Annotated in this window: 53 protein-coding genes (1 of these 53 only partly in view); 19 read left to right on the top strand and 34 right to left on the bottom strand. The window is 69.2% G+C overall.

The features are described from left to right. Positions 1 to 351 carry the start of an AAA family ATPase gene (locus QRN27_RS08860; RefSeq protein WP_285041860.1) on the bottom strand. Its footprint begins 651 nt before the window's first position, so 351 of the gene's 1,002 nt are visible here — the first part of the coding sequence; the start codon lies at positions 349 to 351; its stop codon lies off the left edge, out of view. Positions 352 to 548: 197 nt separating this feature from the next. Here QRN27_RS08860 and QRN27_RS08855 point away from each other — a divergent pair, with 197 nt between their 5' ends. Genes QRN27_RS08855 through QRN27_RS08845 form a run of 3 tightly spaced genes read left to right on the top strand, consistent with a single transcriptional unit; the run spans position 549 to position 4,091 of the window. Then, positions 549 to 1,811, top strand: coding sequence for an acylneuraminate cytidylyltransferase (locus tag QRN27_RS08855; RefSeq protein WP_285041858.1), 1,263 nt, complete (start codon positions 549 to 551; stop codon positions 1,809 to 1,811). Between the two features lie 2 nt (positions 1,812 to 1,813). Continuing rightward, positions 1,814 to 2,743: an N-acetylneuraminate synthase family protein gene (locus tag QRN27_RS08850; RefSeq protein WP_285041856.1), complete on the top strand. Its 930-nt coding sequence runs from the start codon at positions 1,814 to 1,816 to the stop codon at positions 2,741 to 2,743. Beyond that, positions 2,736 to 4,091: a DUF6716 putative glycosyltransferase gene (locus QRN27_RS08845; protein WP_285041853.1), complete on the top strand. Its 1,356-nt coding sequence runs from the start codon at positions 2,736 to 2,738 to the stop codon at positions 4,089 to 4,091. The genes QRN27_RS08850 and QRN27_RS08845 overlap by 8 nt, the downstream gene beginning before the upstream one ends. Positions 4,092 to 4,155: 64 nt before the next feature. Here QRN27_RS08845 and ispG read toward each other — a convergent pair whose 3' ends face one another. From ispG to QRN27_RS08810, 7 genes are all read right to left on the bottom strand, one after another. Beyond that, positions 4,156 to 5,316: a flavodoxin-dependent (E)-4-hydroxy-3-methylbut-2-enyl-diphosphate synthase gene (ispG, locus tag QRN27_RS08840; RefSeq protein WP_194670528.1), complete on the bottom strand. Its 1,161-nt coding sequence runs from the start codon at positions 5,314 to 5,316 to the stop codon at positions 4,156 to 4,158. Between the two features lie 76 nt (positions 5,317 to 5,392). Further along, positions 5,393 to 5,731: an SHOCT domain-containing protein gene (locus QRN27_RS08835; RefSeq protein WP_285041851.1), complete on the bottom strand. Its 339-nt coding sequence runs from the start codon at positions 5,729 to 5,731 to the stop codon at positions 5,393 to 5,395. Positions 5,732 to 5,867: 136 nt separating this feature from the next. Further along, positions 5,868 to 6,527: a response regulator transcription factor gene (locus QRN27_RS08830; protein ID WP_285041849.1), complete on the bottom strand. Its 660-nt coding sequence runs from the start codon at positions 6,525 to 6,527 to the stop codon at positions 5,868 to 5,870. Next, complete coding sequence (locus QRN27_RS08825) at positions 6,524 to 7,750, bottom strand: sensor histidine kinase (RefSeq protein WP_285041847.1); 1,227 nt, start codon at positions 7,748 to 7,750, stop codon at positions 6,524 to 6,526. The genes QRN27_RS08830 and QRN27_RS08825 overlap by 4 nt, the downstream gene beginning before the upstream one ends. Positions 7,751 to 7,863: 113 nt before the next feature. Then, positions 7,864 to 9,198: a M50 family metallopeptidase gene (locus QRN27_RS08820; RefSeq protein WP_194670531.1), complete on the bottom strand. Its 1,335-nt coding sequence runs from the start codon at positions 9,196 to 9,198 to the stop codon at positions 7,864 to 7,866. Positions 9,199 to 9,284: 86 nt separating this feature from the next. Next, positions 9,285 to 10,364 carry a 1-deoxy-D-xylulose-5-phosphate reductoisomerase gene (locus tag QRN27_RS08815; RefSeq protein ID WP_285041844.1) on the bottom strand — a complete coding sequence of 360 codons (1,080 nt, stop codon included), beginning with the start codon at positions 10,362 to 10,364 and terminating at the stop codon, positions 9,285 to 9,287. Positions 10,365 to 10,398: 34 nt separating this feature from the next. Next, a complete protein-coding gene (locus tag QRN27_RS08810) occupies positions 10,399 to 11,397 on the bottom strand; it encodes an FKBP-type peptidyl-prolyl cis-trans isomerase (RefSeq protein ID WP_285041842.1) in 999 nt (332 codons plus the stop codon). Positions 11,398 to 11,544: 147 nt separating this feature from the next. Here QRN27_RS08810 and QRN27_RS08805 point away from each other — a divergent pair, with 147 nt between their 5' ends. Further along, positions 11,545 to 12,342 carry a lysophospholipid acyltransferase family protein gene (locus tag QRN27_RS08805; RefSeq protein WP_285041840.1) on the top strand — a complete coding sequence of 266 codons (798 nt, stop codon included), beginning with the start codon at positions 11,545 to 11,547 and terminating at the stop codon, positions 12,340 to 12,342. A gap of 51 nt (positions 12,343 to 12,393) precedes the next feature. Here QRN27_RS08805 and QRN27_RS08800 read toward each other — a convergent pair whose 3' ends face one another. Beyond that, positions 12,394 to 12,885, bottom strand: a complete 492-nt coding sequence (locus QRN27_RS08800; protein ID WP_285041839.1) for an OsmC family protein — start codon at positions 12,883 to 12,885, stop codon at positions 12,394 to 12,396. Between the two features lie 82 nt (positions 12,886 to 12,967). Between QRN27_RS08800 and gabT the strand changes: the two genes are divergently transcribed. Continuing rightward, the gene (gene gabT / locus QRN27_RS08795; protein WP_285041837.1) at positions 12,968 to 14,341 is read left to right on the top strand and encodes a 4-aminobutyrate--2-oxoglutarate transaminase; all 1,374 of its coding nucleotides are present in this window, start codon (positions 12,968 to 12,970) and stop codon (positions 14,339 to 14,341) included. Then, the gene (locus QRN27_RS08790) at positions 14,338 to 15,342 is read left to right on the top strand and encodes an asparaginase (RefSeq protein WP_285041835.1); all 1,005 of its coding nucleotides are present in this window, start codon (positions 14,338 to 14,340) and stop codon (positions 15,340 to 15,342) included. Before gabT ends, QRN27_RS08790 begins: the two co-directional genes overlap by 4 nt. Positions 15,343 to 15,375: 33 nt before the next feature. Here QRN27_RS08790 and QRN27_RS08785 read toward each other — a convergent pair whose 3' ends face one another. Further along, on the bottom strand, positions 15,376 to 18,426 hold the full coding sequence (locus QRN27_RS08785) for an FtsK/SpoIIIE domain-containing protein (RefSeq protein ID WP_285041833.1): 3,051 nt from the start codon (positions 18,424 to 18,426) through the stop codon (positions 15,376 to 15,378). Between the two features lie 91 nt (positions 18,427 to 18,517). Continuing rightward, complete coding sequence (locus tag QRN27_RS08780) at positions 18,518 to 19,324, bottom strand: PP2C family protein-serine/threonine phosphatase (protein WP_285041831.1); 807 nt, start codon at positions 19,322 to 19,324, stop codon at positions 18,518 to 18,520. 200 nt (positions 19,325 to 19,524) lie between these two features. Here QRN27_RS08780 and QRN27_RS08775 point away from each other — a divergent pair, with 200 nt between their 5' ends. From QRN27_RS08775 to QRN27_RS08765, 3 genes are all read left to right on the top strand, one after another. After that, the gene (locus QRN27_RS08775) at positions 19,525 to 20,007 is read left to right on the top strand and encodes an Lrp/AsnC family transcriptional regulator (protein WP_285041829.1); all 483 of its coding nucleotides are present in this window, start codon (positions 19,525 to 19,527) and stop codon (positions 20,005 to 20,007) included. Between the two features lie 80 nt (positions 20,008 to 20,087). Then, a complete protein-coding gene (locus QRN27_RS08770) occupies positions 20,088 to 21,824 on the top strand; it encodes an ATP-binding protein (RefSeq protein ID WP_285041828.1) in 1,737 nt (578 codons plus the stop codon). Beyond that, positions 21,821 to 22,993, top strand: a complete 1,173-nt coding sequence (locus QRN27_RS08765; RefSeq protein ID WP_285041826.1) for a nucleotidyl cyclase domain-containing protein — start codon at positions 21,821 to 21,823, stop codon at positions 22,991 to 22,993. Before QRN27_RS08770 ends, QRN27_RS08765 begins: the two co-directional genes overlap by 4 nt. Positions 22,994 to 23,023: 30 nt before the next feature. Here QRN27_RS08765 and QRN27_RS08760 read toward each other — a convergent pair whose 3' ends face one another. Continuing rightward, positions 23,024 to 23,662: a hypothetical protein gene (locus QRN27_RS08760; protein ID WP_285041823.1), complete on the bottom strand. Its 639-nt coding sequence runs from the start codon at positions 23,660 to 23,662 to the stop codon at positions 23,024 to 23,026. A 200-nt stretch (positions 23,663 to 23,862) separates the two neighbouring features. Between QRN27_RS08760 and QRN27_RS08755 the strand changes: the two genes are divergently transcribed. Together QRN27_RS08755 and QRN27_RS08750 are read left to right on the top strand one after the other, a co-directional pair. Further along, positions 23,863 to 25,359 carry a glycosyltransferase family 2 protein gene (locus QRN27_RS08755; RefSeq protein ID WP_194670543.1) on the top strand — a complete coding sequence of 499 codons (1,497 nt, stop codon included), beginning with the start codon at positions 23,863 to 23,865 and terminating at the stop codon, positions 25,357 to 25,359. Beyond that, the gene (locus QRN27_RS08750; RefSeq protein ID WP_285041821.1) at positions 25,359 to 25,733 is read left to right on the top strand and encodes a hypothetical protein; all 375 of its coding nucleotides are present in this window, start codon (positions 25,359 to 25,361) and stop codon (positions 25,731 to 25,733) included. Before QRN27_RS08755 ends, QRN27_RS08750 begins: the two co-directional genes overlap by 1 nt. A 54-nt stretch (positions 25,734 to 25,787) precedes the next feature. On the opposite strand, the gene QRN27_RS08745 is transcribed toward QRN27_RS08750, so the two are convergent. Next, the gene (locus tag QRN27_RS08745; protein WP_502929499.1) at positions 25,788 to 26,744 is read right to left on the bottom strand and encodes a response regulator transcription factor; all 957 of its coding nucleotides are present in this window, start codon (positions 26,742 to 26,744) and stop codon (positions 25,788 to 25,790) included. A 55-nt stretch (positions 26,745 to 26,799) separates the two neighbouring features. Beyond that, on the bottom strand, positions 26,800 to 27,858 hold the full coding sequence (locus QRN27_RS08740) for a glycoside hydrolase family 6 protein (protein ID WP_285041817.1): 1,059 nt from the start codon (positions 27,856 to 27,858) through the stop codon (positions 26,800 to 26,802). A 172-nt stretch (positions 27,859 to 28,030) separates the two neighbouring features. Here QRN27_RS08740 and QRN27_RS08735 point away from each other — a divergent pair, with 172 nt between their 5' ends. Both QRN27_RS08735 and QRN27_RS08730 read left to right on the top strand, forming a co-directional pair. Further along, positions 28,031 to 28,606, top strand: coding sequence for a TspO/MBR family protein (locus QRN27_RS08735; RefSeq protein WP_285041815.1), 576 nt, complete (start codon positions 28,031 to 28,033; stop codon positions 28,604 to 28,606). A gap of 115 nt (positions 28,607 to 28,721) precedes the next feature. Further along, complete coding sequence (locus tag QRN27_RS08730; RefSeq protein WP_502929498.1) at positions 28,722 to 30,479, top strand: BCCT family transporter; 1,758 nt, start codon at positions 28,722 to 28,724, stop codon at positions 30,477 to 30,479. A gap of 8 nt (positions 30,480 to 30,487) precedes the next feature. Here QRN27_RS08730 and QRN27_RS08725 read toward each other — a convergent pair whose 3' ends face one another. Further along, entirely contained in the window at positions 30,488 to 31,456 is a 969-nt protein-coding gene (locus QRN27_RS08725; protein WP_285041813.1) for an aldo/keto reductase, read from the bottom strand. 109 nt (positions 31,457 to 31,565) lie between these two features. On the opposite strand from QRN27_RS08725, the gene QRN27_RS08720 reads away from it, so the two are divergent. Together QRN27_RS08720 and QRN27_RS08715 are read left to right on the top strand one after the other, a co-directional pair. After that, positions 31,566 to 32,117, top strand: coding sequence for a methylated-DNA--[protein]-cysteine S-methyltransferase (locus QRN27_RS08720; protein ID WP_285041811.1), 552 nt, complete (start codon positions 31,566 to 31,568; stop codon positions 32,115 to 32,117). After that, positions 32,114 to 32,701 (top strand): DNA-3-methyladenine glycosylase I, encoded by a 588-nt coding sequence (locus QRN27_RS08715; protein ID WP_285041809.1) that lies wholly within the window; start codon positions 32,114 to 32,116, stop codon positions 32,699 to 32,701. Before QRN27_RS08720 ends, QRN27_RS08715 begins: the two co-directional genes overlap by 4 nt. A 10-nt stretch (positions 32,702 to 32,711) precedes the next feature. Here QRN27_RS08715 and QRN27_RS08710 read toward each other — a convergent pair whose 3' ends face one another. The 16 genes from QRN27_RS08710 to QRN27_RS08635 all read right to left on the bottom strand — a co-directional run bounded on the left by QRN27_RS08710 (position 32,712) and on the right by QRN27_RS08635 (position 47,694). Further along, complete coding sequence (locus QRN27_RS08710; protein ID WP_285041807.1) at positions 32,712 to 33,473, bottom strand: YaaA family protein; 762 nt, start codon at positions 33,471 to 33,473, stop codon at positions 32,712 to 32,714. A 4-nt stretch (positions 33,474 to 33,477) separates the two neighbouring features. Next, the gene (locus tag QRN27_RS08705; RefSeq protein WP_285041805.1) at positions 33,478 to 33,753 is read right to left on the bottom strand and encodes a F0F1 ATP synthase subunit epsilon; all 276 of its coding nucleotides are present in this window, start codon (positions 33,751 to 33,753) and stop codon (positions 33,478 to 33,480) included. Positions 33,754 to 33,755: 2 nt separating this feature from the next. Continuing rightward, positions 33,756 to 35,222: a F0F1 ATP synthase subunit beta gene (gene atpD, locus QRN27_RS08700; RefSeq protein WP_285041803.1), complete on the bottom strand. Its 1,467-nt coding sequence runs from the start codon at positions 35,220 to 35,222 to the stop codon at positions 33,756 to 33,758. Positions 35,223 to 35,269: 47 nt separating this feature from the next. Further along, positions 35,270 to 36,163 (bottom strand): F0F1 ATP synthase subunit gamma, encoded by an 894-nt coding sequence (locus QRN27_RS08695; RefSeq protein WP_056012429.1) that lies wholly within the window; start codon positions 36,161 to 36,163, stop codon positions 35,270 to 35,272. 3 nt (positions 36,164 to 36,166) lie between these two features. Next, entirely contained in the window at positions 36,167 to 37,795 is a 1,629-nt protein-coding gene (gene atpA, locus QRN27_RS08690) for a F0F1 ATP synthase subunit alpha (protein ID WP_285041801.1), read from the bottom strand. A gap of 109 nt (positions 37,796 to 37,904) precedes the next feature. After that, positions 37,905 to 38,702: a F0F1 ATP synthase subunit delta gene (locus QRN27_RS08685; protein WP_285041799.1), complete on the bottom strand. Its 798-nt coding sequence runs from the start codon at positions 38,700 to 38,702 to the stop codon at positions 37,905 to 37,907. Continuing rightward, positions 38,702 to 39,253 carry a F0F1 ATP synthase subunit B gene (locus QRN27_RS08680; protein ID WP_285041797.1) on the bottom strand — a complete coding sequence of 184 codons (552 nt, stop codon included), beginning with the start codon at positions 39,251 to 39,253 and terminating at the stop codon, positions 38,702 to 38,704. Before QRN27_RS08680 ends, QRN27_RS08685 begins: the two co-directional genes overlap by 1 nt. A gap of 30 nt (positions 39,254 to 39,283) precedes the next feature. After that, positions 39,284 to 39,517: an ATP synthase F0 subunit C gene (gene atpE, locus QRN27_RS08675; RefSeq protein ID WP_064295310.1), complete on the bottom strand. Its 234-nt coding sequence runs from the start codon at positions 39,515 to 39,517 to the stop codon at positions 39,284 to 39,286. A gap of 46 nt (positions 39,518 to 39,563) precedes the next feature. After that, positions 39,564 to 40,343 carry a F0F1 ATP synthase subunit A gene (atpB, locus tag QRN27_RS08670; RefSeq protein ID WP_194670555.1) on the bottom strand — a complete coding sequence of 260 codons (780 nt, stop codon included), beginning with the start codon at positions 40,341 to 40,343 and terminating at the stop codon, positions 39,564 to 39,566. A gap of 277 nt (positions 40,344 to 40,620) precedes the next feature. After that, on the bottom strand, positions 40,621 to 41,106 hold the full coding sequence (locus QRN27_RS08665) for a Cg1360 family ATP-synthase-associated protein (RefSeq protein WP_285041795.1): 486 nt from the start codon (positions 41,104 to 41,106) through the stop codon (positions 40,621 to 40,623). Next, the gene (locus QRN27_RS08660) at positions 41,103 to 42,368 is read right to left on the bottom strand and encodes an MraY family glycosyltransferase (protein ID WP_285041793.1); all 1,266 of its coding nucleotides are present in this window, start codon (positions 42,366 to 42,368) and stop codon (positions 41,103 to 41,105) included. The genes QRN27_RS08665 and QRN27_RS08660 overlap by 4 nt, the downstream gene beginning before the upstream one ends. Then, positions 42,365 to 43,033 (bottom strand): L-threonylcarbamoyladenylate synthase, encoded by a 669-nt coding sequence (locus tag QRN27_RS08655; RefSeq protein ID WP_285041791.1) that lies wholly within the window; start codon positions 43,031 to 43,033, stop codon positions 42,365 to 42,367. Before QRN27_RS08655 ends, QRN27_RS08660 begins: the two co-directional genes overlap by 4 nt. A 73-nt stretch (positions 43,034 to 43,106) precedes the next feature. After that, on the bottom strand, positions 43,107 to 44,093 hold the full coding sequence (locus tag QRN27_RS08650) for an MraY family glycosyltransferase (RefSeq protein WP_285041789.1): 987 nt from the start codon (positions 44,091 to 44,093) through the stop codon (positions 43,107 to 43,109). Further along, on the bottom strand, positions 44,090 to 45,910 hold the full coding sequence (locus tag QRN27_RS08645) for a polysaccharide biosynthesis protein (protein ID WP_194670560.1): 1,821 nt from the start codon (positions 45,908 to 45,910) through the stop codon (positions 44,090 to 44,092). The genes QRN27_RS08650 and QRN27_RS08645 overlap by 4 nt, the downstream gene beginning before the upstream one ends. 12 nt (positions 45,911 to 45,922) lie before the next feature. Beyond that, the gene (locus tag QRN27_RS08640) at positions 45,923 to 46,900 is read right to left on the bottom strand and encodes an NAD-dependent epimerase/dehydratase family protein (protein ID WP_285041785.1); all 978 of its coding nucleotides are present in this window, start codon (positions 46,898 to 46,900) and stop codon (positions 45,923 to 45,925) included. Further along, positions 46,897 to 47,694, bottom strand: a complete 798-nt coding sequence (locus QRN27_RS08635) for a glycosyltransferase family 2 protein (protein ID WP_157580028.1) — start codon at positions 47,692 to 47,694, stop codon at positions 46,897 to 46,899. Before QRN27_RS08635 ends, QRN27_RS08640 begins: the two co-directional genes overlap by 4 nt. 123 nt (positions 47,695 to 47,817) lie before the next feature. Here QRN27_RS08635 and QRN27_RS08630 point away from each other — a divergent pair, with 123 nt between their 5' ends. Further along, positions 47,818 to 48,456 (top strand): HAD-IA family hydrolase, encoded by a 639-nt coding sequence (locus QRN27_RS08630; RefSeq protein WP_285041783.1) that lies wholly within the window; start codon positions 47,818 to 47,820, stop codon positions 48,454 to 48,456. A gap of 105 nt (positions 48,457 to 48,561) precedes the next feature. Here the strand turns inward: QRN27_RS08630 and prmC are convergent, their stop codons facing one another. Then, the gene (prmC, locus tag QRN27_RS08625) at positions 48,562 to 49,470 is read right to left on the bottom strand and encodes a peptide chain release factor N(5)-glutamine methyltransferase (RefSeq protein WP_285041781.1); all 909 of its coding nucleotides are present in this window, start codon (positions 49,468 to 49,470) and stop codon (positions 48,562 to 48,564) included. Between the two features lie 162 nt (positions 49,471 to 49,632). Here prmC and cysK point away from each other — a divergent pair, with 162 nt between their 5' ends. The 3 genes from cysK (at position 49,633) to QRN27_RS08610 (ending at position 52,786) form a co-directional block, all read left to right on the top strand. Then, positions 49,633 to 50,571 carry a cysteine synthase A gene (gene cysK, locus QRN27_RS08620; protein ID WP_285041779.1) on the top strand — a complete coding sequence of 313 codons (939 nt, stop codon included), beginning with the start codon at positions 49,633 to 49,635 and terminating at the stop codon, positions 50,569 to 50,571. A 9-nt stretch (positions 50,572 to 50,580) separates the two neighbouring features. Next, entirely contained in the window at positions 50,581 to 51,147 is a 567-nt protein-coding gene (gene epsC, locus QRN27_RS08615; RefSeq protein ID WP_285041777.1) for a serine O-acetyltransferase EpsC, read from the top strand. 82 nt (positions 51,148 to 51,229) lie between these two features. Further along, complete coding sequence (locus QRN27_RS08610; protein ID WP_285041775.1) at positions 51,230 to 52,786, top strand: ABC-F family ATP-binding cassette domain-containing protein; 1,557 nt, start codon at positions 51,230 to 51,232, stop codon at positions 52,784 to 52,786. 166 nt (positions 52,787 to 52,952) lie between these two features. Here QRN27_RS08610 and prfA read toward each other — a convergent pair whose 3' ends face one another. Both prfA and rho read right to left on the bottom strand, forming a co-directional pair. Further along, positions 52,953 to 54,032, bottom strand: a complete 1,080-nt coding sequence (gene prfA / locus QRN27_RS08605; protein ID WP_194670567.1) for a peptide chain release factor 1 — start codon at positions 54,030 to 54,032, stop codon at positions 52,953 to 52,955. A gap of 110 nt (positions 54,033 to 54,142) precedes the next feature. Beyond that, a complete protein-coding gene (gene rho / locus QRN27_RS08600) occupies positions 54,143 to 56,401 on the bottom strand; it encodes a transcription termination factor Rho (RefSeq protein WP_285041772.1) in 2,259 nt (752 codons plus the stop codon). Positions 56,402 to 56,572: the final 171 nt, after the last annotated feature.

Genomic DNA, 56,572 nt, shown 5'->3' with positions numbered 1-56,572 from the left:
CAGGACGAAGTTGGCGTGCACCGGACCGAGCTGGGTCTGGAACGCACCGGTCCTGGCGTCGTAGATCTGCGTGCCGATGATGTCGCTCGGCAAGAGGTCCGGCGTGCACTGGATGCGCTTGAAGGACGCGTTCACCGCTTCGGCGATGGACTCCGCCGCCGTCGTCTTGGCGAGGCCGGGGACGCTCTCGAGCAGCACGTGCCCGCCCGAGACCAGCGCGGCGAGGAGCGTGGTCCGCAGCCCCTGCTGCCCGACGACCTTGGCGTCGTACGCGCCGACGATCTCGGAGAGGATGCTGCGCGCCCGTTGCAGCTCGGCGGGCGCGATGGGGGTGCTCGGTGTGAGGGTCACTGGTCTCCCTGGCGAAGCGGGCGGTCCGGCCGGATGACCGTCGAACGCGGTGCGCCGGGCGGAACCCGGCGGTCCGGACAGTCTACGTGGCCCGATGCGCCGGACGGGTGCATCGGCAACCGGATGGTCACCCCGGCGTCGGACGCCGTTCGCCCGGTGTCCCCCTCCCGGCCACCGCGGATTCCTACCGTGGATCGATGACACACGCAGCGAACGCTCAGCTCCACACGGGCGACGGGGCGACGGCGATCGTCCCGGTCCGGGGCGGTTCGAAGGGGATCCACCGCAAGAACCTGCGGACGGTCCGCGGCACCACCCTGATCGCCCGCTCGGTCGAAGGACTCCTGCGTTCTGCTGGTGTCTCGCGGGTGGTGGTCACGACCGACCACCCGGACCTCGCAGCCGCCGCCGTCGCCGCCGGTGCCGAGGTGATCGACCGTCCCGCCGAACTCGCCGAGGACAGCACCTCCTCCGAAGCCGCACTGCTCCACGCGCTCGGCGTCCTCGCCCGACGTGGCGAGCTGAGCCCGGTGACGGTGTTCGCGCAGGCGACGTCGCCCTTCCTGGACGTCGAAGCACTCGACGACGCCATCGCCTCGGTCGCCTCCGGGCGGGCGGACTCCGTCTTCGCGGCGGTGCTCGACCACGGCTTCCTCTGGACGGAGAAGGCGAAGGGTGCTCGAGGGATCGGTCACGACCATCGCGAGCGTCCGCGGCGGCAGGACCGTGCCCCGCAGTATCGCGAGACCGGGTCGTTCTACGTCTTCGACACGGACGGCTTCCTCGACGCCGGTCACCGCTTCTTCGGCCGGATCGCTCCGGCCGTCACGCGGTCCTTCGCCGCGCTCGACATCGACGAACCGGAGGACCTCCTCGTCGCGGAGGCGATCGCCGGACTCGCCGAACGCCAGCTGGGGATCCCGTCGGGCTCGGAGCACTCGGAGCACCACCTCGACGTCGACGCCGTCGTCACCGACTTCGACGGGGTGCACACCGACGACCGCGCCAGCCTCGACGCCGACGGTGTCGAACGGGTGAGCGTCCATCGCGGCGACGGCCTCGGCGTGCGCCTGCTGCGCGAGGCCGGGCTGCCGTTCCTCATCCTGTCGACCGAACGGGTCCCGATCGTCGCCGCGCGCGCGGCCAAACTCGGCGTCGACGTCGTGTACGGGTCCGCCGACAAGGCGAGCGCGCTCCGCGACTGGGCCGCGGCGAACGGTGTCCCGCTCGAGCGCATCGCCTACCTCGGCAACGACGTCAACGACATCCCGGCCCTCGAGATCGTCGGCTGGCCCGTCGTCGTCTCCGATGCGCATCCGGCCGCCAGGGCCGTCTCCAGGCTCGTCCTGGAACGCCGCGGCGGCGACGGCGCCGTCCGTGAACTCGCCGACCTCGTCCTCGCCGCTCGCGCGGTCACCCACCCAGAACAGCTGTCCCCGCCGCAACCGAACGGAGCATGACCATGAGCATCCACCAGGACTCGAACGACCGGACCGCCGTCGACGGCGGTGTCACGCCGGCCCCCGTGCGGATCGACGGCATCCCCGTCGGTGGCGACGCCCCCGCCTACGTCATCGGCGAGATCGGCCTCAACCACAACGGCGACGTCGAGCTCGCCAAGCGACTCATCGACGTCGCTGCGGACGCCGGCGCCCAGGCCGTCAAGTTCCAGAAGCGCACACCGGAGATCTCGACCCCGGCGCACATGCGCGACGTCCCGCGGCAGACGCCCTGGGGCGAGATGAGCTACCTCGAGTACCGCTACCGCGTCGAGTTCGACCGTGAGCAGTACATCGAGATCGGCGACCACGCCACCCTCCGGGGTCTCAGCTGGTTCGCCTCCCCCTGGGACGAGCCGTCCGTCGACTTCCTCGAGGACCTCGGTGTCAGTGCCCACAAGGTCGCGTCGGCCTCGGTGACCGACTCAGGGCTGCTGACCCGTCTCGCTGCCACGGGCAAGCCGATCATCCTCTCCACCGGGATGTCGACGCTCGAGCAGATCGACCGCGCCGTCGAGCTCCTCACGGGCTCCCCGCTCGTGATCCTCCACGCGACCTCGACCTACCCCCTGCCTCCCGAGGAGGCCAACCTCCGCATGATCGACAGCCTGGCGGCCCGGTACCCCGGCGTCCCCGTCGGGTACTCCGGGCACGAGACCGGCCTGCAGATCTCCCTCGCCGCGGTCGCGCTCGGCGCGAAGGTCGTCGAACGACACATCACGCTCGACCGCGCCATGTGGGGGTCCGACCACGCCGCTTCGCTCGAACCGCACGGGTTCTCGAACCTCGTCCGCGACATCCGCGTCATCGAGACGGCGATGGGCGACGGCGTCAAGCGCATCTTCCCCGGCGAACTCGCACCGTTGGCGAAACTGCGCAGGGTCGATGCCTGATCACGGACCCCGCCGGCGGGTGATCGGGGTGGTGGACTCCGACTCCTTCGTGAAGTGGGGTGCCGCCACCCTGTCCCGAGCGTCCGACTGGGACGTCGACCTCGTCCTGATCGAGAGCGACGTGTCGGCGACCGACCGTCAGGTGGACATCGCGTTGCTGCACACGGCGTTCGAGGGACGCACCGTCCGTCGGTTGACGCTGCGTCAGCTGATCGCCTTCGTCGGGTCCGAGCGTCCCGACGGCGTCTTCGTCTCGACCAGGGGGCCGGTCGCGGAGGTCGTCATCTCCGAGCTGCTCGCGCTGGGGCGCACCACCCGCCCGGTCCTCCTCACGGGGCTGCCGGGCATCTCCATCCCCGCGAAGTGGAAGGGGATCTTCCTCCGCGCCCAGGCGGACGTCTTCATCCTCCACAGCCACCGCGAGGTCGCGGCCTACCGGGAACTCGCCGCGGAGCACGGGGTCGAGCCGGCGTTCGCGCTCGCCACCCTGCCGTTCCTCGCCGTCGCCCCGGCCCAGCCGCCCGCCGAGGACGTCGATCCGGCACCACGGACCCGGGTCCTGTTCGCGGCGCAGGCGACCGTCCCGGCCGATCGCGGCGACCGGCTGCGGATCATCTCCTGGCTGCGGACCCTCGCCAACCGGCATCGCGACCTCGACGTCGTCATCAAGGTACGAGGCCTCGCCGGTGACCCCCAGACGCACCACGAGCACTACCCCTTCGACACCCTCCTCACCGGCCCGATCCCGACGAACCTCAGGGTCGCCACCGGTTCGATGGCCGTGCACCTCGGCCACGCGGCCGGTCTCGTCACCGTGAGCTCCACCGCGGCGATCGAGGCCATAGCGGCCGGGGTCCCGGTCATCGTGCTCGACGACTTCGGCGTCGATCCGGCGCTCATCAACAGCGTGTTCGAGGGCAGTGGCCTGCTGGCGTCCAAAGAGGAACTCATGGCCGCGCGGTTCCGCCACCCGAACGAGGACTGGCTCCAGCAGAACTACTTCCACCCCGAAGAGGAGGACGACTGGATCGAGCGGTCCGAGGTCGCCTTCGCCGCCCGCGACCGCGGTGTCCTGCCGATCCGTCCACGGGCACGACAGAGCCGGGGCGGCATGCTGCGCACAGGCTGGGAGCGACGCCGGGCGTTCGGTCGAGCCGACACGAGCGTCCTCGGGACGGTCGCGTTCGTCATCGGTCGCCCGATCCAGATCGCCCGCCGCCTGGTGCGCCGCGCCCGCGGGATCCGACCAGCCGAGCGACGACCGATCCCGTCACGCCGGCTGGAGCCGATCGAACCGGAGACGACCATGCGGGCTCCGCGCGGCGCCCGGCACCGGACGGCTCGCTGACGACCGCGACGGTGGTGCCGCCCGATCAGGCGGCGTCATCGTCGACGGGAGCCGAGCGACCCGGTCAGTTGGCGCCGACGGTGACCACGGGTGCGCCCGTGGAGGTGTCGTCGGCCGGCATCTCTGCGGCGAGGCGGTTGGCCTCCTGGATGAGCGTCGCGACGATCTCGGACTCCGGGACCGTCTTGATCACCTCACCCTTCACGAAGATCTGCCCCTTGCCATTGCCGCTGGCGACACCGAGGTCGGCCTCGCGGGCCTCCCCCGGACCGTTCACGACACACCCCATGACGGCGACGCGGAGCGGGACGCTCATCCCCTCCAGGCCGTCGGTGACGTCGTTCGCGAGCTTGTAGACGTCGACCTGGGCGCGCCCGCAGCTCGGGCAGGAGACGATTTCGAGCTTCCGCTCGCGGAGGTTCAGCGACTGCAGGATCTGCAGGCCCACCTTGATCTCCTCCGCCGGCGGGGCAGAGAGCGACACGCGGATGGTGTCGCCGATCCCTTCGGAGAGCAGGATGCCGAAAGCGGTCGCGCTCTTGATGGTGCCCTGGAACGACGGACCAGCCTCGGTCACGCCGAGGTGCAGGGGCCAGTCACCACGTTCCGCGAGGAGCCGGTACGCCTTCACCATGACGACCGGGTCGTTGTGCTTGACCGAGATCTTGAAGTCGTGGAAGTCGTGCTCCTCGAAGAGGCTCGCTTCCCAGACGGCGCTCTCGACGAGGGCCTCCGGCGTGGCCTTGCCGTACTTCTGCAGCAGTCGTGGATCGAGGGAGCCCGCGTTGACGCCGATGCGGAGGGAGACACCGGCCGCCTTCGCGCGACGGGCGATCTCGCCGACCTGGTCGTCGAACTTCCGGATGTTGCCGGGATTGACCCTGACCGCCGCGCACCCCGCGTCGATCGCGGCGTACACGTAGGCGGGCTGGAAGTGGATGTCCGCGATGACCGGGATCTGACTCTTCTTCGCGATGATCGGCAGCACCTCGGCGTCGTCTCGCGTCGGGACGGCGACGCGGACGATGTCGCAGCCCGAGGCCGTCAGCTCAGCGATCTGCTGCAGGGTCGCGTTGATGTTCGTCGTCTGGGTCGTCGTCATCGACTGGACGCTCACCGGTGCGTCACCGCCGACGAGGACCTTGCCGACCTTGATCTGTCGCGACTTGCGTCGCGGGCTGAGCGTCTCGGGAACCGACGGAAGACCCAGATTGATAGCTACCACGAGCCTCAGCTTACGCGCGCGACGCCCCGCAGGCTCCCCGTGGGCTGAATGCCGGCTGGGACGTCGCGATCCGCGGTCAGCGGGTGGGCGGGGCCTCCCGATTCGCTCGCAGGACGCCGAGCCGTTCCCGGTACTCGGCCTCGTCCACCTCCCCCTGGGCGAACCGCTCGGCGAGCACCTGCTCGGCGCTCCGGGTGCCGTCCTGACGCCAGGCCCATGGCGGCCCCTGGCGACCGTCCGGAGACGATCCAGCCCAGGCGCGGCGACGCCACCGTCGTCCGACGAGGGCGACGATGAGGGCGATCACGGCGACCCAGAACACGGGGATGAGGGCGAGCCACAGGAGGTGGAACCCCGGCCCGTTCCAGCCCGGGTGCATGGCGGTCGTGGCGAGCATGGTCAGCGAGGTGGACACGATGGACTCCGTTCGTCGGGCGGGCGACGACGACCGTCGTCCGCATCACGACATCGAGCCTCCTCCGGCGGCCGGCCGCGCGCATCCGACGACGGGACCGATCGCGGGACTCCCCCGGGAGTAGGCGGTGCTCCGCTCAGGACCCGGGGCTGACGAGCCCGGTCTCGTACGCGATGACGACGAGTCGGACCCGGTCCCGCGCGGCCAGCTTCGACATGATGCGCGACACGTGGGTCTTCGCCGTCAACGGACTGAGGAACAGTGCGCCGCCGATCTCGTCGTTGGTGAGGCCACGCCCGACGAGCGCCAGCACCTCGCGTTCGCGGTCCGTGAGGCCCGCGATCGCGCCATCGTCAAGCGGCGCCGCGATCGCACCGGCGACCTGCGTCAGGAGGCGTCTCGTGACCCCCGGAGACAGGAGCGCGTCGCCCGAGGCCACCACCCGGACCGCACGGATGAGTTCGGCGGGCTCCGTGTCCTTCACCAGGAACCCGCTCGCGCCGGCCCGGATCGCCTGGGCGACGTACTCGTCGAGCTCGAAGGTGGTCACGACGATGATGCGGGTCGACCCCAGCGCCGGGTCGGCGACGATCGCCTCGGTCGCGGCGAGACCGTCACCACCCGGCATCCTGATGTCCATGAGCACGACGTCCGGGTGTCCGCGACGGACCAGCTCGAGCGCCGCCTCGCCGGTCGCCGCCTCGCCGACGACCTCGATGTCGGGCTCGGCGTCGAGCAGGGCGCGGAACCCACCACGGATGAGCGCCTGGTCGTCGGCGACGACCACGCGGATCATGCGACACCTCGCACCGGGACGCGCGCCTCGACCCGGAACCCGCCGAGCGGGCTGCGTCCCGTCTCGAGCGTGCCGCCCAGGAGTTCGGCGCGCTCGGTCATCCCGAGCAGCCCGTTCCCGCGCTCCGCAGGACCCGCCGGCGCCCCGACCCCGTCGTCGGTCACGCACAGGCGGTACACGCCGTCCGCCTCCACGAGTTCGATGACGACCCGCCGTGCACGCGCATGCCGAAGGATGTTCGTGACGCTCTCCTGGGCGATGCGGTACAGCGCCGACTGCACGGCCACGCCGGGCTGCGTGGTGAGGTGCTGCTCCAGCACCGCCTCGACACCCTGCTCTCGGAGGGCCTCGGCGAGGAGCGGCAACGCGGTCAGATCCGGCCCCGGTCGGGTCGGCGCGCCGGTCGCCGGATCGGCCGCGCCGTCGGAGCCCCGGAGGACGTCGAGGAGTCCGCGCACCTCGTCGAGCGAGGTCGTGCTCGCCATCCTGATGTTCGTGAGCGCCTCCCTCGCACGTTCCGGCTGGGAGTCCATGAGGTGGAGCCCCATCCCGGCCTGCACGGCGATCTGCGCGAGTGAGTGCGCGATGACGTCGTGCAGGTCACGCGCGATCCGGACGCGCTCCTCCTGCGCGGCCGAGGCGCGGCGCTCCCCCTGGCGGATCCGGAACGCCCGGAGCTGCTCGCGCCTCGCGCGGAGGCCTTCGGCAAGGAGGACGGCGATGACGACGACGACCGTCGTGACCCCGATCCGGAAGCCGGACAGCCCCCAGCCGACGGCGAGGGCAGCGGCGAGCGGGAGCACCCAGGCGAGCCCCAGCGAGAGATAGGCCCAGCCGCGCGCGCCGCGGACGATCCCCGAACCGGCGGCGAACGCGAGGGCGACGGCCGGTGGCCCCCACACCGGGCCCGTGAGCATCGACGCGCTGGAGAGGACGGCCACGACGGCGACCGTCGGGCCCGGCGATCGTCGGGCGGCGAGGAGGGCCAGGACGGCACCGAGCACCGTCAGCACGGCCGAGAGACGGGACCACGCCGAAGCGTCGGCTCCTGCGGCGAGCGAGCCGTGGAGCGCGAGTGCGGCGGTCGCCGGAACCTGGACGACGAAGGAGACGACCACGGGAGCCCACAGCCGCCAGACGGGTCGGCCCGGTCGGATCAGCGGATCGCCGAAGCGGCCGTCGCCGGGGCGCCCCTGCGCCGCGTTCGTCTCGACCGATGGCATCCCTGCATGGTACCCGCGGGCCTCGCCGGTGGCGTCGGCTCCGCGGTGCACCGTCCGTACTCCCCCGGGAGTGCGGACGCGCCCGGAGCACCGGGACGTCGGGTGCGCCGCGACTATCCGAAGAGGTTGACCGGCTTGACGATGTCCGCGTAGACGAGGAGGGCGCTCATGCCGCCAAGGACGATGACCACGCCGAAGGTCAGCGGGATCAGCTTCGCCGCGTCGACCGGGCCGGGATCGCGGCGTCGGAAGACCTTCGCGACACCGCGCCGGAGCGCCTCCCACAGGGCTGCGGCGACGTGACCGCCGTCGAGGGGCAGCAGGGGGATGAGGTTGAAGACGAACAGCGCGACGTTGAGCGAGCCGAGGATGCCGAACACCGTGGCCGCCTTCGACGCGACGGGGATCTGATCGAGGCTGACGACCTCGCCGACGACCCGTCCGACGCCCACGACGCTCATCGGCCCGTTCGGATCGCGCTCCCCAGGACCGAATGCGGCCTGCCCGACGTCGATGAGGCGCTGCGGCAGGTTCAGGATGATGTTCGCGGTGCGGGCGATGGTGTCGCCGACCGTCGGCAGGATGGCGGTGACCGGCTGGGCGACCATCTGCTGCTGCGGGGTGATCCCCACGAAGCCGACCTCGTGGGTCTTGGGTGAGCCGTCGGCATTGGTGACGATCTTGCCGGTGTCGGCGTCCACGACGTCCCGTTCGAGGAGCAGCGGAGTCAGGGTGAGGTCCAGTCGTTCCTCACCGCGGGCGACCTCGAGGGCGAGCGGCTCGCCGGGCGAGCGCTGCACTGCAGCGGACACCTCCGCGAAGGTGGAGACCGGGGTGCCCTGGATCGACAGGATCGTGTCGCCCGGCTTCAGGCCGGCTGCGGCGGCCGGACTCTCCGGATCGCCGGCCGCGCAGCTCTGCCGTTCGCTCGTCGACGGCAGGACGCATTCGTAGACGGAGGTCAGGGTGCTGCTCTGCTGCGGGACACCGAACCCCGACACCGCGATGCCGATGAACAGGACGGCGAGGACGAGGTTCATCGTCGGACCGCCGAGCATCACGACGATCCGCTTCCAGACGGGCAGACGGTAGAAGGTGCGCTCCTCGTCGCCGGCGCCGATGGTGTCGGCACTCGCCTCACGTGCATCCTGGACGAGGGTGTCGAAGAAGCCGGTGCTCGCGTTCCGCGCAGCCTCGCCGGGCTGCTTCGGGGGGAACATGCCGATCATGGAGATGTACCCGCCGAGCGGGATCATCTTCACGCCGTACTCCGTCTCACCCTTCCGGCGCGACCAGATGGTGCGCCCGAAGCCGATCATGTACTGGGTGACACGCACGCCGAACAGCTTCGCCGGCACGAGGTGCCCGACCTCGTGCAGCCCGATGGACACGATGAGGCCCACGAGCACGATGACGATGCCGAGGATGTAGAGGAGGACGGTTTCCACGGCGCAACCTTACTCGCGCCGGGACGGCCCCGACTGCGCGCCGGCTGTGCGGACGCCCTGAGGGTCTGGACAGGCGCCGAGGAGTGTCAACCGATCCGCTGCTGCGCGCGCGCCCTCGCCCAACGTTCCGCCTCGGCGAGCGCCTCCCTGGTGAGTTCGCCCTCGGGCGCCTCGTGGTCGTCGACGACCGCGCGCACGGTGTCGAGGATGCCGAGGTAGCCGAGTCGCCCGGCGTGGAACGCCTCGACGGCCTCCTCGTTCGCGGCGTTGAACACCGCCGGGTAGGTCCGGCCCTGTCCGCCGACGAGCTTCGCGAGGCGCACCGCAGGGAACGCCTCATGGTCGAGCGGTTCGAAGGTCCACTGCTGCGGCGAGGTCCAGTCGAGCGGGACACCGACTCCGCCGACCCGGTTCGGCCAGTCCAGGCCGAGCGAGATGGGCAACCGCATGTCGGGCGGGGAGGCCTGCGCGATCGTCGACCCGTCGACGAACTCGACCATCGAGTGGACGATCGACTGCGGGTGGACGGTGACCTCGATGCGGTCGTACGGGACGTCGAACAGCAGGTGCGCCTCGATCACCTCGAGGCCCTTGTTGACGAGGGTCGAGGAGTTGGTGGTCACGACGAGGCCCATGTCCCAGGTGGGGTGCGCGAGGGCCTCGGCCGGGGTGACATCGGCCAGCGAGGCACGGTCCCGACCACGGAAGGGACCGCCGGAGGCAGTCAGCACGAGCCGACGGACCTCCGCCGGGGTGCCGGAGCGGAGCGCCTGGGCGATCGCCGAATGTTCGGAGTCGACCGGCACGATCTGGCCGGGAGCCGCGATGCGCCGGACGAGGTCGCCGCCGACGATGAGCGACTCCTTGTTCGCGAGGGCGAGCGTCCTGCCCGTCTCGAGGGCCGCGAGGGTCGGCCCGAGCCCGATGGAACCGGTGATGCCGTTGAGCACCACGTCGGCGTCGACGCTCCGGATCAGCCGTTCGGCGTCGGCGGCACCGAGAGCGGTGTCGTCGACGTGGAACGCGGCGGCCTGTTCGGCGAGCAACTCGGCATTGGAGCCGGCGGTCAGGCCGACCACCTCGAAGCGGTCGCGGTCGCCACGGATGACGTCCAACGCTTGCGTACCGATCGAGCCGGTGGATCCGAGGATGATGACGCGTCTCACGCCGGTCAGTCTACGGCGGAGGGCGGCGGAACGGTCAGCCTGCTGCCGGCGCGGTGGTGCTGCTCGCGTCGAGGATGTCGATCACGAACACGATCGTGTCGTCGGCCTCGATGCCGGCCTGGCTGTTGCCACCCGCGGGCCCGTACCCGAGGGCGGGCGGGATGACCGCGACGACCTGTGAGCCGATGTGCTGTCCGGCGATCGCGCTCGAGAAGCCCTGCACCACGGCGGACAACTGGAAGTTCGTCGGCCCGTTGCCCCAGCTCTCGTCGAAGACCTCACCCGTCCGCCAGTTCACCCCCTGGTAGTTGATGATGACCTCGGCGTCCGGCTGCACCACGGCGCCGTCGCCCTGCTTGAGGACCGCGACCTGCAGCTCGGCCGGAGCCGCCGCCTCGGGGATCGTCACCGTCGGGCGGCCGGCCGAGTCGAGTTCGACCGCCGGCATCCCGGCGACGGGCTCCTGCGGAACGCCGTCCGCCTTCGCGTCGCTGTGCACCGTGCTGAGCACGTCGGCCACCACGACGAGGGGCTGGTCGGCCTGGACCGTGCCGTCGCTCGAACCCGCCGAACCGAACCCGTCACCGGCGGTCACGAAGGCCGCGACCCGCGTCCCGACCGTCGTGCACTCGACCGCGCGGACGAGGCCCTTCAGGTACTTCTGGTCGTTGACCACGATCGCCGTCGCCGGGCTCGCCCCGTAGGCGGTCTGCGCGACGACGGAGCCTGTGACGGCGTTGTAGATCGACATCTCGACGAACGTGGTGTCGCCTGGCTCCACGCGCTCGCCGTCGCCCTTCGCCACGATGGAGCGCTCCGTCGTCTCCGCCGAGAGGGCGCCCTTCGCGAAGGTGACCTCGGGGATCCGACCGAAGTCGCCGGTCACCGAGATCGCCTTGGAGGCGGTGCCCGCGCTCGTGTCGGCGCACTCCCCCGGACCGGCGAGCGCCTGCGACTGCGACGTCGCCGAACTGCAGGCCGTCAGCGACACGAGGGACGCGATGACGGCCAGGAGGGAGAGGCTCTTGCGCACAGGGGAACTTTCGGTCGTTGCTGAGGGGTCGGTCCAGTCTCACCCACGAGGCTCCATGCTGGCTGACAGCGCGCCGAGCATCCTCGGTGCTCCGCCGCTCGCCCAGTATGCCGAACCGCGTATGCGTCCGCGAGTACAGTCGTCCGCATGGCCGATGAGGAGCAGACGCAGCGACGCGCCCGGGAATCGTCGCAGGGGCGACCAGCCGTCACCCCGGAACCGACCTCGAAGCCCGGACTCGTCTACTACGTCGGGCGGGCGGTGTTGAACACCACGGCGAAACTGCTCTACCGACCGAAGATCATCGGCCGGAAGAACGTGCCGAAGCGCGGCCCGGTCATCCTCGCGAGCAACCACCTCTCGTTCATCGACAGCATCGCGATCCCCATCAGCGCGCCTCGACGCGTGCAATTCCTCGCGAAGTCCGACTACTTCACCGGACGCGGGCTGAAGGGGTGGGTGTCGCGCACCTTCTTCACCTCGATCGGGGCCGTGGGTGTCGAACGCGGCGTCGGGCAGGCGGCCCAGGAGGCCCTCGACCAGGGACGGCGGATCCTCGAGGGCGGCGACGCCTTCGCGATCTACCCGGAGGGCACGCGCTCGCTCGACGGGCGTCTGTACCGCGGCAGGACCGGGGTCGCCTGGCTGGCGCTCACGACCGGCGCGACCGTGGTGCCCGTCGGCCTCATCGGCACCGACGAGCTCATGCCCGTCGGCACGACGATCCCGAAGTTCAAGCCCGTCACCGTGATCTTCGGAGAGCCGCTCGATCTGAGCCACCATGGTGCCGCGGAGTCCGGACGCGCACGCCGGAAGGCGACCGACGAGATCATGTCCGCGATCCACGCGCTCACCGGGCAGGAGCTCGCGAACGCCTACAACGAGTCGCCGCCGGCCGACGCCGTCGAGCGGATCAAGCGAGCCCTGCGCCCCGAACGACTCTGAGTCGCGGCATTCGACCGGTCGGTACCCGGGAGGCCCGCGGCGGCCGTCCGGTCAGGCTGCCTCGTCGGATCCCGCGACCACGATCGTCGGCTCGTGTCGTACCGGGAAGTTCACCGAGTTGGCGATGAAGCACAGCTCGTTCGCCCTGGTGTGCCCGGCCCTCGCGGCATCGACCATCGAGGGGTCCGCGACGGTGACGCGCGGGCGGAGGACGACTTCGGTGAAGGCACCGCTGCCGGCACCGTCCTCGACCATCGTGCCGACCGCGTCGTCCGTGTAGGCCGTCACGACGACACCGAGGGTCACCGCGACATGCAGGTACGACAGGAGGTGGCACTGGGCGAGGGACGCGAGGAGCAGCTCCTCCGGATTCCACCGGCTCGGGTCGCCGCGGAACGGGCGGTCGGCGGAACCCTCGAGGTCGTGTTTGCCGGCCGCGGTGACGGTGAGCTCCCTGGAGTAGTCGCGGTATCCGCTCGTACCCGTCCCGAGGTCGCCGTCCCAGCGGACGCCGATGGTGTAGTCGTGGTGGCCGGAGATCATGCCACCAGTATCCCACTGGCCTGCCCACCGCAGGCCTGCCCAGCGGCACCGGTGTCAGGAGGTCGCGCTACGCTGGAGGACTATGACTGACACGATCGACACCACGAACCAGACGTCCGCCTCCGCCCCCAGCGTGACGCAGGAGCGTCGGATCGTGACGGCCGTTCCGGGGCCCCGCTCGCAGGCGCTCCACGCCCGCCGGACCGCTGTCGTGTCCGACGGCGTGTCGAGCGTCCTCCCCGTCTACATCGAGCGCGCCCACGGCGCCATCGTGGTCGACGTCGACGGCAACCAGTTCATCGACCTCGGCGCCGGCATCGGCGTCACCACGATCGGGCACACGGAGTCCTCCGTCGTCGGCGCCGTCCAGGACCAGGCGGCCGACGTCCTCCACACCCTCTTCACGATCACGCCCTACGAGGAGTACGTGCGGGTCGCCGAGCTCCTCGCCGAGCACACCCCCGGTGACTTCGCGAAGAAGTCCGTGCTCGTCAACTCCGGAGCCGAAGCCGTCGAGAACGGCGTCAAGATCGCTCGGAAGTACACCGGTCGTCGTGCCGTCGCGGTGCTCGACCACGGCTACCACGGGCGCACCAACCTGACGATGGCGATGAACTACAAGGCGGCCCCGTACGCCACCGGCTACGGCCCGTTCGCCGGCGACGTCTACCACGCACCCAACTCCTACCCGTACCACGACGGCCTCAGCGGCGCAGCAGCGGCGGCGCGCACCATCGCCTACCTCGAGAAGCGCGTCGGCGCGACGGACCTCGCCTGCCTGGTCGTCGAGCCGATCCAGGGCGAGGGCGGTTTCGTCGTGCCAGCGGACGGCTTCCTGCCCGCCCTGCAGGAGTGGTGCACCGCCAACGGCGTCGTCTTCATCGCCGATGAGATCCAGAGCGGTATGGCCCGCACCGGCGAGTACTTCGCGAGCTCGCACTTCGGCCTCGTCCCGGACCTCGTGCTGAGCGCCAAGGGCATCGCCGGCGGCCTCCCCCTCGCAGCGGTGACCGGGCGCGCGGAGATCATGGACGCGAGCCAGCCCGGCGGACTCGGCGGGACGTTCGGCGGCAACCCCGTCGCGTGCGCCGCCTCGGTCGCGGTCTTCGAATCGATCGAGTCCCGCGGCCTGCTCGCCGAGGCCGACCGCATCGGTGCCACCCTCACGGCCGCCCTGCTCGAGCTGCAGCGGAAGTACGACATCATCGGTGACGTCCGCGGCATCGGCGCGATGATCGCCATGGAGCTCGTCCAGCCCGGCACCGGCGACACCACGAAGGAGCCCAACGCGGCAGCGGTCAGTGCCATCGCGGCCGCCGCTGCCCAGCAGGGTGTGCTCGTCCTCACGGCCGGCACCTACGGCAACGTCCTCCGCTTCCTCCCGAGCCTCGCCGTGTCCGACGAGCTCATCGCCGACGCGATGACCGTCATCGACCAGGCGCTCGCGGCGCTGTGAGCACGGCCGCCCCGCAGACCTTCGCCGTCGAGGACGCCGTCGAACTCGCCGTCGTCGAACGGAGCGGGTTCGTCGAGTCGAGGCATGCCGGTTCGGCGATCGTCCTCGGGCCGGAAGGCGAGGTCCTCGCAAGTCTCGGTACGCCGAGCGCGCCGGTCTTCCCGCGCTCCTGCCTGAAGCCATTCCAGGCGATCACGATCATGAACGCGGGCGTCTCGCTCGAGGGCGCGCAGGCCGTGCTCGCCACCGCGAGCCATGCCGGCACGCGCAAGCACGTCCAGATCGTGCGGAGCATGCTCGGACGTGCTCGCATCGAGGACTCGGCGCTGCAGTGTCCGGCCGACTGGCCGGGCGACCGCTCCTCGCGCGACGAGCTCGTCCGCGACGGACTCGGCACGAGTCCGCTGTACATGAACTGTTCCGGGAAGCACGCGGCCATGCTGCTCGCCTGTGCGCAGAACGGCTGGGATCAGGCGACGTACCTCGATCCCGAGCATCCTCTGCAGCTCGCCATCCGCGACACCATCGAACGGTTCACCGGCGAGAAGCCGGCCGCGAGCGGCGTCGACGGTTGTGGTGCCCCGGTGCACGCGATCTCCCTCACCGGGCTCGCGCGCGGCATCGGGCGCGTGGTCAACTCCTCGCCGACCTCACCGTTCGCCCTGTACCGGAACGCCGGACTGCTCACTGCGGCGGTCCTCGCCGACGGCTGGGCACTCGACGGTCCTGGCCGGGCGAACACCCTCGTCATCGAACGGCTCGGCGTGTTCGCCAAGCTCGGCGCCGAAGGCGTCATGGTCATGTCGGTCCCGGGTGGCGCGACCGTCGCGCTCAAGGTGCTCGACGGTTCGCTCCGTGTCTCGACGATCGTGGCGCTCCGACTGCTCGTCTCGGTCGGCGCGCTCGACGCGGCGGCCGTCGACGCACTCGAACCCGAGCTCGACCTCGCCGTCCACGGCGGCGCAGCCGTCGTCGGGCGCATCACCGTCACGGCCGTCTGATCACTTCCGGGGCCGGTCTGCTCGGCACGTGATTCAGTCATCGAGCAGATCCACCCGCCGGGTCGGTTCGCCGGCGCGCCACCACCAGGCCCGACCACTCGCGTAGCCGAGCAGCGGCGGCAGTTCCCGGCTCCGCGTGACCTGCCGGAAGTCCGCGGCCGAGCAGGCGTGGATCACGAGGTCCGCCCGCGCCACCCTGGGCGGCAGGTCGCGCCCGACGACCAGCCGACCCGACGACCAGGTCTCCGGGTCGACGACGACGATCAGGGCCGCCGGATCGTCGTGCCGGGGATCTTCGGTCCGGCGCACGGCGGCCATCGGAGGCGTGAAGGGTTCTGCCGCCGGTTCGATCACCCGCACCTCGGCATGCGAGGTGTCGCGCTGCTGCAGCGCCGAACGCAGCACACCCGGTGCGCGGGTCACGACGACCGTGGTGCTGCCGGGACTCGGCCGCCACCGGTGGGCGTCGATCGTGGGGACCCGGTGCGGCAGCGGCGACGTCATGGCGATCTGCACCTCTGCGTCCTGCCAGTGCGCCCGTCCGGCCGGGCGTCGCGGGTCGAAACAGCTCGCCGGCGCGCCGGCGACGAGATGATCCTGGCGATCCGCGAGCCGCAGCACCACGGTGCTGTCCAGATGTGCTGAGAAGCGATGGACCACGCCGCCGACCCGCGAGGCCACCAGGACGACGCTGACCCCGCGACGTCCGCCATCGCGGAGGAGGCTCAGGATCGCCTCGCGGAGCGCGGCTCCGTGCTCGTCACCGGCGGTCGCCAGCAGCGACTCGACGTCATCGATGAGCAGCAGCGTCCTCTCGGGCGGGCGGAGCGGTTCGGACAGCGCCATGATGACGTCCCAGCCCTGTTCGGCATCGTGCGCCACGCGTTCGACCCGCCATCGCCCGCGGGCCGCCGCTTGCACCGTGTCCAGGAAGGACGTCCGGCCGGAACGTCCGGCGCCGAGGACCAGCAGTGATCCGTCGGTCGACGGCCGCCAGATCGCCGGGCGCTGTGCCTGCTCTTCGGGGAGGTCGGCGAGTCCGAAGACGATGCCCTCGCCATCCGTCGGGTCGACGGTGGCCGGCTCGCCGTCGGTCGGGCCGGAATCGAGTTCGAGGACGGCGTGCAGCGGGAGGGTGTGTGGGAGCGGATCCAACCAGGGACGGCGAGGCCGGGGCGCGTCACGCCAGCGTTCGCGCACCGCGGCGAGATCGCCGGGACTCGTGACGGCGGCTTGGAAGACGATCCGCCCCTCGCCGTCCCAGGCGATGCATCGGCCAGGTGTCCCTGCGGGCAGGGCGGCGGCGTCCGGCACGCCGAGGACCGCCGTACTGTCCTGTCGGGAGGTGACCCTGAGCGAGAGGCGCAGGGTGCAGTTGGCGAGGATGGCGTCGGCTGCGACGGCGGCCGGACGCTGGCTGCAGAGGATCAGATGGAGTCCGAGCGATCGGCCGCGGGCAGCGAGGTCGGCGAACACCTGATGCAGGTGCGGGCTGGCGTCCAGGAGCGCTTGGAACTCGTCCACCACCACCACGAGCCGCGCCGGTCGATCGTCAGGCGCGAGGGCGCTGTCCAGGAGATGCCGAGCCCCGAAGCGGGCGAGGATCCGCTCCCGGTGGCGGAGTTCCGCGCGCAGGCTGGACACGACCCGTTCCGCGGCACCCGGCTCGAGGTCGGTCACCATCCCGACGACGTGCGGCAGGGATTCGACGGCGCCGAATGAGGCGCCGCCCTTGCAGTCGACCAGCAGGAGCGAGAGCTCCCGTGGCGAGGACCGAGCGGCGAGCGCCGTGATCCAGGTGATCAACAGCTCGCTCTTCCCGCTCCCCGTCGTGCCGCCGACCAGGGCATGCGGTCCGTCCGCCGCGAGGTCGAGGGTCACCTCGCCGTCCGTTCCGAGCCCGATGGGGACACGGAGTGCGTCGGCTGCCCAGTCGGCTGCATCCGGCGGGCGCCGCCCCCGGACCGGACCAAGCTCCGCGAACGGGACACTCGACGGCAGGCTCGAGAGCATCGGGGACTCCCCGGTCGTCAGCGCGGCCGCGGCGAGCGCTCCGACGAGGTGCTGTGCCTCGGCCTCGGCAAGCAGCGTGGGCGCAACGGCGACGGACGGCGACGCTCCGGTGCCGTCGGCCAGCGTCGTCCGACCGTCTGCGTCGAGGACGAGGAGGTGACGGCACCTCGTCGGGATGAGTTCGACCGTGTCGGACAACGCGACGAGGACGCCGCCGGCCGGAGGGCGCCCCGTCTGACGGGCCGGGGCGACGGTCTCCGTCTGCCACCGTTCGGCGACCGACACCCTGACGGACTCGAGCTCGCGCCCGCTGTGGAGCGGGTCGACAGCGGTCGCCGCCGACCGGTGCGGGAGCTCGTCGAGGAAGGCCCATGGTGAGGCCTCGATGTCGGAGCCGGGGGCGGCGTCGCGGGTGAACTCGGCCGTGTGCGGGGGCAGCTGACGGCCGAGCTGGATCAGGATACTGCGAGCCACTGCCCGGGCCAGCACCCTCCCGCCGACGATGCCGATCCCCTCGGCCGCGTCGACGACGACGGGCGCGTCCGGGAGCCGCGCAGCCCACGCCCACCGCTCGTCGTCGCCTGCGGCGTCCACTCGGACCGAGCTGGCGGTCTCGCCGCGGCCGATGCTCACCAGGGTTCGCCGGTGGTCGGGGACCCGCCACCGGGCGCGGTCCGGCCCGTCGAGGAGGTCGAGCGACCGCCCCGCCGGATGCAGGGTGCGCAGTTCCTCGCGTTCCACGGCATGGGCTCGCTCGATGTCGCGCTCCAGTTCTTCCGACGCGACGCGATAGGCGGCTCGCGCCCGTCGTCCGCGCCGACGGCGCGTCCAGCGTGCGTCGACGAACCCGGCGACGGCGATGAGGGGACCGAGCGCGGCGAAGACGAGCGTGACCGGTGATCGGGTGATGGCGAACAGGGCGAGCGACCCGACGACGGGCGCGATGCTCGCGAGGATCGGGAGAGAACCGGACGCCGCCTCCTCCGGCTTGCGCGGCGCGTGCAGCCGGGCCGGGCGCGCGGTGTTCCGGTGCGATGCGATCGCCGAAGCGGTGACGTCCGTGGGGCTCATGGTCCCAGTGCAGCACGGCGTCGGGACCCGCCGACGCCGGGGACCGGTCGCGTGGAACGGCCCGGCGGACGACGGAGGCTGTGGAGCAGGCTCAGGAGCCCGGCTGCTCCTCGGGCGCGTCCGCCGTGTCGTCGAGCTCGGCGATGTCGAGCACCACGACCGAGACGTTGTCACGACCGCCGTTGTCGAGCGCGGCACGCAAGAGGAGTTCAGCGGCGTCGACGGGCGTGCTCCCCTCGGTGAGGAAGTACCAGATCCCGTGGTCGGTGAGCTCCTTGGTGAGCCCGTCGGAGCACACGAGCCATCGGGCGCCACCCTGGACCGGGAAGAGTTCGACGTCCGGCACCGGGTCGTCGGACGGGCCGACGGCCCGGGTGATCATGTTGCTGTTGGGGTGGAACTCGGCCTCTTCCGGGCTGATCGCTCCGGCACGGATGAGTTCCTGCACGATCGAGTGGTCTTCGGTCATCTGGACGAGCTCGCCGTCCTGCAGACGGTACACGCGGGAGTCGCCGATGTTGAACACCGCGACCCTGCCCTCGCCCTCATCGGCCGTCAGCACGACGCCGGTGACGGTCGTGCCCATACCGAGCTCGCCCTCCTCGGCGGTGTCGATCATGTCGGCCACGGCCATGCGCAGCGCGTCGACGAGGCCGTCAACGGTGAGGATCTCGGCACCCTCGGTCGCGAGGGTCAGACGATGGGCGACCGCGGCGCTCGCGACCTCGCCGGCCGAGTGGCCCCCCATGCCGTCGGCGACGGCGAAGACTGGTGGCAGTGCCACGAAGGCGTCCTCGTTCAACTCGCGCCGCTTGCCGACATCCGTCATCCCGGCCCAAGCCAGGGAGAGCCGACGACCGCCGGGCAGCGTGACGATCCGTTGCCCGTGCTCGGTCACGTCTGCTCCTCTAATACGGCTGGCGGTGGCTGATGCACCATCGACGATAGTACGGTACCGATGCGCCACCCGACCGCCCCACGCCGCTCCCCTGATTCCAGGACGAGGATCGGTCATGGGAGTGACGGTTCCGGAGGCCTCGGTCGCCCCACCCTGCGGATCCGCTTGCCGCACGTGGGACCCGCTGACATGATCGACGCATGACACGAGCGAGCTCCGACCCGCATCCGAAGGCGGCACAGCCCGATGACACCTCGAAGGCGATCATCGAGCAGCTCCAGACCGATGGACGGCGTTCCTACGCCGAGATCGGGAAGGCGGTCGGGTTGAGCGAGGCGGCCGTCCGGCAGCGCGTGCAGAAACTCACCGAGTCCGGGGTCATCCAGATCGTCGCGGTCACCGACCCCATGCAGCTCGGCTTCACGCGCCAGGCGATGATCGGTGTGCGGGTGGCAGGTGACACCCGGGTCGTCGCGGACCGCCTGGCGGGCCTTGCCGCCGTGGACTACGTGGTGCTCACCGCCGGATCCTTCGACCTCCTGGTCGAGGTCGTCTGCGAGGACGACGAGGAGCTCATCGCGCTCCTGAACGACGACATCCGCACGATCGACGGCGTCGCGGGAACCGAGACCTTCGTCTATCTGCGCCTGCACAAGCAGCTCTACGACTGGGGTACCCGCTAGGTCCCGAGGGCGCACTCCGCACTCGGCACCGACGTGCGCGTTGCGCACCGCGTACCCCCCGATCGCGGTACTCTCAACCCATGCCCGCGAAGCCGACCGGAGAACGGACGCCCCCGTCCGACGAGTCACGGTCGGGCGTCGCCGACGGGTCGACGGGCGGTGGCGACACCGGCCCGGTGAGGACCGGCCCGCACGCCGTCGAAGTCCCCCGACGCGTCGGGCGGATGACCGGGTACAGCGCTTTCCCACAGCTCCTCTTCGGACTGGCCGTCGTCGCCATCCTGTTCGCGACGCTGTTGTTCCAGGGCGTCGAAGACAACTCCGTCCTGTTCTACGTCGGCGTCATCCTCGCGTTCATCGCGACGGCGCTCGCTCCGATCGTGCCGTGGCATCAGGTGCCGCGGCTCCTCATCGCGCTCCCCATCCTCGACATCGTCGCCATCGCGTTCATCCGGCAGGGCGAACCTGTGATCGGTGCGGGACTCCTCTGGGTCTTCCCGACCATCTGGATGGCGACGGCCTTCGGGCTCTCGGGCGCCGTCACCGCCATCGTCCTCGTCTGTGCGTCGACCTGGTCGACACTGGCCATGACCCCAGGGCAGATCACCCTCGCCAACCTCCCCGGTCTCGTCATCCTTCCGATGGTGCTCGGATTCGTCGCGGTGTCGACAGCGATGACGGCGAAACGCACGGAAGCCCAGCGCGTGCTCCTCAACAAGCAGGCCGGCCAGCTGGAGACCGCCCTCTGGCGAGCCCAGGATCAGGAGAGCCGCCTCGCGGAGATCCTGAACGCGGTCAACTTCGGCGTGGTCCGCTTCGACCGCATCGGCGCCAGGGCGATGGTGAACCGCTTCCAGACCCGCCTGCAGGACGAGGTCGGCGAACTGTCCGACGTCAACCCCGACCTCCCGGTGTGGGCGGAGGACGGGCTGACCCCGCTCGAACCGCAGGACAAGCCGTACATCCGAGCGCGTCGTGGCGAGGAGTTCGAGAACCTGACGGTCTGGCTCGGAGCCCCGGGCACCGAGCGGGTCGCCCTCGCTCTCACCTCCCGGCGGCTCTACGACCACGAGGGCGGGTACGACGGCACGGTCCTCGTCTCGCGAAACGTCACGACGGAGATCAACGCGATCCGGGCGAGGGACGACCTCGTCGCGTCCGTGTCGCACGAGCTCCGGACGCCGCTCACCTCCATCCTCGGCTACCTCGACCTCGCGCTCGACGACCCCGAGCTGCCGCCCCGAGTCGCGAAGCAACTGACGATCGCACAGACCAACGGCGACCGGCTCCTGGAACTCATCGCCGACATCCTCGCCGCCTCCCGCGACGTGAACCGGACGATGGCGCTCAAGCGGTCCGACTGCGAGCTCCGCGAGATCGTCGACGTCGCGGTCGAGTCGCTCGCGCATCTCGCCGCCGAGCGGAACATCACCATCGTCCGCCACGACGAGGAAGCGGTGCCGCTCTTCGCCGACCCGTTCCGGCTCCGCCAGGTCGTCGACAACCTGTTGTCGAACGGCATCAAGTACAACCGTGACGGCGGTGAACTGAGCGTCGGTGTCACGGCCGAAGGCGACACCGCCTGGGTGATCGTGCGCGACACGGGCATCGGCATCTCGGAGAAGGACCAGCCGAAACTCTTCGAGCGGTTCTTCCGTTCGGACCTCGTCCGCAATTCGACCGTGCACGGCAGCGGGCTCGGCCTCGCCATCAGTCGCGACATCGTCAGACTCCACGGCGGGGACCTGACGCTCCACAGCGTCCTGGGCGAGGGCACCACCGCGGTCGTCCGCATTCCGAGAGGCCGGACCGAATGACCCTCGACACGCAGACCGTCGCCGTGATCAACGCGCTCGTGATCTTCGTCTGCGGTGCGACGTTCATCGTCAACACGTTCATGCGGAAGGACGACGAGAGCGGGCGGGTGTGGTCCGTGTCGTACATGGCGGGGATGTTCACGAGCTTCTCCTATGTGGTCGGTGCACTCAGCCCCGACGCCTGGTGGGCCACCGCGGCGGGCAACGGCGGTTACGTCCTGAGCATCGCCGCGCTGTGGTCCGGCGCGCGACTGTTCAACGGTCGGACGAATCTGCTGTGGATCTCCCTCGTCGGCGCGGCGGTCACCGTCGTGGCGGCCCTCTCCGCCGGACCGTCCGGCGGACCCTGGGCGGGTTCCGCCGTCACGTTCGGTTGCATCGCGCTGTTCGCCGGGCTCGGGACGGTCGAGACCCTCACCGGCGCGATGCGCGACAACCCGAGCACGCGCGGGTTCACCGTCGTGCTCGGTATCGCCGCCGCGTTCTTCGCGGTGCGGTTCGTCGTCTTCCTCGTCGAGGGCCCGTCAGGCAGGTTCTTCACCACGTTCTTCGGGACGGTCGCCTCCTCGCTCCTCCTCATCGCGCTCCTGATCGTGGCGACCGTGGTGCTGTCCGTGCTCCGCGCCGAACGGGCCGCCCCGGCGAGCCGTCGGCACGGCAGCATCGTCGCGTACACCGGTGACGACGTGCTCCTCCACGAGTCCTTCATCAGGATCGCCGAAGACTGGCTGGAGCGGGCCAACTTCCACGACGAACAGCTCGCGATCCTGCACATCCGGCTCGACGACCTCGACGAGATGACGACGGCGTTCGGCTCGAACTTCAGCAGCGAGGTCGTCGAGGCGTTCATCTCCTCGATCCGTCGGTACGGACCGACGCTCTCCGACATCGGCGAGGACGGCGCGGGGAGTCTCCTCGTCGCCACGCCCGCGGCGGACGTCGACGTGGCGCTGCAGGCGGCCGCCGGCATCCAGGACGGGCTGCTCGACCACCCGGTCGAGACGAGCCCCCGACTGCGACCGACTGCGAGCATCGGCATCGCCCTCACCGACTACCTCGGGTACGACGTCGGCGTGCTCACCCGAGCGGCCAGGGACGCCAGTCTCCGGGCGGCCGACGCCGGAGGCAACCGGACCGTCCTCGCCGCGTCATCGGCGACGGGCGCCTGAGGACCTCGCCGATCGAGCGAGGTCCCGCGATCACTCCGGTTGGGCGATCGCGATGGTCAGCGTGTCCACCGCGGTCTGCTTCGCGTACTCGGCCGACGTCGGGGTCGCCTGGACGAGCAGCTCGTAGGTGATCGTCAGCGTGACACCGGTCGCGGCGCTGTCCACCTCGGGGAGCACGAAGGTCTGGCTGTAGCTGTACGGCGCCTTGATCAGGTACCCGGGTGCCACCGTCGACTGGTCCGTGAACGGAGCCGGCGACTCCAGCTGCCCAGAGGGCCCGTGGACGGTCGTCGTGAGCGTCACCCGCGACAGGTAGAGCGCCTGGAGGTCGTCGGGGGTGAGGATGCCGCTCAGTGAGAAGCTCACGGGCTTGTTGACGTCGGCCGTCCAGGCGTCCATCGAGAGCGTCGACCAGTAGTCGACCGAGAGGGTCGCCGACCCCGCCGTCAGGGAGTGCTTCGCGCTCCCGCTCGCCAGTTCGTTCGTGATGGCACTGACCGTCGGCTTCGGTGTCTTCGAGGTCCGCGGCGACGCCGTCGGCACCGCACCAGGCTCCTCCCACGGAGGCGTTCCACAGGCACTCAGTCCGAGGACGAGGAGCGCTGCGGTCGCGAGCTGCGCGGCGTGGACGAGGCGCCGGTTCCGCACCGGGCTGGGCTGCTGGGACATGGGACTCCTGGCGGGGTTCGGAGGGGCGGTCGGGCGATGCTCAGGACGTCGCGCGACCCCCTGAACTGGGGGCACAGCGAATCTTGAGGAAATCCTGAGCCGACGCTATCGCATTCGCGCGCCAAACCAGCACCCGGCGCGGCAGAGTTGGCTCTACAGCGCGACCCGCTGTATCCGGCCCCTTCAGAACAGGACCTCTGATGTCAGAACTCGAAGCGCGACCCGACAACGCTCGGCCCAACGCACAGCAGGCTGACCCTCGGTACATTCAGACCCAGCCGCTTCTCGCGCCCGAACTTGAAGCGTATGCGAACGAATTCATCGACTCGGTCAACTCGCTTCCCGAGTACCGCGCCACCATCGGCTGCATCATCCCCGCCTACAACGAGGAGGAGTCACTGCCGGCCGTCCTGGCCTCCCTGCTCGAGCAGACGCGGATGCCTGACGTGATCCACGTGGTCATCAACAACACCACCGACCGCTCGGTCGACGTCGCAGCGCCCTACGCCGGCCCGCACTCGAAGGTCGACGAGCACGGGTACGAGCAGTTCACCGAGGTCTTCATCCACGACATCGGCAAGAACCCCGACAAGAAGGTCGGCGCGCTGAACTACGGTTTCACGCTCGTCGAGGGGTACGACTACCTTCTCGGCGTCGACGGCGACACGGTCGCCGACCCGACGGCCATCGAGTCCCTCGAAGCGGAGATCGTCTCGGACACCCGCATCGGCGGTATCTCCGCGATCTTCTCGATCGACGACGAGCCGTTCAAGAAGCAGATCATCCCGGCCTTCCTCATCGCCGGCCAGCGCACGCAGTTCGCGGCGTTCAACATGCAGAACATGCTGCGAGGCCGCAACATGGCCGTGCTCGGCGGGCAGTACTCCATCTTCTCCGTCCAGGCGCTGCGCGACGCCATGGAGCAGAACCACCAGTCCACCCCCTGGGTGAAGGACTCCGAGGTCGAGGACTCGCTCCTCTCCCTGCAGATCAAGAGCGCCGGGTACCTCACGAAGATCAGCGCCCGCGCCCGGGCCGACGTCGGCGGTATGACGACGGTCCGCTCCCTCGATGCGCAGCAGGTCAAGTGGAACTACGGCGCCATCGAGCTCATGTGGCCCGGCCAGCGCGGCGACACCAAGGGGCAGCCGTTCCACCCGAACCTCCGACTGCGGTGGCTCGAGAACGCGGAGATGCTCCTCAACATCGTCACGCGCATCCTCTTCATCGTGTTGCTCGCCGGTTCGCTGTCGATCCACGCGTTCGTGTTCAGCCCGGTGTGGCTCATCCCGCCGGTCGTCGCGATCCTCCTCAACCTCCGCATCGCGCTGTCGATGAAGAAGCGCAACACCCGCGACATCCTCTTCGCCGTCCTGGTGTTCCCGGCCGAGTTCTACATGTGGATCCGTATGGGCCACTTCATCCGGGCATGGTCGAAGTTCGCGTCGAACAAGAAGGTCGACAACTGGGCGGAGCAGGCCAAGGCCGAGCGTGGTTCGGGCAACGCCCACCTCGCGCCGCTGCTCTTCGTCCTCGCCGCCATCATCGCGATCGTCGCCGTCTGGACCCAGCTCTCCCCCGTCGTGCAGTCCACGATCCTCTGGGCTGGTTGGCCCGTGCTCGGCGTCATCACCGTGCTGCAGACGCTGAGCATGTTCGGCAAGCTCATCCGTCGCCAGCGCGGCTACCGGGTGTGATGACGTCCGACCCAGGAACCGTCGACGCCGGCGAACTGCGCAGGTTGCTCCGAGAGCTCTCGGGTGACCTGCGCAGTCGTCGTCGTTTCGTCCACACCTACGTCGAGATGTGGCCGACGCGCCTCAGTCGTCTCGCAGCAGCACTCGAGGCCGAGGACCTCGACGAGGCGAAGGTCGTCCTCCTCAGCATCCGCTCCTCCAGCGTCATGCTCGGTGTGATCGGGGTCTCCGCTCTGGCGAGCGCGGGACTTCGCGCCGTGGAACAGGCCGACCTCGAACGGGTCGCGGACATCCGGTCCGCGCTCACGGAGCTCGGAGCGCGCAGCTGCGAACGACTGCTCGAACTGGACGCGGCCGACGCCTCGGAGGCGTGACCGACCGGCACTCCCGTCAGCGACGGACCGGCTCCGATCTGGAGCGGCGTCCGCTCAGTCGTCGGAGGTCATGCGGTAACCGACGCCGCGGACCGTCTCGATGAAGCGCGGCGCGACGGTGCTGTCCGCGAGCTTCCGGCGCAGGTTGGCGAGGTGGACCTCGATGGCGCGCTTGTCGGCCTCACTGACGTAATACGCGGTGATGTAGCTCTCTCCGCGGAGCATGAGCGCCAGGTCGGCCTTGCTGCGCACCCGACGCCGGGACTCCATGAGCGCCTGCAGGAGGTCGAACTCACTCCGCGTCAGGTCGACCTCGCCACCGTCGACCTCCACGATGCGCGTGGCCGGACTCAGCTTGAGACCGCGGTGGACGAGCCACCCCTCGACATCGTCGGAAGCGGACGTCGTGGGCTGCATGATGATGGGGACGACCGATTGACCGACCGGTGCGGCATGACGCGCGACGTTCTCGTGCACGATCGTGGGATCGGACGACTGGACCGGCTGCTGGGACACGGGCTGCACCTGGGGCACGGGCTGCACCTGCTGCACGACGGCCGCGGCCGGTGACGGTGACGCCTGGACAGGCGCCGGAGCCGGCGTCGACGCGGCAGCCGCCTCGCCGTTCGCACGAGGCCGACGCAGCATCGCCTCGATCCGCGCCCGGAGTTCACGGGGCCGGAACGGCTTGGTCATGTAGTCGTCGGCGCCGGAGTCGAGCCCCTGCAGGGTGTCGATCTCGTCGCCACGAGCCGTGAGCATCACGATGTAGGTCGAGCTGATGGCCCGGATCCGCTTGGCCGCCTCGAAGCCGTCGATCCCGGGCATACTGACGTCGAGGGTGGTGACGAGGGGGTCGTGCAGGCGGACCGCCTCCACGCCGTCCAGACCGTTCGCGGCGGACACCGTCTCGAAGCCAGCCTGCTCCAACACGGTCTCGAGCAGTTGACGGATGTCGGCGTCGTCCTCGATGACGACCGCGGTTCGACGTTCGCTCAGCTGATCGGTCACGATGCCCCTACCCGTTCCACCCGTCAGCGACATGCCGGATGTGGCCGTCGCCGGCTCACCACGCGCTGAATCCCTTGGCCAGTTGCACGGCCTGCTCCGGCCACCATACCCCAGCAAGGGGGCCACCGTTGCATGCCCCGTCGCTCTCGCCGGGGGCTTTCACCCACAGGTTCGCGTCGAGGTGCTCGGCCTGCGCCGTGAGCGGCTGCTGCCCGACCGTCCGACCTGACGGGTTGCACCATTCGCCGTTCGAACCGCTGCCGTTCCTGGAGGTGTCGATGACGTAGTGGGCGCCGTCGAGCAATCCACTCAGCTCCTCGGCATAGGCGATCTCATCCTCGGTCGCGTTGTAGTTCGAGACGTTGGTCGCGAAGCCCGTCGCGTCGGCCACGCCGGCCTCCTTCAGCAGCTCCGCCATCTCCGACGGCGGTCGCCAGTCGGAGTGCCCGCCGTCGAGATACACGGGCACAGACGCTGCCGCGAACTGCTTCGTCGCGGCACTGAGCTGCTGCATGCGCGCGGTCCGGTCGCCGCAGTCGGGCGCGAGGGCGACCGCGTCCGGCTCGAGGACGATCGCCACCCGGTGGTCGGCGACGGCAGCGACGATCTCGGCGACCCAGTCCTGGTAGTCGTCGCTCGACAGACCTCCGGCGGACTCGTTGCCGCAGTCGCGCTCGGGCACGCCGTAAACGGTGAAGACGGGCATGGAGCCTGCGCGCTCGGCGGAGCGGACGATGTCCGATACCGTCGCTTCGACCGTGCCGATCGGGTACCGCTCAGGGACGAGCCAGATGGCCGTCGGTTCCGCGGCCAGCCGAGCCGCCGCCGCGCGCTGCTGCGCCGTGTCCGAGGGATCACCGTTCGAGCCGCCGCTCGTCCCGGTGGAGGCGGAGGACGTCGGCTCCTGCGACGCCAAGCCCGCCTCCGCAGCTGCACGAGCGGCCAGCGAGGTCGGATCGACGTACAACTGCGCGCCGTCGAACGGGCCGGCCGCGGCACTCGGGACACGGCTCACGATCGACACCGCGAGGGCTCCTCCGGCGAGGAGGACGGCGACGACGCCGAGGGCGACGGCCGTGCGGGTGCGACGTCGGTCGCGGGGCGTTCTCGGCACGGATCCTCCAGCATGGTCATCCGCAATTCTGCCCGACATTCCGGTCGCACGGTGCCGATTCGCCCGAATCCGTCCCCCGAGCGGGGGCCGCGCGCAAGGGGTGCGGAGCGCGCGCACCGCGTCCTAGGCTCGACCTGCGGTTCCAACCCCTCGCCCGACACCAGGAGGCATGATGTCCCAGTCGACAGCACCGGCGTCACCGGACGTCCGATCCATCAGCCCGAGGCGCACGGACCCGGCGTGGCGCTCCGCCCTCGCGCTCGTCTGCTTCCTGCTGATCGCCTTCGCAGTCGCGGCGTTCGGTTCGCTGACCACCATGGAGCAGATCGACGGTTGGTACGCCGACGCCGACAAGGCTGCCTGGAACCCGCCGAACTGGATCTTCGGTCCCGTGTGGGCGGTGCTGTACACGATGATCGCAGTGGCCGCCTGGTTGGTCTGGCGACGACGACGGGACGGTACCCCCGAGCTGAGCGACGGAGCGAGCCGGGCGCTCGTGCTCTACATCGTGCAGCTGGTGCTCAACGCCCTCTGGACCCCGTGCTTCTTCGGGCTGTACCCCTTCATCGGCGCGCCGGCCCTGTGGATCGCCCTCGTCATCATCCTCGTGCTCGACCTCGCCGTCCTCGCGACCATGTTCGCCTTCTGGGAGGTCTCGCGGGTCGCCGCCGTGCTCCTCATCCCCTACTGGGCGTGGTTGCTCTTCGCGACGACCCTCAACTGGTCACTCGCGGCACTGAACAGCTGACCGACGGCACAGCACACCCTGGCCGTCGTCGCAACGTTGTCCGGATCGCCGCCGCTCCCTACCCTTGGTGGGCGGGACGACGCAGGGTCGTCCGCACGGCCCGAGGAGCGCATCAGTGAGCACCAAGACCATCCCCACCTCCGACGCGGCTGCCGCGAAGGCGCCGACCAAGGTCATCCCGTGGGTGCTCGGACCCGCCCTCGTCGTCATCCTCGGCGTCGCGCTGTTCTCGATCCTGCTCCCGAAACAGGCCGAGTCGGTCTTCGGATCCATCCAGTCGGGGATCATCGGTGGTCTCGGGTGGTACTACGTCCTCCTCGTGGCCGGGTTCGTGATCGTGGCGATCGTCTTCGCGGTCTCGAAGTTCGGCGACATCAAGCTCGGCAAGGACGACGACGAGCCGGAGTTCTCCCTGATGTCCTGGTTCTCGATGCTCTTCGCAGCCGGCATGGGGATCGGGCTCGTCTTCTACGGGGTCGGTGAACCACTCACGCACTTCCTGGAGCCGCGGCCCGGCGTCACGGGTTCGCAGCAGTCCCTGGCGCAGCAGGCGATGAGCCAGACCTACCTGCACTGGGGGCTGCACGCCTGGTCGATCTACGCGGTCGTCGGGGTTGCACTGGCCTACGCCGTCCACCGCAAGGGGCGTCCGATGTCCATCCGCTGGGCCATCGAGCCGCTCCTCGGCAAGCGGGTCCAGGGCGGCTGGGGCAACGCGATCGACACCATCGCGGTCATCGGCACGGTCTTCGGTGTCGCGACCTCCCTCGGGCTCGGCGTCCTGCAGATCTCGGCCGGACTCGGGTACACGGGCATCGCCGAGCCGAACATCCTCACCCAGGTCATCCTCATCCTGGTGATCACCGGCGTCACGATCTTCTCCCTCGTCTCCGGCGTGCACAAGGGCATGAAGTGGCTCTCGAACACGAACCTCATCCTGGCCGGCCTGCTGCTGTTCTTCGTCCTGTTCGCCGGTCCGACGCTGTTCCTCCTGCGCGAGTGGGTCCAGGCGATGGGTGCGTACCTGCAGAACGTCGTCGGCCTGACCTTCAACGTCTCCGCCTACCAGGGTGCCGCCGGCGAGGCCTGGCAGTCGTCGTGGACGACCTTCTACTGGGGCTGGTGGATGTCCTGGGCGCCGTTCGTCGGCGTGTTCATCGCCCGCATCTCGAAGGGTCGCACCGTGCGGCAGTTCGTCCTCGGTGTCCTGCTCGTCCCGACCCTTGTGACGTTCCTCTGGTTCGCCGTGCTGGGTGGCACCGCGATCATGCAGTCGCTCGAGGGACGGGACTTCAGCGGCTCCGAGGGGCCGGTCGACCTGAACACCGCCCTGTTCAACATGCTGGCCGGCCTTCCGGGCGGCTCCATCGCGACCGTCGGTGCTCTGCTGCTCATCCTGCTGTTCTTCGTGACCTCCGCGGACTCGGGTTCCCTCGTCATGGGGATGCTCACGACCGGTGGCACCGAGCCGCGGAACCGGGTGCGGATCGCCTGGGCGCTCGTGACGAGTCTGCTGGCGATCTCCCTGCTGATCGCGGGCGGCCTCGCCTCGATGCAGACTGCGGCGATCATCACGGCGCTGCCCTTCAGCATCGTGATCATCCTGATGTGCGTCTCGTCGTTCAAGGCGTTCGGCATCGAGGTCCGCCGGGAGCAGCGGGCCAAGCGCCGTCTGTTCGCGGCGGAACTCACGGAGAGCGTCTCCGCCGACCTCAGCGGGCAGGTGTCCGACCAGGTGACGGAGCAGGTCACCGAGCATTTCGGGACGATGACCGCTCAGCTCGACCTCCGGCAACTGGCTTCGCCCGACGCGCCACCGGCGACCGATGCGTCGACGTCAGCCGCGTCGGAACGCCCGGATTCCGCGCGCTGACGCGTCGCTCAGTCGAGCGGGAACCGGTCGGAGATCCAGGCCGCCTCCTCGTCCGACGGTGACCAGGCCGAACCGGCGGCGGCGTTCGCGCGGATCTGTTCGGGCGTCGTCGCTCCGGCGATGACGCTCGTCAGTCCCTCGCGCGCGAGCAGCCAGCCGAACGTCGCTTCGAGCATGCTGATGCCACGATCGTCGCAGAACGCCTGGTAGGCCTCGATCGCGTCCCAGGGCGCCTGGTCCAGGATGTGCTTGCGCTGGCGCATGATCCGACTCTCGGCCGGTCCGCCCTCGCGCGAGAACTTCCCCGTGAACAAGCCGTTGGAGAGCGGGAAGTAGGGCAGGAAACCGACGCCTGCCGCTCGCATCGCAGGGAACACCTCACGTTCGGCCCCGCGGACGAGCAGGCTGTACTCGTTCTGGGCGGAGACGAAGGCGGGGTGACCGGCCGAGGTCGCCGCCCAGTGCGCCTCGGTCACCTGCCAGCCGGCGAAATTGGAATGCCCGTAGTAGCGGATCTTGCCCTCGTGGACGAGTTCGTCGAGAGCGGCGATCGTCTCCTCGATGGGCGTCAGCGGGTCGGGCGTGTGCATCTGGTAGAGGTCGATCCACTCGGTGCCGAGACGCCGGAGCGAGCCCTCGACCGCGAGTCGCAGGTAGCGGCGCGACCCTTTGGAGCCCCAGTTCGGGATCGGACTCTCGTAGTCCGCGTGGCCGAACTTGGTGGCGAGGACGACCTCGTCCCGCCGGCCGGCCAACGCCCGTCCGAGCAGTTCCTCGCTCAACCCGTACTCGCGGCCGTAGATGTCGGCGGTGTCGAACAGGTTCACACCTTTGTCGATGGCCGCGTCGACCACGGCCGTGGTCCCTTCCTGGCTCTCGGTGACGGTGCCGGCCCGTCCGAAGTTGTTGCAGCCGATACCGACGGCGGAGACGATGAGGCCGCTGCGACCGAGCGGACGATAGCTGAGAGCAGACATGGTCCCAAGGCTAGTCCGACCCTGCTCCACAGGCGCCCCACGTCGGCCGGATCCTCAGGAGCCGGCGGCACCCCTGACGGCCACGGTGTGACCTTCGTACGCTCGGCCCATGACTCCACACCTCGTCCCCACCACCGAGACCACCCCCTCCCCCGCCGAGACACCCGGCCGGGCCGACCACGGGTTCCTCCGCATGCCGACTCCTGTCGGACGGCTGGAGATCCGATCCGTCGACGGGGCGGTCTCCGCCGTGCGCTTCGAGCAGGACGGGCGGCTCCCGCTCGACGGCACGGACGAGCGACCCACAGCAGTCCTCCTGGAGGCCGTCGAGCAGCTCGACGAGTACTTCCGCCGCCGCCGAACCATGTTCGACGTGCCGATCGCCGCGACGGGCACACCGTTCCAGGAGTCGGTCTGGTCTGCGCTCCGCGAGGTGGGCTTCGGGACCACCACCGGCTACGGCGCCCTGGCGGCAGCCGCCGGTGCCCCCGGCGGTGGACGCGCCGCCGGACAGGCGGTCCGCGCGAACACCATCGCCATCCTCATCCCCTGCCATCGGGTGCTCGGCATCGGGGGCGTCGTCACCGGCTATTCTGGCGGAGACGGGCCGCCGACCAAACGATGGCTCCTCGACCACGAAGGGATCCCGTACCGCCGATGACCGGCTCAGCATCCCTCGTCGTCGGCCCCGACGGACTCCCCCGCTGCGCATGGGCCGGCGCCGACCCGGAGTACCAGCGATATCACGACGAGGAGTGGGGCGTCCCACTGCACGGCCAACGGCTGGTCTTCGAGAAGATCAGCCTCGAGGGATTCCAGGCGGGCCTGTCGTGGATCACGATCCTGCGCAAACGGCCCGCGTTCCGTGAGCGGTTCCACGACTTCGACCTCGAGGCTGTCGCAGCGATGTCCGAAGCGGATGTCGAGCTGCTGCTCGACGATGCCCGGATCATCCGACACCGCGGGAAGATCAACGCCGTCATCGGGAATGCGCGCAACGCGCTTCAGCTCGGAGACGACCTCGACGAGATCCTCTGGAGCTTCGCTCCACTTCCTCGGCCGGCCAGGTTCGAGCAGTGGAGCGACGTCCCGGCGATCACCCCGGAGTCCACCGCACTGAGCGCGCACCTGCGGCAGCGCGGCTACCGGTTCGTGGGCCCGACGACGATGTACGCCCTCATGCAGTCCGGTGGCCTCGTCGACGACCACCTCGTCGGCTGCTGGCGCTCCGAGAGCGCTCCCTGATCCGGAGGGGTCAGACGACGAGGGCGAGCTCGGTCACCCGATTGTCGTCGGCACGGGCGTGGACGTCGAGCACCCATCCGGTCGATCGGGCCCAGTCGAGCAACGAGCCGACATCAGGGTGGTCGACACCGGCCTCCAACAGCGCGCGGGTGAACCGGCCCTTGCCCTGCTTGTTGAAGTGGTTGAGCGCGCGACGGCGGCCATCGTCGCCGACCGTGAGCACACGCAGGTAGACGGCACCGACGCGATCCGGCAACGGCCCGAGCGCCGCGTAGCCTTCCGAGCGCAGGTCCAGCAGGACACCCGGGACGGCGTCCAGCTCGCGCGCGACCGGCACCGCCCAGTGACGTTTCAGGACGAACCCGGGGAGCCTGGAGTCGTGGGAGAGCCGGTACGCCGGAATGGCATCGAGCGCGCCGACCGGGCCGAGCAACGCCGAGTGCACCACCAGGTGCTCAGCAGCGAAGCGTCGCGCGTCCGCTGAGAGCGTGGCTGCATCGAGCGCGTCGAACAGCACCCCCGTGTACCGGTCGATCGCCGGCATGGTCGCGGACGTCGCGGCCACGCGGTTGCGCTGGACCTCACCGAGCTGTTTGGGGCCGAGCTTCAGGGCCTTCACCGTCGCGGCCTCATCGGCAGCGAGCGACACCAAGGCTCCGACGACATCGTTCCGGGACGACGAAAGCCCTGGAAACCGCAGAAGTGCGGTGTCCAGGGCTGGTCCGTCGCCGCCGTCCCGCTTCGTCTCCGAAGGGGGAAGGAGGATCAGCACCGGGTCAGGAACGGGTCACGAGCGTGGCGTTGCCGGCCACGACGGTGACGGTGTTGTTCTCGACCGACAGGAAGCCGTCTTCCGCGTTCGCGACGATCTTGGAACCGTCCTCGAGCGTGACGCGGACTTCACCGGCAGCGAGGATGGCCAGCATCGGCTCGTGTCCGGGGAGGATACCGATCTCGCCGTCGACGGTCTTCGCGATCAGCTGGCGCGCCGCACCCGACCACACTTCGTGGTCGGCTGCGACGACGCTCACGGTCAGAGGAGTCGCGGCCATGATCAGCCGTTCTCCTTCTGGATCTGAGCCCACTTCTCTTCGACATCGGTGATCGAACCGACGTTGAAGAACGCCTGCTCGGCCACGTGGTCGAACTCACCCTTGGCGATCGCGTCGAACGACTCGATCGTGTCCTTCAGCGGAACGGTCGATCCCTCGACACCCGTGAACTTCTTCGCCATGTAGGTGTTCTGCGAGAGGAACTGCTGGATGCGGCGCGCACGCGACACCGTGATCTTGTCCTCTTCGGAGAGCTCGTCGACACCGAGGATCGCGATGATCTCCTGGAGTTCCTTGTTCTTCTGGAGGATCTGCTTGACCGTCGTCGCCACGCGGTAGTGGTCGGCACCCAGGTAACGGGGGTCGAGGATACGGCTGGTCGAGGTCAGCGGGTCCACCGCGGGGTACAGGCCCTTCGACGCGATCTCACGGGAAAGCTCGGTCGTGGCGTCGAGGTGCGCGAAGGTCGTCGCGGGAGCCGGGTCGGTGTAGTCGTCGGCGGGGACGTAGATCGCCTGCAGCGAGGTGATCGAGTGACCGCGCGTCGAGGTGATGCGCTCCTGGAGGAGACCCATCTCGTCGGCGAGGTTCGGCTGGTAGCCCACCGCGGACGGCATGCGACCGAGGAGCGTCGACACCTCGGAACCGGCCTGCGTGAAGCGGAAGATGTTGTCGATGAAGAGCAGCACGTCCTGCTTCTGGACATCGCGGAAGTACTCCGCCATGGTCAGGGCCGACAGCGCGACGCGAAGACGCGTTCCCGGCGGCTCGTCCATCTGGCCGAACACGAGGGCCGTCTTCTCGAAGACGCCGGCCTCTTCCATCTCGTGGATGAGGTCGTTGCCCTCACGGGTACGCTCGCCGACACCGGCGAACACCGACACACCACCGTGGTCCTGCGCGACACGCTGGATCATCTCCTGGATGAGGACCGTCTTGCCGACACCCGCACCACCGAAGAGGCCGATCTTGCCACCGAGGACGTACGGCGTCAGAAGGTCGATGACCTTGATGCCGGTCTCGAACAGCTGGGTCTTCGACTCGAGCTGGTCGAACGACGGCGGCTGACGGTGGATCGGCCAGCGCTCGGTGATCTCGATCTGCTCACCGGGCTCGGCGTTGAGCACCTCGCCGATGACGTTGAAGACCTTGCCCTTGGTGACGTCGCCGACGGGCACCGTGATGGGCGAACCCGTGTCGGTGACCTCCTGACCGCGGACGAGGCCGTCGGTCGGGTTCAGCGCGATGGCGCGGACGAGGTCGTCGCCGAGGTGCTGTGCGACCTCGAGGGTCAGGACCATCGTCTGCTCACCGATGACGACGCTGGTCTTCAGGGCGTTGTAGATGCCCGGGATCGCGTCGTGCGGGAACTCGATGTCGACGACCGGGCCGGTGACGCGGGAGATGCGACCGACGGCGCCGGCCTTCACCTCTGCAGCGCCCTGCTCGGCAGTTGCGGTGGGAGTCATGTTCTTCTCTTCTCTGTCTCTACAGATACGTGTGCGTGTTGCGATGACTAGGACGAGAGCGCGTCTGCGCCGCCAACGATTTCGGAAATCTGCTGGGTGATCTCGGCCTGCCTCGCGTTGTTGCGGAGGCGGGTGTAGTCGGTGATGAGCTTGTCGGCGTTGTCGCTGGCCGACTTCATCGCCTTCTGCGTCGCGGCGTGCTTCGCGGCGGAGGACTGCAACAGCGCGTTGAAGATCCGGCTCTCGATGTAGTTCGGGAGGAGGGCGTCGAGGACGCTCTCCGCATCCGGCTCGAACTCGTAGAGCGGCAGCACCGCGGTGTCCGTCGGCTCTTCGACACCCTCGACGACCTCGAGCGGCAGGAGACGGACGACCTCGGGGGTCTGCGTCATCATGCTCACCAGGCGGTTGTAGACGATGTGGATCTCATCGACGCCGCCCTCGGAGGCGTCCGTGAGGAACGCCTTGAGGATGGATTCGCTGATCTCCTGCGCCGTGGCGAAGTCGGGGTTCTCGGTGTTGCCCACCCACTGGCCGGCAGCCTGCATCCGGCGGAACGTGAAGTACGCGACGGCCTTACGCCCCACGAGGTAGTGCGTGACGTCCTTGCCCTGGCTCCTGAGGAGTTCGGTCAGTTCGGCCGCTTCGCGCAGCACCTGCGAGTTGAAGGCACCCGCGAGGCCTCGGTCGGATGCGAACACGACGACCGCAGCCCGCTCAACCCGCTCGGGCTCGGTGGTCAGCACGTGGTCGACGTTGGAGTACGTCGCGACGGCCGACACGGCACGAGTGATCGCACGAGAGTAGGGCCCGGACGCCGCCACCCGCGCCTGCGCCTTCTGGATGCGCGACGCGGCGATGAGCTCCATCGCCTTCGTGATCTTCTTGGTCGTCTGCGCAGACTTGATCTTCTGCGTGTAGACCCGGAGTTGAGCGCCCATGGACTAGCGGCGACCCTTCACGATCTTCTCCTGGTTGACGTCTTCAACCGGGAGCTCCTCGACCTGCTCCGAACCGAGGGCAGCGCCCTCGCCCGTCTGGAACTCGAGCTTGAACTGGTCGACAGCGGCATCGAGCTTCGAGACGGTGTCGTCGTCGAGCACGTTGGTGTCGCGCAGGGTGGTGAGGACCTCGGTGTTGCGACCCAGGTAGTCGAGGAGTTCGCGCTCGAAGCGGAGCACGTCCTCGACCGGGACGTCGTCCAGCTTGCCCTTGGTTCCGGCCCAGATCGAGACGACCTGCTCCTCGACGGGGTACGGCGAGTACTGCGGCTGCTTGAGCAGCTCGGTGAGGCGTGCGCCACGGGCGAGCTGACGACGGCTGGCCGCGTCGAGGTCGGAGGCGAACATCGCGAACGCCTCGAGCGAGCGGTACTGCGCGAGCTCGAGCTTCAGCGTTCCCGAGACCTTCTTGATGCTCTTGACCTGTGCGTCACCACCGACACGCGAGACGGAGATACCGACGTCGACCGCGGGGCGCTGGTTGGAGTTGAAGAGGTCGGACTGCAGGAAGATCTGGCCGTCGGTGATCGAGATCACGTTGGTCGGGATGTACGCCGACACGTCGTTCGCCTTGGTCTCGATGATGGGCAGACCCGTCATCGAGCCGGCGCCCAGCTCGTCGGACAGCTTCGCGCAACGCTCCAGCAGACGGGAGTGCAGGTAGAAGACGTCACCAGGGTAGGCCTCGCGTCCCGGCGGACGACGGAGGAGGAGGGAGACGGCGCGGTAGGCCTCGGCCTGCTTCGACAGGTCGTCGAAGATGATCAGGACGTGCTTGCCCTCGTACATCCAGTGCTGGCCGATGGCCGAACCGGTGTAGGGAGCGAGGTACTTGAAGCCGGCCGGGTCGGACGCGGGTGAGGCGACGATCGTCGTGTACTCGAGCGCTCCAGCCTCTTCCAGCGCGCCCTTGACGGAGGCGATGGTCGAGCCCTTCTGGCCGATGGCGACGTAGATGCAGCGGACCTGCTTGTTGACGTCGCCGGACTCCCAGTTGGCCTTCTGGTTGATGATGGTGTCGATCGCGATCGCGGTCTTGCCGGTCTGGCGGTCACCGATGATCAGCTGGCGCTGGCCACGGCCGACAGGGATCATGGCGTCGATCGCCTTGATGCCGGTCTGGAGCGGCTCGTGCACCGACTTGCGCTGCATGACGCCCGGAGCCTGGAGCTCGAGCGCGCGGCGGCCGGTGCTGGCGATCTCGCCGAGGCCGTCGATCGGGTTGCCGAGTGTGTCGACGACACGACCGAGGTAGCCGTCACCGACGGGGACCGAGAGGACCTCGCCCGTGCGGGTGACGTCCATGCCCTCGACGATCTCATCGAACTCACCGAGGACGACGACGCCGATCTCGTGCTCGTCGAGGTTGAGCGCCAGGCCGAGCGTGCCGTTCGCGAACCGGAGGAGCTCGTTCGCCATGGCGCCCGGGAGCCCCTCGACGTGGGCGATGCCATCGGCGGCATCGATCACGCGTCCGACCTCGGTGGCCGCGGCTGCGCCGGGCTCGTAGGCCTTGACGAAGTCCTTGAGAGCATCCCGGATCTCGTCTGGGCTGATCGTGAGTTCTGCCATCATGTTCCTTTTGGTTGTGGAACCCGGGGGTTCCGAGAGGTGCGATCCGTCAGGATCAACGTCTTGAGTTGTGGAGACCGTCGGGTCGGTCTCCGCGCTGCGCAGGCCGCTATCGGGCCAGTTGCAGACGGAGGTCGTTCAGTCGGGCAGCGAGGCTGCCGTCGATGACGTCGTCCCCGAGCTGCACGCGCAGTCCGCCGACGACGGCGGGGTCGATCACCTGGTTGATCTTCACCTGACGGCCGTAGGCCGTGGCGAGGTGGCGTTCGAGGCGCTGCAACTGCGACGCTTCGATCGGTGCGGCAGCCGTGACCGTGGCGACCGCAAGGCCCTGCTGGTCGGCGACGATGCCTGCGGCGTAGCGGAGCAACTCTCCGATACGCCGACCACGGGGCTGCTGCACGAGCTGACCGACGATGCTGACGGTCTGCGGGCTCGCGTGGCCCTCGAGCAGGGATGCCGCGAGGGAACCCTTGGCCTGGGCCGATCCGAGCTTGCTGCTAAGCGCGAGCTCGAGCTCGTGGTTGCTCGAGACGAGCTTGCCGAACTCGAACAGCTCAGCCTCGATGTCGCCCTGCGCGCCTGCGGAGACAGAAGCCGCCCGGAGACCGAGTTCCTCGATGCCCGCGAGCAGGTCCTGCTCGCTGGACCACCGTGCTGAGACGACCGTCTGGAGCAGCCCGAGCGCCTGAGCGCCGAGCTGACCACCGAAGATGCGGTCGACGACGACGCGCTTGGCGTCGGCGTCGGCCGCCGGGTCGCTGAGCGCAGCGCTCAGGTGGCTCGAACCGCCGATGGCCCGGCCGGCTGCGAACAGACCGTCCGCGGTGGCCAGATCGGCCCCGGCGCCGAGGGCGACGAGGGCCTCCTTCGACGAGGCGAGTGCTTCTCTGGTCGCGCTTCCCATTATTTGGCTGCCTTCTCCGCCGCTTCGAGGTCCGCGAGGAACCGGTCCACGACGGCCGTTGCCTTCGCGTCGTCGTTCAGCGTCTCGCCGATGACGCCGCTGGCGAGGTCGAGCGCGAGCGTGCCGACCTCGGCACGGAGCGACACGACCGCCGCCTGACGCTCGGCTTCGATCTGCGCCTGGGCGCTGGCGGTGACGCGAGCTGCCTCGACGGTCGCCTGCTCCTTGAGCTCGGCGAGGATCGTCTGACCCTCGACACGAGCCTGTTCGCGGATGCGTCCGGCTTCCTGGCGTGCCTCGGCGAGCTGAGCGTTGTACTGCTCGAGCGCGGCCTCGGCCTGCTTCTGGGCCTCGTCTGCCTTGGCGATGTTGCCCTCGATGGCCGCTGCGCGGTCGTCGAGGAGCTTCTGCACCTTCGGCAGGATCAGCTTCCAGAAGAAGCCGAGGATGATGATGAAGACGACGAGCGACCAGACGATGTCGTACACCGCTGGGATAAGAGGGTTCGTCGGAGCACCCTCTTCAGCAGCAATGATCACTGCATCAAACATCTTGCCTCCTTCGGAGATGTGAAAGGGGGCTTAGACGAAGATGAAGTAGGTCGCGATGCCGATGAAGGCGAGCGCCTCGGTGAAGGCGATACCGATCCACATGAGGACCTGGAGACGACCACCCAGCTCGGGCTGACGCGCGGTGCCTTCGATCGTCTTGCCGACGACGATACCCACACCGATGGCGGGGCCGATGGCTGCGAGACCGTAACCGACCGTCGCGATGTTTCCTTCAAGGGCGGCGAGAACGGTAGTTGCGTCCACGTTTGTTTCCTTCCGTTGGGTGAGACCTGGCGGGTGCCGGGCTCGATTAGTGCTCTTCTGCGACCGCGAGCTGGATGTAGACCGCGGTGAGGAGGGTGAAGACGTACGCCTGGAGGACGGCCACCAGGAGCTCGAAGAGGGTGAAGACGAGCCCGAAGGCGAGCGTCCCGACACCCATGAGGGCGAACCATCCACCGAGGTTGACGATGAAGAATTGCGTCGCCGCGAAGAACAGGACGAGCAGCAGGTGCCCGACGATCATGTTCATGAGGAGTCGGAGCGTCAGCGTGAGGGGTCGGATGACGAAGGTCGAGATGAGCTCGATCGGCGTGACGATGATGTACACCGGCCACGGCACCCCGGAGGGGAAGAGGGAGTTCTTGAAGAACTTGCCCGGGCTCTTCTTGATGCCCGCGTAAATGAACGTGATGTACGACACCAAGGCAAGAACGAGCGGCACACCGATGACTGAGGTTCCCGCGAGGTTCAGCCCGGGGATGATACCGGTCAGGTTCATCGCGAGGACCATGAAGAAGATCGTCGTGAGGATCGGCAGGAACCGCAGGCCGTCCTTCTTGCCGAGGAGGTCTTCCGCGATGTTGACCCGGACGAAGCCCAGGCCCATCTCGGCCAGGCTCTGCGCACGACCGGGGACGAGGCGCATCTTGCGCGTCGACAGCCAGAAGAAGAGGAGGAGGGCGATGACCGCGATGAAGCGGATCAGGATGACCCGGTTGATCGCGAAGGGCGTGCCCTCGAAGAGGATGATATCGGGGAAGAATTCGTCGATCGACGGACCGTGGAACTCGCCATCTTCGGCGGCCATCGGTGCGATCAAGTGCACAGCGTTAGCGAACAGCACGTATCTCCAGTTTCGGGGGCGTGGAGCAGAGCTCTCGCGGCGACGAACAGGGGGGATGTCTCCTCGCCGCACGCCGAAGCGGTGCTAGTGGGAGGATTCGTTGACGAGTCTAGCAAGGAAACCGGCCCCCGACGAACCCAGGGGTGGTATTCCACGGCTATATTCCGAGCGGCGCTCGGGCCCGGGGACCACGGATGCCGCTCCCGGCATGCTCACGGCGGATGCTTCCCGCTTGCGGGGTTCAGCCCTGATCGGCGTCGTGCGGCGGCCCCTTCGGGAGGATGCTGTCCGACACGTACGGCACGCGCACCTTCGCGGCCACGACCGCGTCGATGACGAGCGAACCGACGACGCCGACGATGACGCTCCCGAAGAGGATCGGCGGGTTGACCCACGGCTGGTCCTTCAGGATGAAGCCGAGGACGAGGAAGAGGACGAACTTCACCAGCCAGCTGCCCATCACCACCCCGAACAAAATCCCGACGAAGAACTCCTGTCCGGACCAGCGATTGGCGAAGAGGATGCTCACCGAGGTGATGCCGAGGAAGACGAGGGCCATGGCCGTACCGATGAGCGCGCTCGTGAGCCCGCGGGTCCCGTCGACGCTCCACCCGACCACTCCCCCGACCACCGCGATGACGAGCGCGAGCAGCGCGCTGTACTTGAGGGCCGTGCTGAAGACCCGGTTGGCGCTCGAATGCGAGCCGGCCTTGGCGGGAGGAGTCATGGGTGCTGGTCCTTCTTGGCGAGAGAGTCGAGGGTGTCGAGGGTGTCGCCGCTCACGGGCGCCTCGGGGTCGCGCTGCCCGGAGGCCTCGTCGAGGCGATCGTACAGCGCGGACCCGGGAGCCCCGTCAGCGTCCGGCACCGCGCGCTGGGCGAGACGGTCGGCGCGCCGACGGCGGCCGAGGGGCAACAGGGTGAACACCGTGCACGTGAGGACGCCCACGGTGACGAACAGCAGGGCCATCCAGGACGGGACCGCGAAGAACGCGAGGCATCCGACGGAGATGACGACCGTCCAGCCGTAGAAGATGAGGACGGCGTGCACCTGGCTGTGTCCGAGGTCCAACAGGCGATGGTGGAGGTGCATCCGGTCGGCGCTGAACGGTGACTTCCCGGCACGGAGGCGCCTGAGCACCGCCAGGACGAAGTCCGCGAGCGGGACGACGAGGATCGCGAAGGGCAGGAGGATCGGGATGAACGCCGGGAGCAACTGGGTGCGCCCGAGGGCTGCCGGGTCGACCTGTCCCGTCACGGCTGCCGCAGACGTCGCCATGAGCAGTCCGACGAGGAGCGCTCCGGCATCCCCCATGAACAGCCGCGCGGGGTGCCAGTTGAGCGGGAGGAAGCCGAGGCAGGCCCCGACGAGGATGGCGGCGATCAGCGAGGCGAGGTTGAAGTAGTCGCTCGCTCCCGTCGACGTCACGAGCAACTGGGTGTAGACGAAGAACACCGTGTTGGCGATGATCGCGACGCCCGCCACGAGGCCGTCGAGGCCGTCGACGAAGTTGATCGCGTTCATGACGAGCACGATCGCGAAGACCGTCATCGAGAAGGACACCCAGGAGGAACCGACCGTCAACCCCCCGATCGGCAGCGAGTAGATCTGCACGCCGAGCCAGGCGACCAGTCCGGCCGCCATGAACTGCGCGGCCAGTTTGATCATCCAGTCGAGGTCCCACAGGTCGTCCGCGACCCCGATGCCCACGATGAACAAGGCTGCGCCGAGGATGGCGAGGACAGGCTCCGGGTCCGCGAACACGAGGTCGAAGAACGGCAGCTGCCAGGCGACGCCGAACGCGATGAGGATCCCGATGAACATCGCGACGCCACCGAGGCGCGGCGTCGGCGTCTGGTGCACGTCGCGCTCGCGGATCGGCGGGTGCAGACCGTACTTGACCCCGACGCGCCGGGCGAGGTGCGCGAACCCGAAGGTGATGCCCGCGCTCACCACGAGCACGATGAGGTACCCGGAGAACTGGTTCATCGCTCGCTGGCGTCCGGCAGGAGCTCCCCCACCACGTCGCGGATCGCCTCGCGGGAGACGGCGCCCTCGCGCAGGACGACGAGCCGCTCGTCAGCGGTGCCGAGGCGCGTCGCGTCGATGATGGTGGACGACACCTCGCCGCCGTCGCCGCCGTCGAGGTACACGGAGACCGAGTCGCCAAGCATCTCGAGCGCGGCCGCCGCCGACGTCGCGGCCGGCCTGCCGGTGAGATTGGCGGAAGAGACAGCCAGGGGGCCCGTGTCCTGGAGGAGTTCGAGGGTCACCGGGTTCGACGGCATGCGGAGCGCGACCGTCCCGGCCGTCTCACCCAGGTCCCAGGCGAGCGACGGCTGGGCTTCCAGCACGATCGTCAGGCCGCCCGGCCAGAACGCCTCGACGAGCCGGTGCACGGCGTCCGGGACGGACGCCGCCAGTGCCTCGAGCGTGTTCACGCCGGACACGAGGACCGGCGGAGGGGACTGACGGGTGCGCCCCTTGGCGTCGAGCAGGCGCTGGACGGCCGTCGGCGAGAACGCATCGGCCGCCAGACCGTAGACCGTGTCGGTCGGCAGCACCACGAGTTCGCCGCGTGCCAAGGCCGTCCGGGCCAGGCGCATCCCGGTGAGCAACTGCGCGTGATCCTGGCAATCGAAGGTCTGCGACATGAGCGTGGTCCTGGCTGGGCGGGGCCGCCGATCAGTGATCAGACGGCCGGATGATCGGGGTGACGACGCTCAATCATAGCCTCGGGCGTCGGACGAGCAGTCGAGGAGAGCCCAGGTAGGCGGCGAGGACGAGCAGGATCCCGAGGACGGCGAGCACCTGCAAGGGGAACGCCGCTGTCGCCACGACGACCCCGAGGAGACCGGTCGCGAGCGTCGCGACGCTGACGACGGCGGTGGACCCGAGGTGCCCGAGGCCGCCCGCGGCGAGACGCTGGTACACGTGGCTGCGGTGGGCTTCGTGCAGCGGCTCCCCCCGACGCCAGCGAGCGATGATCGTCGTCCCGGTGTCCGCCACGTAGACGAGTACCGGGCCGATCAGCGCGATGAAGGACACCCCGCTGAAGGCCGCGTAGACGGCGACCGCGACGAGGGATCCGCCGAGGAGATAGCTGCCGACGTCGCCGAGGAACATGCGTCGCTTGGCCAGGTTCCACGGCAGGAACCCGAGGAAGGCCGCCGCCACGACGAGTCCGGCCGCGGTCACGCCGGGGAGCCCGGCCGCCGCACCGAGGCCGGCGTAGAACCCGCCGACGACCGTGCCGTGCATCGAGGAGATGCCGTTCACGCCGTCCATGAAGTTCGCGATGTTCGTGTACGCGACGAGGGCGACGATGCCGAGGGGGATCCACCAGAACGACGCCGACATGGACACGACGAGCACCCACGTGGCGAGCAGGCCGAGGACCACCTGGAGGCCGAACCGGACCCGGACCGGGAGCCCACGAACGTCCTCGACGGCGCCGATCGCGGCGTTGAGGACCGAGATGCCGGCGACGATCCAGAGCGGCAGGCTCTGGAAGACCACGGCAGCCGTACCGAGGCCGACCGCGACCGCGATGGCCACACCGATGCCGCCGCCGCGGATGGTGGGTGTGACGTGCATCGAACGGTGGTTCGGGGTGTCGACGACCGAACGGTGGATGAGGATCGGGCGGATGACGAGTTGCGACAGCAGACTCACGACGAGCGCGACGACCCCTGCCAGCACGGCAGCGGTCATTGCACCAGGTGGTGCGTCTCGACGCAGTCCTCGGAGATCGCCTCGCGCCAGACCGCGATGTCGAGCAGGGCCGGGTCGAGCGGCTGGATGCGCGTGTGCGAGACCTTCGGGTGCTTGGAGCGGTCGGCGATCTCGTCGGTGTCGATGAGGACCTCGTGCAGTTTCTCACCGTGCCGGAGACCGGTGTACACGATCTCGACGTCCTTCCCGGACGCGGCGATCATGCGCTTCGCGACGTCGAGGATGCGGACCGGTCGTCCCATGTCGAGGATGAGGACCTCTCCCGGGTCGCCGATGGCGCCAGCCTGGATGACGAGCTTCGACGCCTCGGGGATCGTCATGAAGAACCTTGTGACGTCGGGGTGCGTGACCGTCACCGGGCCACCGGCCTCGATCTGCGCGGTGAACGCGGGGATCGCGGAGCCACGGCTTCCGATGACGTTGCCGAAGCGCACGGACAGGTAGCGGGAGTCGGTCTCCTGCGCGCTCATCCAGGCGGTGAGCTTCTCAGCGATGCGCTTGCTGTACCCGAGCACGGTCGTGGGGTTCGCCGCCTTGTCGGTGGAGATGTTGACGAAGGTGCCGACGCCGACGGCCCGCGCGGCGTTCAGGACGTTCAGCGTGCCGAGCACGTTGTTCTTCCACGCCTCGTCCGGGTACTGCTCGAGCATGGGCGCGTGCTTCAACGCCGCCGCGTGGAACACGACGTCCGGGCGGCGGTCCTCGAAGACCTCCAGCAGGGAGGGGAAGTCGCGGATGTCGGCGAGCACGACCTCCTTCGTGTCGAGCAGACCGTGGCCGGAGATCGAGAGCTGGGTGGTGTGCAGACCCGTCTCGTCGCGGTCGAGGAGGACGAGTTCGGCCGGGCCGAACTGGTTGACCTGGCGCGCGATCTCAGACCCGATGGATCCGCCGGCACCCGTCACGAGGACCCGCTTGCCCGTCAGGTAGCCGGCGATGCTCTCCACCTGCAGGTCGACCGTGTTGCGGCCGATGAAGTCCTCGACGTTCAGGTCGCGGAGGCTCGGCGCGCTTTCGGCGGTGCCCGGCGCGAGCATCGTGTCGATGGGTGGGACCACCAGCACGCGGAGCCTGGCCTCGTCGGCCCGCTCGCTGACCTGGCGGATGAAGTCGTTGTCGACGTCGGCGATGCTGATGATGATGGCTTGCGCTCCGGTGCGCTTGACTGCCGCCACGAGGTCGGCGCCGGTGCCGACGACGGCGACGGAGGCGATGCGGAAGTTGCGCTTCGAGGGGTCGTCGTCGATGACGCCGACCGGCAGGTACGGCGACTGCGGGTCGCGCATGAGGCGCGGGATGATCGACATGCCGAGCGCGCCGGCCCCGTAGACGAGGACCCGCTGTGCCTCGATCGGGCGACTGCGGCTGTCGACGAAGAGCCGTTTGACGTACCGGGTGATGCCCATGAACACGATCGCGAACGGGAAGGCGATGACCGTGGTCGACCGCGGGACCCCCCAGGCGACACCGAACACGGCGTTGACGGCGACGAGGATCGCCGTGACGATCAGGGCGACGACGATCAGTTGTTTCGCCTCGTAGAAACTGCCGAAACTGTGGAGCCCGTGGTAGTAGCTCCACAGGTAGGCCACCACGAGCTGGGCGACCACCGCGATGACGCACAGGGCGACCGTGCCGACAAGGGCGACCCGCTCGTACTCGAGTTCGAATCGGACCAGCTGGGCCACCACGATGGCGAGGACCCAGCACAGTGCGTCGAGGGCCGTCTTCGCCGCGAAACGGGGACCGGGCGCCTGTGTCCATCTACGGGGGGCGTCGGGGAGAGTGGGGGTCATAACCTGTCAATCCTACCGATCGTCGGCTTCGCGTTGGCTGCGGACGGGCTGCGCGTCGGCGGGGTCGCCTGGGCGTGCGCGCTCCGCGGCGAGCGCCGCGATCGAGGCCCGGAGGCCGTCATCGGTCGCGACCGGCATGCGCTCGCGGCCGAGTGCGGCGAGCAGACGGGCGCCGGAGACCCGGTAGTCCTGGGTGAGCTTGCCGAGGCGAGCGGTGTTGAGGGGCACGGCGGGGACGCGGTCCCCCACGGCGGCCGCGAGGCGGACGAGCGCGGGCGGCACGGCGAGGCGACGCACCCGGCGACCGGTGACCTCGCCGATGAGGGTGACGAGATGCCCCGTCGAGACGGCTTCGTCGTCGGCGACGAGGTAGACCCCCGTCGGTACCGTCGGCGTCCCGATGATGCTCGTGATCGCCCACGAGAGGTTCTGGATGGACACGAAGCTGCGCGCGTTGCGGAAGGCGTCGAGCGGGTACGGGATGCCTCGGGACAGCAGCCCGAGCAGCAGGCGGAGGTTCCCCTTGTCTCCTGGGCCGTGGACCATCGTCGGCCGGAGGACGATCGTCCGACGCCCTGCCGGGGGGTCGACCGCGAGCAGCAGACGTTCGGCCGCGAGCTTGGACAAGCCGTACGGGGTCGTCGGGCGGGGGTCCGCCGACTCGTCCAGCACACCCTCCACGCTCGTCTCGTTCACCGCTGCGACACTGCTCAACTGGATGAACGTGGACGCGTCCGAGGCGAGGAACGCCACGTAGGCGCGCTCGGCGAGGTCCGTGTTGATGCGGCGGTACACCTCGGGTCCGGCGGTGCCGTCGAGGTCGTGTGCCTTCCCGGCGAGGTGCACGACGACGTCGATGCCGGCCGGGAAGGGCTCCCCCGTCCATCCGCGCAGGGAGAACGGCACGACCTCGTGGCCCGCGTCCTCGAGGACGGGGACGAGGTTCGTCCCGATGAAGCCGGTGGCACCGGTCACGAGTACGCGACTCATCGGCCGAACCACCCCCACGTGCGGAAGTACACGAAGGCACCCTGGATCGAGTACCACATGAGTTTCCGGTTGTGGTGGGATCCCTTCGCGAAGTGATGGTGGATCGTCGCGCCCGGGTAGTACGCGGTGCGGGACACCTGGAGGAACCGTCGCGTGAGGTCGGCGTCCTCGATGTACATGAAGATGCGTTCGTCGAAGAAGCCGACGCGGTGCAGGGTCGAGGTGCGCAGGAACATGAAACAGCCCGAGAGGTACGGGACGTCGAACATGGTCTTGTCGTAGTCGTGCGCCGGGTTCTCGTCGATGTCGCGGTACTCGTACCTGGCCATGCGCTTCGCGACCAGGGGCTTCAGCGGACCGGGCAGGAACCGGCGGGCGAACAGGTCGAAGACCGAGGGGTTGCGCTTCACCAGGTACTGGAGCGAGCCGTCCGGGTACAGCACCTTGGGCATGACATGACCGACCTCGGGGTGCTCGAGCATGAACTCGTACAGCTCCTCGATCGCCGACGGCTCGAAGTAGACGTCGGGGTTGACGACCATGTGGAACTTGGAGCGTCCGAGGACCTTGGCGATCGCGATGTTGTGCGCGGCGCCGAACCCCGGGTTCGACGGGTTGTGCAGGTACTCGATGCGCGGGTCGTCGGCGAGGTCGCGCAGTTCGTCCGTCGGGGAGTTGTCCACGAGGTACAGCGTCTCCACCAGGGGGCTTCCGAGGGTCGAGCGGATGGCCGCACGCAGTTTGTCGCGATCGTTCTGGTACATGACGATGCACCCGGTCACTGGACGGTCCACGGTCCACCCTCTCCGGCAGCGGGACGGCACCGCCGAGACACGACGGACGTGGGCCCGGCGCGCGTCGTCAGTCTACGTGCTGCCCGGTCGTGGCCCGGGAGCCGACGGCCGCATACTGGAGAGGTGCCAGAGCGTGTGTTCTTCTTCGACTGCGACAAGACCCTCTACGACTACGACTTCCGGAAGCGCCTCCCCGCGCTCGCCCGCCTGACAGGCGTCAGCCAGTACCGTCTGGCGAAGCAATGGTGGGTCGGCGGACACGAGGCCGCGGCCAACATCGGCGAATACCCGACAAGCGACGACTACTTGGCCGTGTTCGCCGAGGTGACCGGGTACCCGCTCTCGCTCGACGAGTGGCGGGAGGCCAGGGCCGCGGCCATGACACCGGTGCCCGGCGCCCTCGCGACCCTCCGACGCGCCGCGTCCCTCGGGACCGTCTCCCTCCTGTCGAACAACCCGATCCCGTTCCGCGACTCCTTCGCGCAGCTGGCTCCGGAGGCGGCTGCCGTCCTCGGCGAGAACGACCTCGTGTCCGCCGTGCTCGGCGCCGAGAAACCGGAGCCGCGGATCTACACGCGGGCGCTCAGCCGCTACGGCGTCGCTCCCGAGCGAGCGATCCTCATCGACGACTCCGCCGCGAACTGCGCGGGGGCGACCGCCGTCGGCATGCACGCCTTCCACCTGACGAAGGACGCCTCAGGCGCGTTCGACATCGCGGGACTCGATGCGGCGGTCGACGCGTTCGTGGCCGCCACGCCCTGACACTGACCGCCCTTCGACAGGCTCAGGGACCGGAAGCGGCTCAGGGACCGGAAGCGGCCCAGGGACCGGAAGCGACTCGGAGACCGAGAGCTCGTGAGCGCCGGGTCAGCGGATCGCGATGGTGGTGCGGTCGCGCGTGGTGAGGTCGCGGTGCGTCGCCGCGGCGTTCCAGCCGTCGGCGGTGAGGAGTTCCCGGATCGCCTGCCCCTGGAGTTCTCCGTGCTCGATGATGAGCGTGCCGCCGCGATGGAGCAACCGCTTGGCCGTCGTGGAGACCTGTCTGACGACGTCGAGGCCGTCAGGACCGCCGTACAGGGCGGCGGAGGGATCGTGGAACCGGACCTCCGGATCGCGCGGGATCGCATCGTCAGGGACGTACGGCGGGTTCGAGATCACGACGTCCACCATCCCGTCGAGCTCGTGGAAGGCGTCGGCGAGGTGTTCGAACACGACCGTCGCGTTGTCGGCGGCCGACTCGGCGAAGTTCTGCTTGGCCCAGATGAACGCCTCGACCGAGTTCTCGGTCGCGTAGATCGCGGCGTTCGGCACCTCCGTGGCCATGGCGAGCGCGATGGCGCCACTGCCGGTGCCGAGGTCGACGCCGATGGGACGTGGGATCGGGACGGCCCGGAGCGCGTCGATCGCGAACTGGACGACGGACTCCGTCTCCGGCCTCGGGACGAAGACGCCCGGGCCGACCGCGAGCTCCATGGAGCGGAACGCCGCCCGACCGGTGATGTGCTGCAGCGGCTCACGTGCCGCCCGACGTTCGACGAGCTCGACGAACACCGTGCGCTCCTCGGCGTCGAGGACCCGCCCGGTGATGGCCGCGGCCTGGACGGCCCCACGGCCGAGCCCGAGCACGTGACCGAGCAGCAGCTCGGCGTCGACGTCGGGCGACGGGACCCCCGCACGGGCGAGGATCTCGACGGCGTGCTGGCGCGCGAGTTCGACGGTCGCGGGGTGACCGCCGGACGGGCTGTCGGCGGGAACGGCGGGAGGGGTGCTGGGCATGAGCGAGGTCATCTATTGGGGTGGCCCTGGTCGGATGGGCCGCACCGAGCCTACCTCACAGCCTCGTCGTGGCCGTCGGCCGTCCGGACCCACGTCACACAGGAGGAGCGCCGTCTCCCACGACGTAGGCTGAACCGACCCCGAACGAGGAAGAGGAACACCGTGGCAGGCACCGTCTACACCGACATCACGAAGGCCTATGGGCGGACCCCGCTCGTGCGCCTCAACCGGATCGCCGACGGCGTCGGCGCGACCGTGCTCGCGAAGCTCGAGTTCTACAACCCGGGGTCGAGTGTGAAGGACCGCCTGGGCATCGCCCTCGTCGACGCGGCGGAGGCCTCCGGGCAGTTGCAGCCCGGCGGCACCATCGTCGAGTCGACGAGCGGAAACACCGGAATCGCCCTCGCCCTCGTCGGCGCGGCCCGCGGGTACCGGGTCATCCTCGCGATGCCCGCTTCCATGAGCAAGGAGCGCCGCATGCTCCTCCGGGCCTACGGGGCGGAGCTCGTCCTCACCGACCCCACCAAGGGCATGGCGAACGCCGTCCAGGAGGCGCAGCGCATCGTCGACGAGACGCCGGGCGCGGTCTGGGTCCGCCAGTTCGAGAACGAGGCGAACCCCGCGATCCACCGCCGGACCACCGCGCCGGAGATCTGGGAGGACACCGGCGGGACCGTCGACGCCTTCGTCGCCGGCATCGGCACGGGCGGGACGATCACCGGCGTCGGCCAGTGGCTCCGTGAACGCAACCCGGACGTCCAGATCATCGCGGTGGAACCCTCCGACTCCCCGCTGCTGAGCGAGGGCCGGGCGGGCGGGCACAAGATCCAGGGCATCGGGCCGAACTTCGTCCCCGACATCCTCGACACCTCCCTCTTCAGCGAGGTGATCCCGGTCGAGACCGACATCGCCTACGCGACGGCGAGACGCCTCGCCACGGACGACGGCATCATCGGCGGCATGTCCGCCGGCGCCGCCGTCTGGGCGGCGCTCGAGGTGGGCCGCCGACCGGAGATGGCCGGCAAGACCATCGTGGTGATCATCCCCGACGCCGGGGAGCGCTACCTGTCGACGGCGATGTACGACGACCTCCGCGAGTAGGCTCGACCCATGGGAATGCTGTCGCGGGTCCGCGAGGACATCGGTGCGGCACGAGCCCATGATCCAGCGGCCCGCGGCAGCCTCGAGATCGCGCTCAGCTACGCCGGGCTGCACGCCGTGTGGGCGCACCGGGTGAACCATCGTCTGTGGCGCCGCGGCTTCCGGAGCCTCGCCCGCTTCGGTTCGCAGTTCGCCCGCTTCCTCACCGGGGTCGAGATCCACCCGGGCGCCCGCATCGGTCGGCGGTTCTTCATCGACCACGGCATGGGTGTCGTCATCGGCGAGACCGCCGAGGTCGGCGACGACGTCATGATCTACCACGGCGTCACCCTCGGCGGGAAGAGCCGCGGATCCGGCAAACGGCACCCGACGATCGGCGACGGGGTCGCCGTCGGAGCCGGGGCGAAGATCCTCGGGCCGATCCGTATCGGAGCCGAGACCATCGTCGGTGCGAACGCCGTCGTCACCAAGGCCTGCCCGCCGCGCAGCCTGCTGCTCGGCGTGCCGGCGGTCGAACGGCCGCGCGGCAGTGGAGCGCATGGTCTCGCACTCCTCGACCCCGAGTACCACATCTGATCACGCTGAGCCGTCAGGCTCCTCCCCCGGCGTCCGGCGCCTTGCCGCGTCCCGCCGCACCCACGCACCTCGAGAGGGCACCATGAGTCTCATCCGTCTGCACGACGTCACCGTCCGCTTCGAGGACCGCCCGGTCCTGCGCGACGTCTTCTTCCGTCTCGAACCCGGCGACCGCGTGGGACTGATCGGGCGGAACGGTTCCGGCAAGTCCACCCTCCTGAAGCTCGCCCTCGACCAGATCCAGCCTGACTCCGGCACCGTGACCATCGAGGACGGCACACGGATCGGGTACTTCTCACAGTTCTCAGAGCTCGACGGCAGCGCCACCATCACCGAGGTCCTCGAAGGACTGTTCGGGCACATCCACGCGATCGAGGGGGAGCTCGCGTCGATCGACGCAGCGATCGCCGCAGACCCGAACGACCTCGACGGCATGACCAAGCTCATCGAACGCCAGGCCGAACTCTTCGAGGAGATGGAGCGACAGGACGGCTGGGACTACCAGCGCCACATCGACACCGCACTCACCACCCTCGGCTTCGACGCCACACGCCGGGTGCTGCCCATCGACGCGCTGTCCGGCGGGTGGCGGAACCGCGCGGCCCTCGCCAAGATCCTCCTCGAACGCCCGGATGTGCTCCTGCTCGACGAGCCGACGAACTTCCTCGACGTCGCCGGCGTCGAGTGGCTCGAGTCCTGGTTCGGCTCGTTCCGTGGCGCGGCCATCGTCGTCTCGCACGACCGGACCTTCCTCGACGCCGTGGTCACCCGCATCGTCGAAGTGGAGAACTTCCACCTCCACGACTACCCCGGCAGCTTCGACGAGTACGTCGTGCAGAAGCAGTTCCGGCTGAAGAGCCTCGAGGCCCAGTTCGTCCACGAGTCGGAGCTGCTCGCGTTCGAGGCCGAGGGCATCTCGGATCGCCGGGAAGCGGCGAAGGCCGCCGGCAAGAAGGACCTCTCCTCCCAGCTGGCGAAGATCAAGAAGGCCAGGCCGCCGCGCCCCGTCGACGACATCATCACCGACATCTACGGCGGTCTGCACATCAAGGACACACTGTGCCGGATCCAGGGGCTCACGAAGGCCTACGGCGAGCACACCCTCTTCGACGGATTGGACCTCGAGATCGGACGCCGCGAACGGATCGTCGTCCACGGACCCAACGGCGCCGGCAAGTCCACCTTCCTCCGCATCCTCGAGGGCGACGAACGCCCGGACGCCGGACACGTCACCTGGACCGGCGGGGTCCGGTACGCCTCGTACAACCAGATGGTCGACGACCTCGACCTCACCGACACCGTCGCGCACGCGGTCGGCGCCATGCCGGACAGCCTCGCGTTCGCCGCCACGAAGAAGTCCGTGAACCGCTTCCTCGGGATGTTCCAGTTCTCCGACGCCGACCTCAAGCAGAAGATCGGCATGCTCTCCGGCGGTCAGCGCGCCCGCGTGGCGATGGCGCAGTGCCTGCTGTCAGGGGCGTCGGTGCTCCTCCTCGACGAGCCGACGAACCACCTCGACCTCGCGAGCACCCAGGTGATGGAGCGCGCCCTCGTGCACTTCCCCGGCGCGATCGTGGTGGTCAGCCACGACCGCTTCTTCGCCGACAAGGTCGCGACGAAGCGCCTGCGCATCGGCTGAGCGCCGCGTCCTTCGACAGGCTCAGGGACCGGAGTGGCCCTTCGACAGGCTCAGGGACCAGGGTCAGGACCGCCCTTCGACAAGCTCAGGGACCGGAGTGGCCCTTCGACAGGCTCAGGGACCAGGGTCGGGACCGCCCTTCGACAAGCTCAGGGACCAGATGTGGTCAGTCCTGGTCGCCGATGTCGGCCAGTCGGGCCTCTTCGTCGGCGCTGATCGCCGATTCGATGATGGGCCCGAGGGCGCCGTTCATGACCCCGTCGAGGTTGTAGGCCTTGTACCCGGTCCGGTGGTCGGCGATCCGGTTCTCCGGGAAGTTGTACGTGCGGATGCGCTCGGAGCGGTCCATCGTCCGGATCTGCGTCTTGCGCTTCGCGCTGTCGAGGGCGGCCTGCTCCTCCTGCTGCCGGGCGAGGATACGGGCGCGCAGCACGCGCATACCGGCCTCACGGTTCTGCAGCTGGCTCTTCTCGTTCTGCATGGAGACGACGATGCCCGTCGGCAGGTGGGTGATGCGCACCGCGGAGTCGGTCGTGTTGACGGACTGTCCGCCCGGACCGCTCGAGCGGTAGACGTCGATCTTCAGGTCGTTCTGGCTGATCTCGACCTCCTCGGGCTCGTCGACCTCGGGGAAGACGAGGACCCCCGTGGTGGAGGTGTGGATACGGCCCTGGGACTCGGTCGCCGGGACACGCTGCACGCGGTGGACGCCACCCTCGTACTTGAGGTGCGCCCAGACGCCCTGCGAGGGGTCGGTGGCGTTCGACTTGATCGCCACCTGGACGTCCTTGTAGCCGCCCAGGTCGCTCTCGGTACGCTCGAGGAGCTCCGTCTTCCATCCCTTGGACTCCGCGTAGTGCAGGTACATGCGCAGCAGGTCCGCCGCGAACAGCGCGCTCTCCGCGCCGCCCTCGCCGCCCTTGATCTCCATGATGACGTCGCGACCGTCGTCGGGGTCGCGCGGGATGAGCAGGCGGCGCAGCTTCTCCTGGTTGGTGACGAGCAGTTCCTCGAGGACCGGCACCTCCTCGGCGAACGCCTCGTCCTCCTTGGCGAGCTCCCGAGCGGCGTCGAGGTCCTCCTGGGTCGACTGCCACGTGTGGTAGGCCGCGATGATCTTCGACAGCTCGGCGTACCGGCGGTTGATCTTCTTCGACCTCGCGGGGTCGGCGTGCACCGCCGGGTCGGCGAGCTGATCCTGAAGATCCTTGTGCTCGGCGACGAGCGTCTCAACTGATTCGAACATCGTTCACTTCCTTCATCACCATCATGCGGCACCGGGGGCGAAACAGGACCGACCCCATCCGTTCCCGGCGCCCTGAGGGCTCCGGGAACGGATGGGGTCGGTCGGGACCGCTAGCGGTGGTTGTTCTCGTGTCCGTGGCTGTGCGAGGTCGGTGCGGGCATCGACTTCTGCATCTGGACGAGGAACTCCACGTTGGACGTGGTCTCCTTGAGCTTGCCGAGGACGACCTCGAGGGCCTGCTGCTGGTCGAGGCCGGCGAGGGCGCGACGCAGCTTCCAGGTGACCTTGACCTCGTCGGGGGCGAGCAGCATCTCCTCCCGGCGGGTCGAGGACGCGTTGACGTCCACGGCCGGGAAGATCCGCTTGTCGGCGAGCTGGCGCGAGAGGCGGAGCTCCGAGTTGCCGGTGCCCTTGAACTCCTCGAAGATGACCTCGTCCATCTTGGACCCGGTCTCGACGAGTGCCGTCGCGAGGATGGTGAGCGAGCCGCCGTTCTCGATGTTGCGCGCGGCACCGAAGAAGCGCTTCGGCGGGTACAGCGCCGCGGCGTCGACACCACCGGAGAGGATCCGGCCCGAGGCGGGGGCCGCCAGGTTGTAGGCACGGCCCAGACGCGTGATCGAGTCGAGCAGCACTACGACGTCGTGACCGAGCTCCACGAGACGCTTGGCGCGTTCGATCGCCAGTTCGGCGACCGTGGTGTGGTCCTCCGCCGGGCGGTCGAAGGTGGAGGCGATGACCTCGCCCTTGACCGTGCGCTGCATGTCGGTGACCTCTTCGGGCCGCTCGTCGACGAGCACGACCATGAGGTGGACCTCAGGGTTGTTGATCGAGATGGCGTTCGCGATCTGCTGCAGGACGATCGTCTTGCCGGCCTTCGGCGGCGCGACGATGAGGCCGCGCTGACCCTTGCCGATCGGGGCGACGAGGTCGATGATGCGCTGCGTCAGCTTGTTCTGCTCCGTCTCGAGACGGAGGCGCTCCTGCGGGTACAGCGGCGTCAGCTTGCCGAACTCCACTCGCGTGCCGGCCTCGTCGACGGACAGACCGTTGACCGAGTCGACCTTGACGATGGCGTTGTACTTCTGGCGGCTGCTGCTGTCGTTGTCGCGCGGCTGGCGGATGGCGCCGACGACGGCGTCGCCCTTGCGCAGGTGGTACTTCTTCACCTGACCGAGGGAGACGTAGACGTCGTTCGTGCCGGGCAGGTAGCCGGAGGTGCGCACGAAGGCGTAGTTGTCGAGCACGTCGAGGATGCCGGCGACCGGGATGAGGACGTCGTCCTCGGAGATCTCGGGCTCGACGTCGTCGTTCTGCACGGAGCCACGACGCTTGCGGTCGCGGTAGCGGCTGCGGCCACCGCGCCCTTCGGCGTCGTCGGCCGGAGCGCCCTGGTTCCCCTGGTTGCCGCGGTTCTGACCGGGCTGCTCCTGCTTCGCTTCGGCCTTCTGACCGGCGTCGGCGTTCTGGTTGCCGTTGTTCTGGCCACCGTTGTTCTGCCCGCCGTTGTTCTGGTTGCGGCCTCGGCCACGACCACGGCGTCCGCCGGAGGACTGACCGTCCTGCTGCTCGGCGTCCTGGGTCTGGGACTCGTCGGAGTCCGTGCCCGCGGCGTCGTCGTCGGTGGCGTCCTGCTCGGAGGCGTTCTGGGCGGCGCGGTTCTGCTCGCCACCACCCTGCTCGGCGGGGTTCTGCTCGACGTCGTCCGTGTTGCGGTCGCGATCGCGGCCACGGCCACGGCGGTTGCCGCGCGAACGCCTCGGGGTCTGTTCGGGCGTCGCCTCGTCGGCGTCGCTCGACTCGGAGGTTCCGGCGGAACGGTCGTCGCGCGACTCGGCGGCGTCGGCCTCGACGGGCGCGGAGGGCTGCGAGTCGTCAGACTCCGCCGGCGCTGCCGACTCGGCAGGGGCGGTTGCGGCGGGCGCCTCAGCGACCGGCGCCTGAGCGACCGGCGCCTGTGCGGCGGGCGCCTCGACGACGGGCGCGCCGACGATCGGGGCGGCGTTCGGCGCGACGGTGGCCGTCGTGGCACGACGCGACTTGCGACGCGCCGGCGGGGCCGCCTTCTCGGCTCCGAAGGCCTGGTCGAGCGCGAGGTCGAGCTCGGGCAGCTTGGACTGCACCGGCGCCTCTGGGGCGACCTCGAGCGCGGAGACCGACTCGATGACGTCGGACGTCTCGGTGGTCGCCGCGGCGGTGTCGGTGCTGTTCTGGATGGTCTGGATGGCTTCGACCAGTTCGCCCTTGCGGAGCTTCGAGGCTCCGGCCACTCCGAGAGCGGCGGCGAGACGCTGGAGGTCGGCGACCTTCAGTGTCTTCGGGTCGGCATCCAGCGAGACGCCGGAGGCGCCTTCGTTGACGTCTGTCACGTGTGTCTTCCTTCCCTTGCGTCGAGACAGAGCTGTCTCGCGCAGGCGGCGATCGCACCGGAATCCTGTGCGGCGGGTGGGTGATGTTCACACGACGCAGAGCCTGTGCGGATAGCCCGGTGCGACGATCCGGCGGAGCGATGCTCAGCAGGATGGAAACACGGTGGGACC

The sequence above is a fragment of the Plantibacter sp. LMC-P-059a genome (genome assembly GCF_030209505.1).
Lineage (GTDB): Bacteria > Actinomycetota > Actinomycetes > Actinomycetales > Microbacteriaceae > Plantibacter.
This window is presented reverse-complemented; position numbering and strand designations above follow the sequence as displayed.

Excerpts from the sequence above, each read along its gene's own strand:
- QRN27_RS08855 (WP_285041858.1), top strand. The coding sequence starts at position 549 with ATGACACACGCAGCGAACGCTCAGCTCCACACGGGCGACGGGGCGACG.
- QRN27_RS08850 (WP_285041856.1), top strand. The coding sequence starts at position 1,814 with ATGAGCATCCACCAGGACTCGAACGACCGGACCGCCGTCGACGGCGGT.
- QRN27_RS08845 (WP_285041853.1), top strand. The coding sequence starts at position 2,736 with ATGCCTGATCACGGACCCCGCCGGCGGGTGATCGGGGTGGTGGACTCC.
- QRN27_RS08830 (WP_285041849.1), bottom strand. The coding sequence starts at position 6,527 with ATGATCCGCGTGGTCGTCGCCGACGACCAGGCGCTCATCCGTGGTGGG.
- QRN27_RS08825 (WP_285041847.1), bottom strand. The coding sequence starts at position 7,750 with ATGCCATCGGTCGAGACGAACGCGGCGCAGGGGCGCCCCGGCGACGGC.
- QRN27_RS08805 (WP_285041840.1), top strand. The coding sequence starts at position 11,545 with ATGGCCGATGAGGAGCAGACGCAGCGACGCGCCCGGGAATCGTCGCAG.
- QRN27_RS08800 (WP_285041839.1), bottom strand. The coding sequence starts at position 12,885 with ATGATCTCCGGCCACCACGACTACACCATCGGCGTCCGCTGGGACGGC.
- gabT (WP_285041837.1), top strand. The coding sequence starts at position 12,968 with ATGACTGACACGATCGACACCACGAACCAGACGTCCGCCTCCGCCCCC.
- QRN27_RS08785 (WP_285041833.1), bottom strand. The coding sequence starts at position 18,426 with ATGAGCCCCACGGACGTCACCGCTTCGGCGATCGCATCGCACCGGAAC.
- QRN27_RS08775 (WP_285041829.1), top strand. The coding sequence starts at position 19,525 with ATGACACGAGCGAGCTCCGACCCGCATCCGAAGGCGGCACAGCCCGAT.
- QRN27_RS08770 (WP_285041828.1), top strand. The coding sequence starts at position 20,088 with ATGCCCGCGAAGCCGACCGGAGAACGGACGCCCCCGTCCGACGAGTCA.
- QRN27_RS08765 (WP_285041826.1), top strand. The coding sequence starts at position 21,821 with ATGACCCTCGACACGCAGACCGTCGCCGTGATCAACGCGCTCGTGATC.
- QRN27_RS08760 (WP_285041823.1), bottom strand. The coding sequence starts at position 23,662 with ATGTCCCAGCAGCCCAGCCCGGTGCGGAACCGGCGCCTCGTCCACGCC.
- QRN27_RS08755 (WP_194670543.1), top strand. The coding sequence starts at position 23,863 with ATGTCAGAACTCGAAGCGCGACCCGACAACGCTCGGCCCAACGCACAG.
- QRN27_RS08750 (WP_285041821.1), top strand. The coding sequence starts at position 25,359 with ATGACGTCCGACCCAGGAACCGTCGACGCCGGCGAACTGCGCAGGTTG.
- QRN27_RS08735 (WP_285041815.1), top strand. The coding sequence starts at position 28,031 with ATGTCCCAGTCGACAGCACCGGCGTCACCGGACGTCCGATCCATCAGC.
- QRN27_RS08725 (WP_285041813.1), bottom strand. The coding sequence starts at position 31,456 with ATGTCTGCTCTCAGCTATCGTCCGCTCGGTCGCAGCGGCCTCATCGTC.
- QRN27_RS08720 (WP_285041811.1), top strand. The coding sequence starts at position 31,566 with ATGACTCCACACCTCGTCCCCACCACCGAGACCACCCCCTCCCCCGCC.
- QRN27_RS08715 (WP_285041809.1), top strand. The coding sequence starts at position 32,114 with ATGACCGGCTCAGCATCCCTCGTCGTCGGCCCCGACGGACTCCCCCGC.
- QRN27_RS08705 (WP_285041805.1), bottom strand. The coding sequence starts at position 33,753 with ATGGCCGCGACTCCTCTGACCGTGAGCGTCGTCGCAGCCGACCACGAA.
- atpD (WP_285041803.1), bottom strand. The coding sequence starts at position 35,222 with ATGACTCCCACCGCAACTGCCGAGCAGGGCGCTGCAGAGGTGAAGGCC.
- QRN27_RS08695 (WP_056012429.1), bottom strand. The coding sequence starts at position 36,163 with ATGGGCGCTCAACTCCGGGTCTACACGCAGAAGATCAAGTCTGCGCAG.
- atpA (WP_285041801.1), bottom strand. The coding sequence starts at position 37,795 with ATGGCAGAACTCACGATCAGCCCAGACGAGATCCGGGATGCTCTCAAG.
- QRN27_RS08685 (WP_285041799.1), bottom strand. The coding sequence starts at position 38,702 with ATGGGAAGCGCGACCAGAGAAGCACTCGCCTCGTCGAAGGAGGCCCTC.
- QRN27_RS08680 (WP_285041797.1), bottom strand. The coding sequence starts at position 39,253 with ATGTTTGATGCAGTGATCATTGCTGCTGAAGAGGGTGCTCCGACGAAC.
- atpB (WP_194670555.1), bottom strand. The coding sequence starts at position 40,343 with ATGGCCGCCGAAGATGGCGAGTTCCACGGTCCGTCGATCGACGAATTC.
- QRN27_RS08665 (WP_285041795.1), bottom strand. The coding sequence starts at position 41,106 with ATGACTCCTCCCGCCAAGGCCGGCTCGCATTCGAGCGCCAACCGGGTC.
- QRN27_RS08660 (WP_285041793.1), bottom strand. The coding sequence starts at position 42,368 with ATGAACCAGTTCTCCGGGTACCTCATCGTGCTCGTGGTGAGCGCGGGC.
- QRN27_RS08655 (WP_285041791.1), bottom strand. The coding sequence starts at position 43,033 with ATGTCGCAGACCTTCGATTGCCAGGATCACGCGCAGTTGCTCACCGGG.
- QRN27_RS08650 (WP_285041789.1), bottom strand. The coding sequence starts at position 44,093 with ATGACCGCTGCCGTGCTGGCAGGGGTCGTCGCGCTCGTCGTGAGTCTG.
- QRN27_RS08645 (WP_194670560.1), bottom strand. The coding sequence starts at position 45,910 with ATGACCCCCACTCTCCCCGACGCCCCCCGTAGATGGACACAGGCGCCC.
- QRN27_RS08640 (WP_285041785.1), bottom strand. The coding sequence starts at position 46,900 with ATGAGTCGCGTACTCGTGACCGGTGCCACCGGCTTCATCGGGACGAAC.
- prmC (WP_285041781.1), bottom strand. The coding sequence starts at position 49,470 with ATGCCCAGCACCCCTCCCGCCGTTCCCGCCGACAGCCCGTCCGGCGGT.
- epsC (WP_285041777.1), top strand. The coding sequence starts at position 50,581 with ATGGGAATGCTGTCGCGGGTCCGCGAGGACATCGGTGCGGCACGAGCC.
- QRN27_RS08610 (WP_285041775.1), top strand. The coding sequence starts at position 51,230 with ATGAGTCTCATCCGTCTGCACGACGTCACCGTCCGCTTCGAGGACCGC.
- prfA (WP_194670567.1), bottom strand. The coding sequence starts at position 54,032 with ATGTTCGAATCAGTTGAGACGCTCGTCGCCGAGCACAAGGATCTTCAG.